Here is a 57671-nt window from a genome sequence, read left to right on the forward strand (position 1 = left end):
CGAGAACGTCACCACGGTCGATCTGGACCCGGAGATCACCGAGACCGCGCGCCGGCACCTCGCCGCGGCGGGCTTCCGGCCGGCCGTCGTCACGGGCGACGGTGCGACCGGCTGCCCCGAGCACGCCCCGTACGACCGGATCATCGCGACCTGCGCACTGCGGGCCGTGCCCAGTGCCTGGCCCGCGCAGTGCCGGCCGGGGGCGCGCATCCTGGCGCCCCTCGCGACCGGTCTGATCCTGCTCACGGTGCGCGAGGCCGGCCACGCCGAGGGCCGCTTCCTGCACACGCCCGCCTACTTCGTGCCCCTGCGCGGCGGGACGCAGGGCGAGGAACCGGTGCAGCACATCGGCGGGCTGCCCCGCAGGGTCATCGCCGACGAGCTGTTCCGGTTCCTGCTCTCGCTGACCGCGGGCCGGCTCGACCCGCACGAGGCCCTCGCCCTGTGGGAGCGGGAGGGACGGCCCGTGCGGGAACGGTTCGGCATCACGGTCAGCGGCGAGCTCGAGTGGGCCTGGCTGGACGACCCCGAAGGGCCGTACGCCTGGTCACTGCGGCCGGACCGGATGTAGCCGCAGAGGGGCTAGCCCCGGTGGATCGTGATCGTCGTCCAGGCGCCCACGTGCACCCGGTCGCCGTCCTGGAGCGGCACGGGGACGAAGGGCTGGATGGGCTCGTCGCCGCCGTTGACCGTGGTGCCGTTCGTCGAGTTCTGGTCGACGACCGCCCATGATCCGTCCGGCTGCTGTACCAGCACCGCGTGCTGATGCGAGACGCCCGGGTCCTCCGGCGGCACCGACAGATCGATGTCGGGGGTGTCGCCCGTGGAGTGGCGGCGACGGCCGATCGTCAGCTGGTTCCCGGTGAGCCGGCGCTGCTGCTCGGGCGAGTACGCCGGCAGGTTCAGGCCCGAGGCCTCGGGCCCGCTGCGGTGCATCATCGCCATGAAGTACTCGCGGTCCGGGCCGATCGTCGCGCTCCAGGAAACCGGCTGCTGCTGGAAACCCTGGGGCGCCTGAGGGGCCTGGGTCTGCTGCGGCGGCGGGAAGCCCTGCGGGCCGCCCGGCGCCTCGGTCGCACCGGGACCCGGACCCTGCTGCGCCGGGGCCGACGGGGGTGAGAGCACCCAGTCGTCACCGCCGCCGAAGGACGGACCCGAGGGACCCGGGGGAGGCGGCGGACCCTGCGGGCGGCCGGTCTCCTGCGGGAACGCGGGCGGGGCGGGCGGACCCGGCTGCTGGAATGCCTGCGGGGCCGCCGGCGTACCTGGCTGCTGGAATGCCTGCGGGGCGCCACCCGTGCGGGGACCCGGCGGGGGCGGCGGGCCCTGCGCCGCGTCGCCGCCGAACGGCGGGATCGGCTCGGCGGGCCGGTTCATCTGCGAGGGCCGCGAGCCCTGGTACTCGAACGAGTCACCGGGACCGGGCGGCTGCTGCTGGAAGCGGAGCGCCGGGTTCGGGCCGACGGGGCCCTGGCCGGGACCTTGACCGGGACCTTGACCGGGGCCGGGCATCGGCGGGTTCGGCGCGGCCGGCGTGTAGGACGTGGCCGTGTTCGTCAGGAAGTTCCACCGGCACTCCTCGCAGAACGGCGCGCCGCCCTCACGGGGCGTGCGGCACTGCGGGCACAGCTCGGGGCCGGCGCCGGGCGGCGGAGCGGACTGCCCCGCGTTCGCCGGCGGCGGGTAGCCGTAGCCGGGAGGCGGGGTCTGGCCACCCTGCGGGTAGCCGTAACCGGCGGCCGCGGGCGGCGGCGGAGGGGGCGGGGGTACGGCACCGGCCATGCGGTGACCGCAGACCTCGCACCAGTCGTCGGAACCCGACTGGTGTCCGTTCGGGCAGGTCGGCATGTCGGCGCTTCCCCCTCCGTTACTTCGCTACGTCATCACTTCTTGACACGGACAGTCTTCGTGGACCGGGTCTCGAGGGTCATTTCGTCAGCCTCGGCGACCTTGGCCTTCAATCGAACAGTACCTTCCGCGGCGTCGACCACGTCCACCACCTTCGAGAGCAGTTTGGCCGTATCCGCGTTCCCGGAGGCCGCGGCGAGCTGCACCGCGCGCCCCAGCTTGGCCGTCGCCCCGTCCGCGTCGCCCGCTTTGCGGGCATCCAGACCCTGCTGGATGACCTGTGCCAGTTCCGCCTGACCCGTGTAGTGCGCGACCTGCGGATTGATCGACGTGGACGCCGTCATGTCGTCCGTCCACACGGCCCGTACGAGTCCCTGCGCCAGGTTCTGCACGCCGCCGTCGGCCCCCGGGACCACCAGCGAGACGCGGCCCGCCAGCATCTCCTGGCCGAGCTCGGCGTTCGGGACCTGTACGCAGACGTGGTAGTCGCGGGACTCGTCGCCCCACGAACCCGTCGGGTAGTCGCCCGCGCGGGGCCCCACCTCGACGCGACGGTCCGTCAACTCCTCGACGGTGGGCGCCACTTGCTTCACGAACTTGATCTCGGCGCCGAGCGGCGTCCACAGCCGCAGCGCGACGTCCGCGACCTCCTTGCCCATCGCCGTCTCCATCATCCGCGTGAAGTCGGCGGCCAGGCCCGCCGGGTCCGCGACGATGTCGGCGCTGCCGAGCATGGCCGAGGCGATCCCCGTGACCTCCTTGACCTCCCAGTCCGTCCCCACGCCGCGCGCGTCGCACGTGAAGCGGCCCGCGCACGCGTCGAGCGCGGCCTTCAGGTCCTCGGGCGACTCGTGCTCGTTGCGCCCGTCGGTCAGCAGGATGCCGTGCCGTATCGACACGTCGGCGGCGGACAGGAGCCGGTCGGCGAGGCGCAGCCAGGTGCCGATCGCGGTGCCGCCGCCCGCGGACAGCTTGCGCAGGGCCTGCTTGGCCTGGTCGCGGGTCTGCGCGTCGGCGACCGCGAGCCGGCCACCTCCAGGGAAGACCTCCTTCGCCACATGCGTCCCGCCGATCACGGCGAAGTGCACACCGTCGCGCAGGGTGTCGATCGCGGCGGCGGTGGCGTCACGGGCGTTGCGCATCTTCGTCGGCGGGTAGTCCATCGAGCCCGAGCAGTCGACCATCAGCGCGACCGCCGTGTCGGCCCCCCGGCCCGCGGCGTAGAACTGCGGAGCGGCCACCGCGCCGCCGCCCGTCGACGTCACGGTCACGATCGCGTTGACCTCGCGGCCGCCCTCCGGCAGGAACTCGTTCTGGTAGACGTCGACCGAGAACTGCGGAGCGTTCGACTTAGAGAACTTGGCCATGGTTGTTGGTCCCCCCCTACACCTTCGTGCACCTACGTGGAACTTCCCCGACGACCCGGCGACTTCCCCGCGCCGCCCGGTCTACGCCGATCCTGCCCCCGCGGGCGGTACGGGGAACGGCAGCACGGCCACTGTTACGTTGTCGTGCCCGCCGCCGTCGAGCGCGTGGCCCACCAGGACCTGGGCGCTGTGCAGCGGACGGTGCGCCGCGTCGGCCGGGATGACCCTGGCCATCTCCTCCGCGGCTTCCGCGTAGTTCCACAGCCCGTCCGTGCACACCACGACCACCCCGGGACGGTCCGGCTTGAACGAGGCCGTGTGCGGCTCCAGTTCGTAGGCGTCCGCGCCGAGCCAGCCCGTGATCGCGTGGGCGCGCTCGTCCGCGTACGCCTCCGCCTCGTTCATCAGGCCTGCCGCGACCATCTGCGCCGCCCACGAGTCGTCCTCGGTGAGGCGGGCCGCGGGGGCCGTGCGGTCGTCGGGCACCCAGTAGGCGCGCGAGTCGCCGACCCAGCCGACGATCAGCAGGTCCTTGGCGACGATCGCGCCGACCAGCGTGCACGCGGGCGCGTTCTGGTGGGGGGCGTGCTCACGGGCCGAACCGGGCTCCTGAGCCAGGGTGTTGACCGCCTCGGCCGCCACGACGATCGCGTCGTGCATGGCCTGCTGCGGATGCGTGCCGCGCGGCAGGGACTCCAGGAGCGCCTCGCTCGCGGCGCGCGACGCGGCGAGGGACGCCTCGTCGGGGCGGGTGGCCGAGGAGACGCCGTCGCAGACGATCGAGACGACGGACGGTGTCCCGTCGGGCAGCGCGGCCGACGCGATCGCGAACGCGTCCTCGTTGCGGTGGTGGCGCAGCCCCCGGTCGCTGACCGCGGCGACCGCGCCCAGCTCCTGCTCCATGTGATCGCGCTCGCGCGGCTGCGCGTGCCCGCAGTTCTCGCAGTAGCCGTCCCGGTCGACCTGCCCGGCGCGGCACGCCACGCAGAGCTTCGTGCCCGCGGGCGGGGTCGCGAGCGACTCGGGCGGCACGGTACGGGGATCGGGGGCGGGCAGCGTGTAGTCGCCGGCGGCGGACTCACCCGCCTGCTCGGGGACCCCGTCGAAGCGCATGGCCGACGGCAGTTCGGAGCCGCCCGAGTCGGTGCCCTGGAGGTCGGTGGGCAGATGCACGGGCGCCGGGGTGTCGGAGCTGTCGAGCTCGGGGGCGGAGGGCCAGTCCACGGCGGGATTCCCCGCCGGCACCGCGCCGTCCGCGGCCGGCGTGAGCGCCGGCAGGTCGTCCGGCGGGGCCGGCACCGCCGACAGGTCGTACCCGCACGCGCCGCAGAAGCGGTCACCCGACTCGAGGGGCTCCTCGCAGCTGGGGCACGTCGACATGGCCGTCGGCCGAGGCATCTGCGACATCAACTCACACCCACGTCCGTGGACGGTAACGGTTCGCCCGCTCCACCAGTTCGATCCTCTCCTCGCCAACCTGAGCGAGCCTGGCCAATGTCCGGTACGAGCGCTCGAGGCCGAGACGCAGCCCCCGCTCGTCCAGATCGTTCCCCAGCACCAGGGTCCTCACGGGTCCCTGGTGTGGAGCGGAACCTTGACTACCGGAGAGTACCCAGTCGAGCGCCGTGCCAAGGACCTCGGTGGACAACCGCTCCCGGCGCACCGCGTCGAGGCCGAACCCGTCCAGCGCCTCGACCTGGCCCGCCGCGGCCGTCAGGTCGTCGAGCAGCGGCCCGTGCGCGGCGGCCGCCTCCGCCATCCGCTGCCGCAGTCTGGCCCGCACCGCGGCGACCCGGGCCGCCGTGTAGTGGATCGACGACTCCGGTACGGACTCCAGGGTGTGCACGGCGCCGTGCCGGTCGCCCGCGGCGAGCTGCACCCGGGCCAGGCCGAACGCGGCGCTCACATAGCTGGGGTCGGTGGCCCAGACGAGGCGGTAGTACTCCGCCGCGTTGTCCAGCTGGCCGAGTACCTCCGCGCACACGCCGAGCGCGAGCTTCGGGGCGGGCTCACCCGGGAACGCGTCGTAGATCGCGTCGAACGACAGGGCCGCGTTCGTGTGGTCGCCGGTCGCGAGCGCCGCGACCCCGCGGTACCAGACGACCCGCCAGTCGTCCGGGTGCTGCGCCTCCAGCTCCGCCAACGCATGGGCGGCGGAGACCAGTTCACCCATTTCGAGGCGGGCCCGCAGCTCACGCAGGCGCAGTTCCAAGGAGGTGGCGGGCGCGGCGCGCAGCGCGGTGATGAGCTCGCCCGGAGCGGACGCCATGAGCCCCGCGAGGAACCCGGCGTTCGGGTCGCCGGGGTCGACCCTCGGCACGGGGAGCGCGAGCGCGGTGGCGGCGGCGTTGAGGGGCTTCACCAACGAGGCGGGGGCGCCGGGCGAGCCAGGGGAGCCGGGAGTGCCCGGGAGCGCGGTGGGCACGCCGGCCGACGGGAGTGCGGGCGCGGCCTGCTGTGCACCCCGTCCCTTCCGTCGCACCGGCTCCGCCCGTACCCCGAACCGCGACACATCGCCCGTCAGCTGCGCGAACAACTCCGTGTCCGTGACCTTGACCTCGGGCCCGAACAGCGTCGAGAGCGCAGGCCGCGGACGGCCCGTCTGGAGGGCCACGACCTCGCGCAGTACGCCGGTGAGCTGCTCCGCCATCTCCTGCGCGGACGCGAACCGGCGGGCGGGGTCGGGGTCGGTGGCGCGTACGAGCAGCCGGTAGAACGACTCGTACGTGCGGAAGACCTCGATGCTGTCGGGGTCGGGCAGGGAGTCCGCGAAGACGTTCGTGTAGCCCTGGAAGTCGAAGGTCAGGACGGCCAGTGTGCGCGCCACCGTGTACAGGTCGGAGGCGACCGAGGGGCCGACGTCCGCGACCTCGGGCGCCTGGTAGCCCACGGTCCCGTAGATCGCCGACTCGTCGTCGTCCATCCTGCGGACCGCGCCCATGTCGATGAGCTTGAGCTGGTCCTCCGTCTGGATCGCGTTGTCGACCTTGAAGTCGCAGTACAGGAGGTTGCGGCTGTGCAGGTGCCCGAGCGCCTCCAGCGCCTCGATCCCGTACGCGCAGGCCTGCTCGACCGGGAGCGGGTCGCGCTTGCCGGTCGGGGTGCGGCGCCCGTTGGCGATCTCCTTGAGGGACTTGCCGCCTACGTACTCCATGACGATGTAGCCGTCCATGGAGCCGGTGCGCTGGTCGAGGTGCTCGACGAAGTTGTAGATGCGGACGATGTTCGCGTGCTCGATCTCGGCGAGGAAGCGCCGCTCCGAGATCGCCGCCGCCATGGCGTCCTGGTCACCCGTGTCGAGGAGGCCCTTGAGGACGACCCAGCGGTCGGAGACCGCGCGGTCCACGGCGAGATAGACCCAGCCGAGCCCGCCGTGCGCGAGGCAGCCCACCACCTCGTACTGGCCGTGCACGATGTCGCCCGTACGCAGCTTCGGCACGAACGAGTACGGGTGGCCGCACTTCGTGCAGAACCCCTCCGTGCGGCCCGGGCGTTCGCCGCGCGCGCGGCCCACCGGCGCCCCGCAGTCCGAGCGCGAGCAGAATCGCTTCCGCTCGGGAACCTCGGGGTTCTCCTGCACCATCGCCCGCGGGTCGGGCCGCGGCACGTCCGGCACCTGGACCAGGCCGACGCCGAGGCGCCCGCGGCCCGACGACGCGGCCGAGGCGCCCGAACTGCGCACCGACACCGACCGCGACGTCGACTGCCCCGACAGGGAGCGCGACAGCCGGCCCGAGACCGACCGGCGCGACTGCGAGGAGCGCGACGAGGAGCGCGAGCTGGCCCGCGACGACCGCGAACTGCTGCGCGCACTCGAGCTGTTGGAACCCCGGCCGCCGCCCGTGATGCCCGTCGGCGACGACCCCACCATGCCCGTCGGCGAGACCACCGGGGCCAGACCGCAGGTGTCGCAGTACAGCTCCCCGCCGCCCACGTCCTCGTACGAACCCACGCACCCGGGACGCTGGCACTGCCGCTGCTCGCTCATGATTCCCCCCTCCGGTCGGCGGGACCGCCCTGTTCGGGCACCCGCGGGACCAATACGTCGGCGGCCGCCCGCTGGTACCGCAGGACCGCGTCCTCGGCCGCGCGCAGATCGCAGGGCGCGCTCCACAGCATCCGCCGGGCCGCGTCGTAACGCTCCACGAGCAGCGGGTCCTCGGCGAACCCGAGCCGCGCCACCTTCGCCTTGTAGGCGTCGAGACGGCCGCGCAGCTCGGCGCGGACCGCCAAAGGCTGTGTGACCTCCGTCAACGACTCGCGCGCCCGCAGGAGTTCGTCCTCGGCCTTGGTCTCCAGGCTCTCCAGAAGCGGTGAGAGCCGGTGCCACTGGGCGGATCTGCGGTACTCGGCCGCCGTCGCCAGCTGCTCCTGGAGCGCCGTCGGCGGGCCGCTGACCGCGGGCACCTCGAACGCGGCGATCTTGGCGAGGACCTCGCCGCGCGCGGACCGCGCCTCGGCGAGCGTGCGGTCGGCGCGCGAGAGGACGTCCCGCAGCCTGCCGAGCCGGACCTCCGCGTCCTGCCGCACGGTCAGCACCGCGTCGATCTCGCGGCGCACCTCCTCCAGCGCCTGCGCCTCACGGTCGTACGCCGTCGTGTCGGGCCGACCGCCGCCGGGCGCCGAACTGCCGGGTGCGGAACGCCAGTACGCCAGCGGATCGGACACGACGTCCTCCCGCAGCCGCGTCAGCGCGTGCGTGATCCGCTCCAGGTCGTCGCCCGAGGGGTGCTCACCCGGCCGTACGCCGACGGAGTGCGCGAGCTGACGCGTGCGGCCCAGCTCGGCGGCGAGGAGGTCTATGCGGGCGGGCAGCGCCGACCAGACGGCGTCGGCGGCGACCACCATGTCGAGCGAGCTCGCGTACAGGTCGTTCATCCGCTCGACCAGGTCGGCGAGCGTGAACCGGTCGCTGAGCCGGGCGGGGCCGGTGAGCGACGCGGGCGTGGAGGGGCCGCTTCCGGCGACGGTCACGCTCTCGCCGCGCAGCAGCTCGGTCAGCTCGACGAGGTCCTCACGGCTCGACCAGCGGCGCCGCGCCCGTATCTCACGGGCGGAGCGCAGGGCGGCCGTGTACGCGTCGAAGTACGTCCACAGCAGGGTGATCGCCTGATCCGCGGCGGCCCAGCGCTCATGGGTGGTGCCGGTCAGCCGCGCGCCTTCGAGGAGTCTGCGGCCCGCGTGGTCCTGGAGGGCGAACAGTGACGTCTCGATCGCCTCGTGCTCCGCGCCGAGCCGAGCCAGCGCACGGTCCACCTCGTCCCGGTCCATCACCGGACCGGGGGGTCCCGTGACGCCCATCGATCACCTCTCCGTTCACATCGCTGCCGCCGGCCGCCGTCGGCCGCCGCTGTGCAGTTGCCGCAAGTAGCGCCCGGCCGGGGCTACTTGTACTTCGGTGCGGGCGGCCCGGAGGCCGCGCCGAGACCGTCCTTGAGCCACGTGTCGTACGAGTCCTGCCAGCCGCCGTCCTTGCGGAAGTCCTCCAGGACCTGGTTGACCCGGCGTACCAGGTCGTCCGTGCCCCGCTTCATCGCCACGCCGTAGAACTCCTTGGTGAACGGCGTGCCCTTCAGCTCGACCGTGGGGTCCTGCGCGGCCTGGCCCGCGGCGAGCGCGCTGTCCGTGACCACGGCGTCCACCTCGCCGAGCTGCAGCCTGACGAGGCAGTCCAGCTGGTTCGGCACCGTCGTGGAGATGTCGGCGCCGGGGGCCAGCGTGCCCGCCTTCCGGTCCGCGTCGAGCCGGTCGAAGGCGGTCGAGCCGGCCGCCGTGCAGATCCGCTTGCCCGCGAGCGACTTGTCGTACCCCGTGATCGAGGAGGTCTTGGGCGCAAGGACCTGCTGCCCGGTCTGGAAGTACGCCGTGGAGAAGGCGACGTCCTTGAGCCGCTCGCAGCTGATCGTCATCGTGCGGACGACCATGTCGACGTTCCCGTGCTGTATCGCCGGGATGCGCTGGTTGGTCGGGATCGCGCGGAACCGGATCAGGTCGCGGTCGCCGAGGATCTTCTGGGCGATCTCGTGCGCCAGGTCGATGTCGAAGCCCTCGAGCTCGCTGGACTTCTTGTTCGGGTCGCGGTAGCCCCAGTGGTAGCTGTTCTGGTCGACGCCGACGATGAGGTAGCCGCGCTTCTTGATGGCCTTGACCGCCGCCCCCGACTCGCTCCCGGACGGCGAGAGGCTGTGCTCCGGTTCGGTGCAGTCGTCGGCTCTGGCCTGCACGCCCGTGGCCAGACCGGGGCCGCCGACGCCCGTGCTGCCGTCGCCGACGGCGCCCCGGGTCAGGGGGAGCAGCAGCGCGAAGACCGCGGTCAGGGCGCAGGCGACCGCCATGGCCGCCACACCGCCCCAGCCGCGCAGGCTGATCCGCGTACGCCGTGCGCTCATCGCTGTCCCGCCCCCTCTCTCACCGGTACTCCGAAAGCCTGCGCCCGATGCCGAGCACGGCGCCCGCCGCGCCGAGGACGGCGAGTACGGCGGCGCCCACCGGGAGCCCCGTCATCGCACCGCGCCCGTCGGTGGCCGCCTGCTTGAACTCCGCCTGCTCGTGCGTCAGGGCGGACTGCAGTTCCTTGTCGACGTTGTCGAAGCACTCGCGGGTCGGCTTGTCCTGCGCCGAGCCGATCACCTTGTCGAGCGCCCCCTGGTAGTTGCCCGCGTCGTCCTGCTCGCGGGCGTCCTTGTGGCGGTCCTGCCACACCCGCATGTTGTCACCCGCGGCCAGGACGGGCCGTTTGCCATTGCTGTCGTCGGCGAGCTTCGTCGCGTCCCCGAGCTTCGTGGCGAGCGTCTTCATCTGGTTCTGGTAGTCCACGTCGAAGGCGTCCTTGGCCACGCCCTTCACCTCGACGGTCTCGGCGCCGCGGCTGACCAGCGTCAGATTCTCGTTGCCCCGCGCCTTGAGGGAGGCGATGCGGGCGTCGTGCAACACGTTCAGCGAGCGGACCCCGTGGTCGTACGACTCGTGGAGACCCGCGCGGGCGACGCTGTGGCCGACGACGAGCCAGAGGAGGACGACCGTGGACGCGGCCGTCGCCGCGACCAGGCCGTGGTTGAGCACGCGGTTCGTCCGGCGGTAGTTGCGCCGCTGGGCCCAGGCGAGCGCGCCGAGCGCGACGACGCCGAGGCCGATCGCGGCCCAGGGGTAGGGCGTGGCGCTGTCGTAGTCCGAGCGGAGCCGCTCGTTCTCCTTCTTGTACAGGTCCTCGGCCGCGGGGAGCATCTGCTCCTGCATCGTCTCGTTCGCGTACCGCAGGTAGGCGCCGCCCAGCGGGAAGCCCTGCCGGTTGTTCGCCCGAGCGCGCTCGATGAGGCCCTTGTACTGCGGCAGCAGCTTGTTCAGCTTCGAAATGGCGGCCGTGGAGGGGGAGTCGGGGTCCGAGTTCGCCGCCGCCGTCACGAGCTTGGCCGCGGCGGTGCTGATGTCCTTCTCGTACCGGTCCCGCGTCTCGGCCGGCTCCTGGCCGCCCGCGAGGAAGCCGCTGGACGCCGCCGTGTTGGCGTCGGCGAGCGAGCGGTAGATGTCCGCCGCGTCGGCGCTCAGGGGCTGGCTGCTGTGCAGGACGTCGTCCGCGGCGGCCGAGCGGTCGGTCATCTGCCAGGCCGTGACCGCGCCGAACGCGACGACGAGCAGCGCGAGCACGGCGCCGATGATGCGCAGGCGCCCCGGCTCCGTCGTCGCCGCGGCGCGCACCCGGTCGACGCCCTCCGCCCACGCGGTGCCGCGCGCGGGCGCGGGCGCGGCGGGCTCCGGGCCCTGCGCGTGCGGCGGCCGCACCTGCGGCGGCACGGACGGCATCGTGGGCGCGCCGACCGTCCCCGGCGGCGCCGCGCTGCCGTTCGGCGGGTTGTTCACTCGACCTCCCCCATGGTCATCCGTCCGTCACTTCCGTCCGGCGTGCGGGGAGCGCGGGCGAAAGTGCACGGCCGCAAGTATTGCCGCAGGGACGGACATTCGCACAGCCATTGACTGGATCTTGTTCGGATCGGCGTGCGAACGCACCGGACCGACCGCCCCCTCGCACGCCGTCGTGCAGCCCCTGCCCTTGAACACGTGAGACGAATCCGATCGGTTCCCTCCCCGCGCGCCGGTCACAGCAGAGCGGTGAGCCGCTCCAGGCTACGGCGGCCCTCACGGCGCACCCCCACCGGGACGAGCGCGGCCCGCCCCGGCACCCGTACCCCGCCGGTGAACGCGACCCGGGTCCCGTCCCCGTCGGGCGCCGCCGCGACGCCCAGCAGCAGGAACCGGCTCTGCAGCCAGCACCAGCCCGGACGGTGCACCCCGCGCAGCCGGGCCCGCATGCCGTACTTACTGATGGCCAGCGCCTCCACACGCTCCCCGTCGCGGCGCAGCACACGCAGCCCCCGCATATCGGGCGTGATGCGCCCGAAATCGCCCTCCAGGTCGCCCAGAAGGGCCCACACCCGCGCGTACGGGGCGTCCACGCGCCCCTCGGTGACATGGGCGCCGCTGATGCCGGACGCGAGCGCGTGCAGTCTGCGTACGGGGTCTAGGTCCGCCCGGGGCCATTGCGCCCGCTGTGGCGGCTGAGGGAGCTGAGTCATGAGGTCCACGCCTTCCGGAAGGTGTCACGGGCCCGGGACAGCCGGGACTTGACGGTGCCCACGCGTACGCCCAGCAGCTCGGCGGCGGCGCGCTCGTCGAGACCCTCCACGTCGCGCAGGACGAGCACGGCGCGGTGCTCGGGGGAGAGCCGATCCAGTACATCCCTTATGTCCGCGGCGAGTTGGAGGTCGCCGCGTGCGGGCAGAGTGCTCAGGTCGGCCGGGACCGCGCGTGCCGAACGCCGCGCCATGCGGACCGCCTCGCGCACGGCGATGGCGCGGACCCAGCCCCGCACGGCCGCCGGGTCCTTGAGGGAGCGCAGTGAGCGGAAAACGGCGACCAGCGCCTCCTGGGCCGCGTCGGCGCCCTGGTCGAGCGCGATCGGTCCGCAGATGCGCCCTACGTAGGGGGCGAGTTCGTCCAGAAGAGTGGCCATGGCGAGGGTGTCGCCGCGCTGGGCGGCCCGCACGAGGCGTACGGTCGCGGCCCTGTCATCGTCATCGGACACGTACGGCATCTTCCCTGTGCGCCACGGGCTCCGGCCGGGCGACCCTGACCGCGGCCGCCGCGAGACCCGCGCAAAGCGGCGTGTACGCGCCCAGGTTGAGCCAGTAGAACGCGGTCTCGGGGTCCTTGGTGAAGAGCCAGTAGACACCCGCGAGGCCCCGCAGCGAGAGGCCGGCGGCGACGGCCCACGTGCCCAGGCGCAGCAGAGCGTGCGGGCGGTTCAGGCGCGCGCGGGCGACGACGACGCCGCTCGCCGTGAACAGGGCGGTGGCGAGCGGCAGCAGGACGGGCGGGGTGAAGGGCACGTCCGCGCCCAGGACGGCGTACGACAGGCTCTTCACGTCGTGCGCCGGCCAGGTCGACCCGGTGGACCAGCAGAGGTGCAGCAGAGCGTCGCAGCTCAGTACGGAGGCAATGAGAGTGGCGGCGCGGCGGGCGGTGCGGTCGGTGGGCATGGGTGCGTCCTCCGGAAGGTGCGATGAGTGACCGACACCCTCCAGAGGACGCGTCCCGCCGAAACGTTCCCGACGACTTCGGTCAGCTTTCGAAATGCGCCCGCACGCGCGCGTGCACGTCCTCGTCCGCCCCCACGGCGTCGAGGCCGAGCAGTGCCGCGCCCAGGACGGGGCGGGCGGTGACGACGCGCGGTACCGCCTTGGGGGCGCGCGCGGTGAGCATCTCCCGTATCCGGTCGTCGAGTTGGGGATGGCGCGCGGCGAGCACCGAGCCGCCCAGGAGCACGGGGGTCTCCTCGTCGAGCAGGCCGAGCCGGTCCAGGGCCACCACGGACATGGCCACGACCTCGTCGCCCATGCGGTCGATCAGGGCGCGGGCCACCGGGTCGCCGTCCGCTGCCGTCGCGAAGAGCACCGGCGTCAGCTCGTGCCGTCGCTGCACCGGGATGCGGCCCAGGTGCAGCGCCTCGATCAGCGCGTACATGGAGGGCAGCCCGAAGTGCGCGGGCAGGGAGTGCATCAGGGCGGTCGCATCGCCGCGGCCGTCCTCTGCGCGGGCCGCGTACCAGAGGGCCTCCTCGGCGAGGCCGCCGCCACCGCCCCAGTCGCCGGAGATCTTGCCGATCGCGGGGAAGCGGGCGGTGCGCCCGTCGGGCAGCATCCCGGCGCAGTTGATGCCGGCGCCGCACACGACGGCGACGCCGCGCGGCTCGGAGTCCTTGAGGAGCCCGGCGCGCAGGACGGCGAAGGTGTCGTTGCGTACGTCGACGGAGGCGGCCCAGCCGCGGGCGCGCAGTTCGGCCGCCAACTCCCGTTCCTCGACCGGGAGGTCGGCGTTGGCGAGACACGCCGAGACGTGTCCCACCGTGGTCGTGCCCGCCTCGGTGAGCGCACGGTCGACGGCCTCGGCGAGCACGTCGACGGCGGCCTCGACGCCCACCTTCGGCGGCTGGAACCCGCCGCCGCGGGCCGCGCCGACGACGGTGCCGTCGGCCGCGACCACCGCGACGTCGGTCTTGCTGTTGCCGGCGTCGATCGCCAGCACCCAGCCGTTCACAGAAGAGCTCAGGCCCACGCGAGGTGCTCCCGGTTGTGGGCGATCAGCTCGTCCGTGAGCTGCTCGGCGTACTCGATCTGGCCCACCAGCGGGTGTGCGAGCAGCGCCTTGAAGACGCGGTCGCGCCCGCCGCGCAGGGCGGCTTCGAGTGCCAGGTCCTCATAGGTGGTGACGTTCGCGATGAGGCCCGCGTACAGCGGGTCGAGCGCCGGCACGGCCAGCGGCGTCGCACCCTTGCCGTCGACCGCCGCCTGCACCTCGATCACGGCGTCGTCGGGCAGGAACGGCAGCGTGCCGTTGTTGTACGTGTTGACGACCTGGTACGGGGAGCCCCCGCCGCCGAGGAGCGAGGCCGCCAGGTCCACGGCCGCCTCGCTGTAGAAGGCGCCGCCCCGCTTGGCGAGCAGCTCCGGCTTCTCGTCGAGCGCCGGGTCGCCGTACATCTCCAGCAACTCCCGCTCCATCGCGGCCACCTGGGAGGCGCGCGACGGCTTCGTGCGCATCTCCCGCACGACCGCGTCGTGCTGGTAGTAGTAGCGCAGGTAGTAGGAGGGCACGACCCCGAGACGGTCCACGATCGCGCGCGGCATGTGCAGGTCCTCGGCGATGGCGTCGCCGTGCTCGCCGATCAGGCGCGGCAGCACGTTCTCGCCGTCCGGTCCGCCGAGGCGGACACCCAGCTCCCAGGTGAGGTGGTTGAGGCCGACGTGGTCGAGGTGGACCTGCGACGGCGTCACGTCGAGCAGCCGCGCGAACTTCCGCTGGAAGCCGATCGCGACGTTGCACAGACCGACGGCCTTGTGCCCGGCCTGGAGCAGCGCGCGGGTCACGATGCCGACCGGGTTGGTGAAGTCGATGATCCAGGCGTTCGGGTTCGCGCGGCGCACCCGCTCGGCGATGTCGAGGACCACCGGCACGGTGCGGAGCGCCTTCGCGAGGCCGCCCGCGCCGGTCGTCTCCTGTCCGACGCAGCCGCAGTCCAGCGGCCAGGTCTCGTCCTGGTTGCGGGCGGCCTGGCCGCCGACGCGCAGCTGGAGCAGGACCGCGTCGGCGTCGGCGACACCGGCGTCCACATCGCTCGTCGTACGGATGACGCCGGGGTGGCCCTGCTTGGCGAAGATGCGCCGCGCGAGGCCGCCGACCAGTTCCAGACGGTCGGCCGCCGGGTCGACGAGCACGAGCTCCTCGATCGGCAGGGTGTCCCTCAGTCGCGCGAATCCGTCGATGAGTTCGGGTGTGTAGGTCGAGCCTCCGCCGACCACAGCGAGCTTCATATCGGTTCTCAGCCCTTTACTCCGGTGAGGGTGACGCCTTCGACGAAGGCCTTCTGTGCGAAGAAGAAGACGATGCAGACCGGCGCCATCACGAGGAGTGTCGCGGCCATCGTCAGGTTCCAGTTGACGCTGTGTGCGGACTTGAAGGACTCGAGGCCGTACGACAGCGTCCACGACGCCGGGTTCTGGGCCGCGTAGATCTGCGGCCCGAAGTAGTCGTTCCAGCAGTAGAAGAACTGGAACAGCGCGATCGCGGCGATGCCCGGCTTGGCCATCGGCACGATGATCTTCAGCAGGGTCCGCAGCTCACCGCAGCCGTCGACCTTCGCCGACTCGATGTACTCCTTCGGGATCGTCAGGAGGAACTGACGGAGCAGGAAGATCGAGTACGCGTCGCCGAACGCCATCGGGATGATCAGCGGCCACAGGGTGCCCGACAGATGGAACTGCTGGGCCCACACCAGATACATCGGGATCACGATGACCTGCGGCGGCAGCATCATCGTCGAGATGACGAGGATCATCGCCGTCCGGCGGCCGCGGAAGCGGAACTTGGCGAGCGCGTACGCGACGGGGATCGCCGAGCACACGGTGAACAGCGTCCCGAGGCCCGCGTAGAGCAGGGAGTTCTTCCACCAGTCGAGGAAGCCGTCGGTCTCGACGACGGCCTTGTAGTTGTCCCAGTGCCAGGAGTCCGGCCACAGGTCGCCGCTCATCGCCTGGCTGTCGCTCATCACGGACGTCAGGAAGACGAACACGAACGGCAGGATGAACAGCAGCGCGACGGCGATCGCGACGCTGTGCACGGCGATCCAGTGCAGGACGCGCTTGCGGCGGGCGCGCGCGGCGGCGGGGCCGCGCTGACGTGAGGCGCCGGCGGGAGCGGCGGTCGGGGTGGGGGTGGGGGTGGGGCTGAGTGTCGTAGACGTCATCTTGATCAGTCCTCCGCCGCGAGCAGGCCCGAGCGCTTGCGCATGAGCAGCATGGTCACGGCCATGGCGATGGCGAAGAGCACGAGCGAGAGGACGCACGCCGCGCCGGTGTTGAAGTTCTGGAAGCCCATCGAGTAGACGAGCTGCGGGACGGTGAGCGTCGAGTGGTCCGGGTAGCCGGGCTGGATGACGCTGCCGGGGCCGATGGAGACGCCGGAGGCGATCTTTCCGGCGACCAGGGCCTGCGTGTAGTACTGCATGGTCTGTACGACGCCGGTGACGACCGCGAACATGACGATCGGTGTGATCGACGGCCAGGTCACGTACCGGAACTTCGACCAGGCGCCCGCGCCGTCCAGTTCCGCGGCCTCGTACTGCTCCCTGGGTACGTCGAGCAGCGCGGCCATGAAGATCACCATCAGGTCGCCGATGCCCCACAGCGAGAGCATCACCAGGGACGGCTTGGCCCAGGCGGCGTCGTTGAACCAGTTCGGTCCGGTGATTCCGAGGTGCGCGAGGACCTCGTTGACCGGTCCCGTCGACGGGTTGAGCAGGAAGACGAAAGCGACGGTCGCGGCCACCGGCGGGGCCAGGTAGGGCAGGTAGAAGGCCGTACGGAAGAAGCCGGCGCCGGTCTTGATCTTCGTGATGAGCAGTCCGAGGGAGAGCCCGAAGACCACCCGCAGGGCCACCATCACGACGACCAGCCACAGCGTGTTCCACAGGGCGGGACCGAACAGCGGCATCTGCTCGAAGACGTACTTCCAGTTCCGCAGCCCCACGAAGTCGGGCTTCTGGATCTGGTTGTAGTGCATGAACGAGAAGTAGACGGTGGCGATCAGCGGGTACGCGAAGAAGACGCTGAAGCCGATCAGCCAGGGGGAGAGGAAGCCGAGCGTACGCAGTCTGCGCCGCGCGGGATTGGACAGTGTCAAGGCCATGATGGGACTCCCGCTCCTCAGCTCTTCGACTGAAGGGTGTCGGCGTCGATCTGCCGGTCGAGCTCGCGCAGACCCTTCTTGAGGTCGTGGACCTTGCCCGCCTCGACCGAGTACGAGAAGTCCTGCAGCGAGGTGACGTACATGCCGCCGTTGGTGGAGGGCGGCATGACCTGGCTGTACTTGTTCTGCGCGATGTCCAGGAAGGTACGGAACGTCGGATCGGCGTCCAGCTTCGGCGACTTGAGGGCGGCGAACGTGGACGGCACGTTGTGGATCGCGTTGGCGAAGCTGACGACCTGATCGGTGTCGGCGGTCAGGAACTTCACCAGCTCCCAGGCCGCGTTCTGGTGTTTGCTGCTGTGCGCGATGCCCGCGACGGTGCCGGTGAGATAGCCGCGCCCGTACGTCTCGGCCTGGTCGTCGGGGACCGGCAGCGGTGCCACGCCCCAGTCGAAGCCGACCTTGGCCTCGTTCATCATCAGGCCGCGCCACTCACCGTCGAGGTGCATCGCCAGCTTGCCGCTCATGAACGCGTTCTGCGTGGACATCTCGTCACCGAAGGACGTGCGGAAGCGCTCCAGGGCGTTGTAGCCGCCCTGCGCCTCGACGAGCTTGTGGGCGGTGTCGAAGAACTTGTACGTCGCCGGGTCCTTCGCGAGCCGCGAGTCGCCCTTGGCGTCGAAGTAGGTGGGGCCCCACTGGGCGAAGAGCCGGTCGGGGCTGTTCTGGTACAGACGGAAGTTCGGCATGAAGCCGACGCGCTTGTATGAGCTGCCGGCGCGCTTCGTGAGCTTCTTCGCGTCGGCCTCGAACTCGGACATGGTCCGCGGCGGCCGGCTGATGCCCGCCTCCTTGAACGCGTCCTTGTTGTAGTACATCCCGTACGCGTCGGCGAGCAGCGGCAGGGCGCACTGGTTGCCGTCATAACTCGTGTAGTCCAGGAGGGTCTTGGGGAAGACCTTCGCCTTGTCGAGGCCGCTCTTGCGCATGAACGGGTCGAGGTCCGCCCACATGCCGGAGTCGCAGTACTGGCCCACGTTGTTGGTGGTGAACGAGGTCACCACGTCGGGTGCCTTGTCGCCGCCGGCCCGCAGCGCCTGGTTGATGGTGGCGTCCGTGACGTTCTCGGTGGACTCGACCCTGATGTTCGGGTGGAGCTTCTCGAAGCGGGCGATCGAGTCGTTGATCGCCTTCACCTCGCCGGGGGCCGACCAGCCGTGCCAGAACTTCAGTGTCACGGGCTTCGCCGGGTCGTCGTCGGCGCTGCCGACACTCGGGTTGGCGCAGCCGGACAGCAGCAGTCCGGCCGCGGCGAGCGCTACGGGCGCGCGCAGGGGTATACGCCATCGCGGCATGGCGAACGTCCTTTACCTGTACGGGAGTTGGAGGAAGTGGCGAAAGGTGGAGGAGGGGGAGGGGATGGAGCGGGGTCAGACGTTGCTGGTGTCGAAGACGATGTCGCGGGCCTGGGTCAGCGCCGAGCGCAGGGCGCCGGTGAGGATCGGGTCGTCGTCGAGATCGCTGATACGCAGCTGGGGCCGCGGCAGGGCGAGCCCGGTGAGTTCGTCCTCGACGCGGACGCGCAGCGCCTCGCCGCCGGCCTGGGCGACCTGTCCCGAAAGGACGACGAGCTCGGGGTCGACGACGGCGACGACGGCGGCGAGCCCGGTGGCCAGGCGGCGGGCCACCTCGTCGAGCACGGCGGGGTCGGCGAGGGCCTCGACGAGGTCCTTGGCGCCCCCGGCGAGCAGCCGCACGGCGGGTGCGGCGACCAGACTCTGGAAGCCGCCCCCCGCGTCCTCGCCGGCGATCTCCTCGTCGCCGCCGCGTGCCAGCGGGGCGCCGGGCAGCGGCATGTAGCCGATCTCGCCCGCGCCGCCGGTCGCGCCCCGCAGGAGCACGCCGCCGAGCACGATCGCCGCGCCGACACCCTCGTCGACATAGGCCAGCACGAAGTCGTCGTGGTCCTGCGCCGCGCCCTCGTACTGCTCGGCGATGGCGGCGAGATTGACGTCGTTCTCGATGGAGACCGGGGTGCCGAGGACCTCGGCGAGCTCGGCGAGCAGGGTGCGCGAGTGCCAGCCCGGCAGGTGCGGGGCGTACCGGAGCTGGCCGGTGTGCGGGTCGATGGCGCCGGGAGTGCCGATCACGGTGGCCGTGATGTCGCCGTGGCCGAGCCCGGCCAGCCGCAGGGCGCCGTCGAAGGCCTCGGCGACGAGCTGGGCGGTGCGGTTGCGCACGTCGTCGGCGACGGCGACGGCCTCGATGCGGCAGCGGCCGCGCTCGGCGCCGGCGATGTCGGCGACCACGGCGGTGATCCCGGTGGGGTCCGCGGAGACGGCCACGATGTGGGCGGCGCCGGGGTGGATCTCGTACAGCACGGCGTTCGGACCGGGCCGGCCGGTCTGGCTGCCCGTGGTGCGCACCAGGCCCACCGCTTCCAGTCGGCTGAGCAGCTGGGAGGTGGTGGGCTTGGACAGGCCGGTCAGCTCTCCGATCCGGGTGCGGGTCAGTGGGCCGTGCGCGACGAGGAGGTCGAGGGCCGCGCGGTCGTTCATGGCGCGCAGGACGCTCGGGGTGCCGGGGGTTCCCGGGGCCGTACCGGCCATGACCTGTCTCCTCGCAGCACTGTTAGGAAGGTTTCCTATTGGGTGCGAGGAACGTAAGCCGTGGGTGAAGGCGGCGTCAATAGGGTGCGGGCGGGCGGTGGCCAAGTCGTTGTCCCGGTCGGGCCCGCCCCGTGAACCGAAGCGGCGCGCGCCGTCGATAGAGGGGTTGTGAGACTGTTCCGCCCCATGGGGGGCCAGGGAGACGACGACTCGGACGCGGCGTTGCTGCGCGCCGTCGCCGGCGGGGACTCCGCCGCGATGGCCGCGCTCTACGACCGGCACGCCGGATGGCTGCATGCGCGGCTCAGCCGGCGGTGCGCGGATCCCGAAGTCGTCCGCGAAGTACTGCAGGACACCTTCGTCACCGTGTGGCGCTCCGCCGCCTCGCACCGGGGCGCGGAGGCCGGCGGCTGGCTCTGGGTGATCGCCGCACGAAGGCTCGTCGACGCCCGACGGGTTCAGGAGCGCACCGAGCAGATCGCGCACGCACCCACGGCCGACGTCCCTTCCGTCGAGGAGCACGTGCTCGACGGGCTTGAGTACGGCGATGTGGGCACCGCGCTCGGCCGCATCTCACCCGAGTTGCGTGAAGTGCTGCGCGCCACGGTCATCGACGGTCTGACCACCCGCGAGGCCGCCCGCCTGCTCGGCATACCGGAAGGCACCGTGAAGACCCGGGCGATGCGGGCACGGCGTGAACTGCGCACCGCGCTCGGCCAGTTGACGCCGATGGGAGGCACCGCATGAGCGGCGAACGGCACGGATCGGCTTGGCACGTCGGCGAGGAACTCGCCGCGCGCTACGCGGACGGGCTCCTGACCGAGACGGGCGACTGGTCCGTGGAGAAGCATCTGGAGAGCTGCGGGGCCTGCGCCACGCGGGTGTCCCGGGCGGTACGGGCCGGGACCGCCGGGGCCGAACTGGCGCAGATCCGCGCGGCCGTACTCGCCGATATCCAGGCGGAGTTGCCGGCCGCCGTCGAGGGGGCCGCGTCACCGCAGGGCCACTCGCTGCCGGCGGGGCCGCACCGCCCACGGCGCGGGCGGCTCCTGTGGGCTGCCGGACCCGCGCTGCGCGGGCCCTGGGCCCTGGCCCTGCTCCTCGTCGCCGCGGGGGCCGTCGGGCTGGGGAAGGCCGGAGGGTACGAGGGCGCCCGGCCCCTGCTGCTCGCCCTGGCCCCCGTGCTGCCGGTCGCCGGGATCGCCCTGTCCTACGGGCGGCACGCGGACCCGGCGTACGAGCTCGCCGCCACCTCGCCGTCGGGCGGGCTGCGGCTGCTCCTGACGCGCGCGGCCGCCGTCCTCGCCGTCTGCGTCCCGCTGCTCACCGTGGCGGGGCTGCTGCTGCCGGGCACGATGAGCGCGGGCCACGGCGGGCCCGTCCCGTACGAGATGCAGGTGCCCGGCGCCGCCGCCTGGCTGCTGCCGGGACTCGCCCTGACGCTCGCGTCGCTGGCGCTCACCGCGTTCCTCGGCTGCCGCACCGCGACCCTCCTCGTCGGCGGCGGCTGGCTGCTCGCACTCGCGGTGCCCACGGCCGCGCGCGGCGACAGCCCCGGCCGCCTCACGGAACGGCTCACCGAACAGATCTCCCTCTATTTCGACGGAGCGGCGGCACAAGCAGGCTGGGCGGCCGCGATAGCGCTGTCCGGCGCTGTCCTCGCCGTCTGCCGCTCCGCATACGACCACCTGGAGAAGGCGTGAGCACGATTCGAGTGACCGGACTGACCGTCCGGCACCGCAAGACCCCCGCCCCCGCGCTCGACGGCGTCGACCTCGGCTTCGGCCCCGGTGTCCACGGCCTCCTCGGCCCGAACGGCGCCGGCAAGACCTCCCTCATCCGGGTGCTCGCCACCGTCGCCGAACCCACCGGCGGCCGGGTGGAGATGCTCGGCGGCGACCTGCGCAAGCCGCGCGAGCGCAGCACGGCCCGGCGCAAACTCGGCTATCTGCCGCAGCACTTCGGCTACTACCCCGGCTTCACCGTGCGCGAGTTCGTCGCGTACGTCGCCTGGCTGAAGGAGATGCCCGCCGCGCTCACGCCCGACGCGGTCGAGCGGGCCGTCGAGCGCGTCGGCCTGACGGACCGTATCGACGCGAAGATCAAGAACCTGTCGGGCGGCATGGTGCGCCGTGTCGGGATCGCGCAGGCCATCGTGAACGACCCGTTGGTGCTCCTCCTCGACGAGCCGACCGCCGGCCTCGACCCCGAGCAGCGGGTCGAATTCCGCTCACTGCTCCGTGAGTTGGGGCTGGGAGCCACCGTCATCGTGTCCACCCATCTCGTGGAGGACGTCGCGGCGGCCTGCACCCAGGTGACGCTGATCGAGACCGGCCGGATCGCCTACCGCGGCACCCCCGCGTCCCTCGCCGCCCTCGGCACGGACGGCGACGAAGCCGACGGCAACGCCACCGAACGCGGCTACACGGCCGCCCTCCGAGGCCATCGCGCGGCCACGGCCGGAGCGGGCCGATGACCACAGACGTCCAGGCACCCGCCACCGCCCCACCGGCGCCGAAAGCGCCCGGCCGCCCCCACCACCCCCTGCGCGCCGAGCTGCTCCGCGGCTTCGCCCCCTGGTCCGGACTCGCCGCACTGCTCAGCGTGGGCGGCCTCATGGCGGCCAAAGCAGCCCAGTGGCAGGGCAGCTGGCCCGAGACCATGAGCAACCTGCATCTCACGGCCGCCGCCCTGGCCGTCCCCCTCGCCCTCGCGGCGGGCGCCTGGCAGGGCGGACGGGAGCGCCGGACGCGGATGGGTGAGCTGAGGGCGTCGATGCCCCGGGGCCCGCTGGCACAGTTCCTGGTCTGCGCGCTGCCCGTCGCGCTGTGGGTGATGGGCGGATACGCCCTCGCGGCCGTCGGCTCGCTGCTGGCCAGCCTGCCCTACACCTCCGCCGGACACCCCCTGCCGCTCGTGTTCCTCGGCGACGCACTGACGGTCGGCGCGTGCGCACTGCTCGGGCATGTGGCGGGCCGGACGGTGCCGTGGCGGCTCGCGGCCCCGGTCCTCGCCCTGGGCGGCTACGTCCTCTTCGGCCTCGCCTCCACTGCCGACTCCGCCGTGCGCTTCGTCGGGCCCGCCGGAGGGTTTCCGCTCGGCAGCACCACGGTGCCCGTGTGGTGGCAGCCCCTCGTCTTCGCCCTGTGGGGGAGCGCACTCGCCCTGACGGTCGTCCTCGCGCACGCGGCGCGCCGTCGCGCCACCGCCCTCGTCCCCCTGGTGGCCGCACTCGCCGCGGCCACCGTCCTCGTACAGACGGGGGAATCCATGTGGCAGCGCAACCCCCTCACCCAGCGCCAGGTGTGCGACGACTCCGCTCCGCGCGTCTGCGTCAGCGCCGCCTACCCGGGGATGCTGCCCAAGGTGTCGGACGCCCTTTCGGGGCTCATGGGCCGCCTGGACGGCGTACAGAACCTGCCGGTCCGCTTCGAGGACCTGCCGCGCCGTCCGCACGAGGACGAGGCCGAGCTGCCGGACCTCACGCCGATCGGCTGGGGTGTGGTGCGCGGCGAGCTGACCGACCCGCAGCAGTACGCGTGGGAGGCCGCCCACAAGCTCGTCCGCGAGGACTGCCCCACGCTGAAGGCGCAGGACGCACGGATCGCCCGGACCGACCAGGCTGTCACGCGCTGGCTGGCGCCCAGCCGCCTCCAGGAGCAGATACGCGACCAGAACCTCGTCGTGCACCGGGGCGACAAGAAGAGACTCGCCGAGGACCGCGCCGACGAGGCGGCCCTGGACCACCTCAAGGCGATGTCCCCCGAGACGCGCCGCGCCTGGCTGAGCCGCTATTTCGCGACCGCCCGCGACTGCGCCCCCGACCCGAAGGAGGTCCCGTCACTGTGAGTACACCCCTGGCTCTCTACGCCCGCTCGCGGGGCCTGCCCCTCACGCTCCTCATGTTCCTGTGCGCGGCGCTCTTCACCCTGTGGGCCGGGACCCAGCAGGACGCGTTCCTCGACCCGTACCGCCGCGTCCCCCTCCTCACCCTGGCCCCGCTGCTCACCTCCGCCGCGATCGGCACCAGCCTCCATCAGCACGCGGAAGAACTGGACCGCACGGCGGTACGCCCGTGGTGGCGACGGCGGCTTGCCCATCTGCTGGCCCTCACCGGCCTCGCGGCGGCCGTCCTCGCCCTCGCGGTGCCGGGCGACACACAGGTCTACGGCGCACCGGCGATGATCCGCAACGTCCTCGGCGCCACCGGCATCACGGCCCTCGCGGCAGTGGTCATCGGAGCGCGGCTCAGCTGGCTGCCCGCGATGCTGTACTTCTCGACCGTCTATCTGTCGTTCTCGTCACCCCGTATGCGGGAGGCGACGGTCCTGTCCTGGCCCATGCAGACGGGGCTGCAGCGCGGCGCCTGGGCCGCGGCGCTCATGCTCTTCGCGCTCGGCGGCGCGCTCTACGCCCGGCGCGGCGCACGGGCCGGGCACTGAGGCGGGCAACAGCCCGGCCGGTACGTCCTGCGGGGCCCGCAGGACGTACCGGTGAAAACAAAGACCCGGATCGATGGTCAGGCGGAAATGCCTTCGATCCGGGCCAGTGCCTCGTCCGCGCCGAACGGCTGCAAGTACGGCAGCCAGCGCGGATCCCTATGCCCGGTCCCGATGATGCGCCAGGCGAGCCCGGTCGGAGGGGCCGGCTTGTGCCGCAGGCGCCAGCCGATCTCGACCAGGTGACGGTCGGCCTTGACGTGGTTGCAGCGGCGGCAGGACGCGACCACGTTCTCCCACGCGTGCTGGCCGCCGCGGCTCTTGGGAATGACGTGGTCGACGCTGGTTGCGACGCCACCGCAGTACATGCACCGCCCGCCGTCCCTGGCGAACAGCGCCCGCCGGGTCAGAGGAACGGGCCCCCTGTAAGGGACCCGGACGAACCGCTTGAGGCGGACGACGCTGGGTGCAGGGACAGTACAGGTTGCGCTGTGCATATAGGCGCCGGACTCCTCGAGGCACATGGCCTTGTTCTCGAGGACCAGAACGAGCGCGCGGCGGAGCGGTACGACGCCGAGTGGCTCGTACGACGCGTTGAGGACCAGGACATGCGGCACGGATGCCTCCTTGTACGCCGGCGGCGCGTGGCTCGCGCCGGGACGATCTGTAGTCAGTTTCCCCTCATGGCCTGCACAAGCGCCACCATGTCCCGGTAACGGGCTGGGAGTGTTTTCGACCACATCCCCTACATCCCCAGGTGAGGACGGCCTCTCCCTCGAACAAGACAACGATCCACACACAATGCCCCGTTAGTGTGGTGAGTCTGCCCGTACCTCCGCCTTTCGCGGGCGGCCGCTATGCCTGGAGGTTTCTGCCGTGATCTTGTCCGTCCTGTCGGCGTCCGACCCGTCCTCGGACCCGACCACATTCAAGGACGCCCAGGAGCAGGCCACGAACGCCGCCAGCTGGGTCGAGCAGAACTGGTCCACCTGGCTGGGTATAGGCCTGCGCATCCTGCTCATCGTCGTCGTCGCCGCGGTCCTCAGAGTGGCCATCCGGCGCGCCATCACCAAGCTCATCGAGCGCATGAACCGCACGGCGCAGGCCGTCGACGGCACGGCGCTCGGGGGCCTGCTGGTCAATGTGGAGCGCCGCCGGCAGCGCTCGCACGCCATCGGCAGCGTGCTGCGCTCGGTCGCCTCCTTCGTGATTCTCGGCACGGCCGCCCTGATGATCCTGGGCACGTTCCAGATCAATCTGGCCCCGCTGCTCGCCTCGGCGGGCGTCGCGGGTGTGGCGATCGGCTTCGGCGCCCGCAACCTCGTCACGGACTTCCTGTCCGGCGTCTTCATGATCCTCGAGGACCAGTACGGCGTCGGGGACAGCATCGACGCGGGCGTCGCCTCGGGCGAGGTGGTCGAGGTCGGCCTGCGCGTCACCAAGCTGCGGGGCGCCGACGGCGAGATCTGGTACGTCCGCAACGGCGAGGTCAAGCGCATCGGCAACCTGTCGCAGGGCTGGGCCACCGCGAGTGTCGACGTCACCGTCCGCTCGGACGAGGACCTGGTCAAGGTCAAGGAGACCCTGACCGAGGTCGGCGTCGCCATGAGCAAGGACGAGCCCTGGAACGAGATGCTGTGGGGCCCGGTCGAGGTCCTCGGCCTCGACAGCGTGCTCCTCGACTCCATGGTCGTGGGCGTCTCGGCGAAGACCATGCCCGGCAAGTCCCTCACCGTGCAGCGCGAGCTGCGCTGGCGCATCAAGCTGGCCTTCGACGAGGCCGGGATCCGCATCGTGGGCCGCCTCCCCCTGCAGGCCGCCGACGAGGCCACCGCCGACCCGACGGCCGGCGTCTCGGCCCCGTCCGCCTACGCGTCGAGCACGTCCCCGCAGTCCCTGGCGGCCTCCCCGATCACGCCGCCGAACATGTCGAAGTAACGGCGGGAGGCGTACGCCGGCCCGCTCGCGTCACTCCGCGACCGCGTACGCCTCCACCGACCACAGCGAATAGCCGTACCGCGTGGCCCGCTCGTCGCCCTGGATCCGGACGAAGCGGGTGTCGCGGGCGTCCATGCGGACCGACTCGCGGCCCCCGTGTCCGTCCTTCACGGTCGCGGCCGTGCGCCACGACTTCCCGTCGGCGGACGTCTGGACGCGGTAGCCCTTCGCGTACGCGTCCTGCCAGTGCAGCACCACCTGGCCGAGGCGCACCGGCTTCGCCAGTTCGGCCTGCCACCAGGCGCCGTCCTCGGCGGGGGACGACCAGCGGGTCTCCGGGTCGCCGTCGCTCGCGGCGGACGCCGGGAAGTCCGTGGTCTCGTCGGCCGAGGACGAGGGCCTGCCCTCGCGGGCCAGGTCCGGTCCGGCCGTACGGGGATACGCCCGCACCGACACCGTGCGCGTCGTGCCGGCGAAGCTGACCGGCACGTCGTACGTGCCCGCCGGAGTGCCCTCCGGGACCGTGATGTCGACCGGTGCGCTCACCTGCGTGCCGCGCGGGAGCGAGGCCTGCGCGGGCAGCGTCACCTTGATGCCGTGCGGGCCCTCCGCGCTGAGGCGCCCCTCCACGGAGCCGGGCCGCTGCGGTGTCAGGCGTGCCGTGACCCGCCGCGCGCCGCCGCCGATCTCCGCGTCCAGCTCCGTGCGGGCCAGCTCGAACGAGGCGTCGGGGGAGTCCGCGTACCAGGGGACGACATGGCGCACGGCGCCCTTCGAGGCGCCGGACACCCGGATCGCGTCCGCCCTCACGTCCTTCGGCCTGCGTTCGGTGAACCCGCTGTCGGTGAGCGTGCCGACGGACTTCCAGCCCTCGCCCGGCACATGGACCTGCACGGTGCCGTGGGTGCCGGGGTCGGCCAGGACCGTCACCGCCGTGAGCCGCCGCGCCCGCGGCAGCTTCGCCTCCCCGTCGCGCGTCGCGTCCGCGCGACCGGTCCCCGCCCACGCCGCGTACGCCTTCTGCGCCCGGTCGAGGAACGGGTCCAGCACGCCCTTGCCGACGGTGACCTGGCGGGATTCCAGACCGGCGCGCCGGCGCTCCAGGAGCCGCGCCGCCCGCCACGCCGCCGCCCCGTCACCGCTGGCCTGCGCGTCCAGCATGTCGACGGCCGTCTCCCCGGCCTCCCCGTACCGTGCCAACTGGTCGCTCCAGGGCCGCACTTCGGCGTCCAAGGCCGTCGACTTGAGCTGCTCCGGAGCCCGCCGCATCACGGTGAACGCGTCCCGCAGCTCCTTCGCCGCCGCTTCGTACCGCGCGCGGTCGGTGAGCACCTTCGTACGGGAGTCCCAGAAGCCGGAGAGCACCGGCTTCAGATACGCGGACTCGTCCTCGCCGAGCACGGACGACGCGTCGTTGCCCGCCAGCGCGGCGAGTGCCTCACGGGTGGGCGCGTCACCGCCCGCCAGGTCGTCGAGCGCGGCCTTCCAGGACTCCTGCGGGCGGTAGTCGCGCGGGTTCCACGCGTAGTCCGCCGTCGTGAACAGCGGGATGCGGGAGGCCGCGGGCTGTTCCATCGCGTTGGCGAGCAGCGCCGCCGAACCCATCGCCACCGCGGGCTCGCGGCCCGTGTACGGACCGAGGAAGATGCGGTCCTGCGCGTAGTCGTTGACCGGGTAGTTGTCCATCGTGACGAGGCTGTGCCCGGAGCCGAACGCGGCCCGCGCGCCCGCCAGTTCGCGCCCGGTGATCGTGCGCGGGACCACGCCGATGCCCGTCCACGCCACCTCGACGGAGTCGTCGAGCCCGCCCGCGAGCGCCCCGCGGTACTCCGTCGACCCGTCCTGGTAGAACTCCGTCGGCATCAGCGACAGCGGCCCCGCGCCCGGGTGCCGCGCGGCGAGGTGCCGCGCCACCGCGTTCGCCACGCGCGCCTGCGCCCGCGCCGCCGCCTTCGGCCCCGAGCCGAACGTCCTGGCGTCCGCCTCGCAGTGCCACTCGCTGTACGACACGTCCTGGAACTGGAGCTGGAACGCCCGCACACCGAGCGCCCACATGGCGTCGAGCTTGCGGTTCAGGGCCCTGACGTCGTCGTCCGACGACATACACATCGCCTGCCCGGGCGCCACGGCCCAGCTCAGCGTCACGTGGTTGGCGCGCGCCCGCTCGGCAAGGGCCCGGAAGTCCGCGCGCTGGTCGGCCGGATACGTCTCGCGCCACCGCGCCTGCCGGTACAGGTCGTCGCCCGGCGCGTACAGATAGCGGTTCTGCTTGGTGCGTCCCATGAAGTCCAGCTGGTCGAGCCGCTGTTCACGGGTCCACGGGGTTCCGTAGAAGCCCTCCGTCATGCCGCGCACGGCCGTCCCCGGCCAGTCGCGCACGACGACCCCGGCGACCTTCCGTCCACTCACCAGCTGCCGGAACGTCTGCACCGCGTGGAACAGGCCGTCGTCACCGACGCCTTCCATGGCGACGGTGTCCCGGCCGTCCGTCCGCCCAGCGGCCAGCCGGTACCCGCCGGACGGCAGGTCCTTGCGGGCCGACGCGCCGAGAGCGCCGAGCGCCGTCTCGAGGCCCTGTCCGCGGCCGGGGCGGGCATCCGCCGCTCCCCAGCCGTCACCGGACGCGGTCCCGGCGGCCACGGAGCCGATCCGCACCACGAGCGCGGGACCGTCGGGCACGGCCTTCTCGTCGTCGACCTCGGTGATGTGCCGGGCGCCTGCCCCGCGCAGCACGGTGCGCAGCGCGTCCACCGCGTACCGGTCGGCGCCGCGGCCGGTGACGAGGACGACCTCGTCGGTCACGGTCACGGCCTCCGCGCCGGAGGCGGTACGCAGCGACTGCGGCCGGGGCCACACCGCGGGCGTTCCCGTGTCGCTGTCCCGGTCACCCGTGGAGAGCGTGGGCCCGGGCGGGGCCGCCACCGCTCCGGAGGCTCCCCCGAGCGCACTGGCGATGACGGCGACAGCGATGGCCGCCGCCCCCTTCCTGTGGCGCCGGAGCTGCACGGCTCACTCCTCGTTGGTCTCGGCTCGGTGGTGGGACCGGTCACGGGTGTCCCAGGGTGGCAACCGAGCCCACCATTTGCCGGGTCGGAGTGTCAACGGGAGTGGCCGTTGTGCCGCAATTGCCCGGCCGGGAGTGGCGGGAGGGGGTGATTCGCGCCGCTCACCGGCCGAGTCCCACCCATGGAACAGAATGTGACCAGTAACACGTTGTCGGGCCGTTCATGTCTGCCGCCGCGTTCGCTGGGTAGAGCTGCCGAGACCGTCGCCCACGAAAAGATCGACGACAAGACCCGCGAAGAACCGCGAAAAGGAGGCCATCATGGCCGCATCAGCGCACCTTCTGCTCTCGGCCCTGTCCAAACAGGCGGACGTGATCCTGCCCGCCCCCGCCCTGCCGCTGCCGGACGAGTTCGCGTTCGGCGCCGAACTGCCCCTCACCAGCGAGCCGCCCCTCGCCGACACGGAGCCGCTGACCAGCGAGCCCGCCCTCATCGACGTAGCGCCCCTCACGAGCGAGCCGACCCCCTCGGGTCCGGTCGCGGGCCTGGACGCCTCGGGGGTCTAGGTGACGCTGGCCCGGCTCGCCGCGCTGCACGGGATCGCCCCGTCCTACTCGCCGTCGCCCGGCCGCACGGTCGAGGCCCCGGACGCCGCGCTCGTCGCCGTCCTCGCCGCCCTCGGTGTCGACGCGCGCACCCCGGAGTCCGTACGGGACGCGCTGGTCGCGCGCGAGGCGGAGACCGCGGCGTGGCTGCTGCCGCCGACGGTCGTGCTGTGGGCCGATGAGCCCGCCCCGGCCTGGGCGCGGGAATTACCCGAAGGCGTGACGCTCGAGCTGGCCACCGAGCAGGGTGAACGCGTCGACGACTGGCGGCCACCCGGACCGGTATCCCTCGGCGTCCACCGGCTGCGGGCCACCGCCCCCGACGGGGCAACGGCCGACGCCCACCTGATCGTCGCCCCGCCGCGCGTGCGCACCCCGGGTGAACGCACGTACGGGCTGCTCGTGCAGCTCTACTCCCTCCTGTCGGCGAAATCCTGGGGCATGGGCGACCTCGGTGACCTGGCCGACCTCGCGTCCTGGGCGGGCCGCACCGCCGGCGCCGGGTTCGTGCAGGTCAACCCGCTGCACGCGGCGGTACCCCGCGGAGAAGGACCCACCGACCCCTCCCCGTACCGCCCGTCGTCCCGCCGCTTCCCCGACCCGGTACACCTGCGCGTCGAGGACATCCCCGAGTACGCCTATCTGCCCGACGCCGACCGCGACCGCGTGCGCGAGCTGCTCGCCGAGGCCGCCCGGCTGCGCGACGGCGTCCTGCACAAGGGCGCCCTGATCGACCGCGACGCCGTGTGGGACCTCAAGCGCCGCGCCCTCGACCTCGTCGTGCGCGTCCCGCTCAGCCCCGGCCGCCGCGCCGCCTACTGGGACTTCCTCGCCGAGCAGGGCGCGGACCTGGACCACCACGCCACCTGGTGCGCGCTCGCCGAGCGGCACGGCCCCGACTGGCACACCTGGCCCGAGCCCCTGCGCGACCCCGGATCCGGCGAAACGGCCGACGCCCGCACCGAGTTGATGGACCGCGTCGACTTCCACAGCCACCTCGCCTGGCTCACTGACACCCAACTCGCCACCGCCCAGCGCTCCGCGCGCGACGCGGGCATGCCCGTCGGGCTCGTCCACGACCTGGCCGTGGGCGTGCACCCGGAGGGCGCCGATGCCTGGGCCCAGCAGCACATCTTCGCCGCGGGCATGTCCATCGGCGCACCCCCGGACGCCTTCAACTCCCGCGGCCAGGACTGGGGTCTGCCGCCCTGGCGTCCCGACCGGCTCGCCGCCGCCGGCTACGCCCCCTACCGCGCGCTCCTGCGCGGCCTGTTCGCTCATGCGGGCGCGGTCCGCATCGACCACGTCATGGGCCTGTTCCGGCTGTGGTGGGTGCCGGCCGGACAGCCGCCGACCGAGGGGGCGTACGTCCGTTACGACGCGGAGGCGATGCTCGCCGTACTCGCCCTGGAGGCCGGCCGCGCCGACGCCCTGGTGATCGGCGAGGACCTCGGCACGGTCGAGCCCGGCGTCCGCGAGGCCCTGCACGCGCGCGGCGTGCTCGGTACGTCCGTGCTGTGGTTCGAGCGCGACTGGGACGGCACGGGCCGCCCGGTGCCGCCGGAGCGCTGGCGTACGGACTGCGTGGCCACCGCCACCACCCACGACCTGCCGTCCACCGCGGCCCGGCTGACCGGCGACCATGTGCGGCTGCGCGACAGCCTCGGCCTCCTCGGGCGGCCGCTCGCGCGGGAACAGGCCGAGGCCACGGCGGAAGTCGCCGAGTGGACCGCCCTGTTCGCGCGCCTCGGCCTGCTGCCCGGCGGCGGAGGACAGGGCCTGTCCGAGGAGGAGGAGATCCGCGCCGTCCACCGCTTCCTGCTGCTCACCCCGGCCCGCATGGTCGGCGTCTGGCTGCCCGACGCGGTCGGCGACCGGCGCCCGCAGAACCTGCCGGGGACCTCGGACGAGTACCCGAACTGGCGGCTCCCGGTCGCCGACGCCACCGGCCGTCCGGTCACCTTCGAGGAGCTCACGGCCTCGCCGAGGGCGCACGCGCTGATCGAGGTCCTGCGGTCCGGACTGCCCCGTACGGCACCCCCGGGCGCGCGGCCCGTTTAGGTGTTCGCTACGTTTGCACCGTGGACAAGAAGAACGCTCTGCGCGCCGGCGCCCTGGCTGCCGGTACGACGCTGATGATGCTGCTCATGACGTCCCCCGCGCTCGCGCTGGCGCGCGACGACGGCGACGACCCCGGTAAGGGCCTCTCCGTCATCGAGACCCTTGGCCTCTATGTCGTGGCGCCGATCGTGCTGTTCCTGGTGATCGCCGGCCTCGTGATCGTCGGTGACAAGTCCCGCAAGCCGCAGAAGCAGGGCTGACCACCGCACCTCTCACTCACGTCTTTGCCGAGGGCGTCCTCGTGTGCACCGCGCACCGAGGGCGCCCTCGGTGCGTTCCCGCCCCGTTCCGCGGTCGCTCGGCCGGGGAGTCCGGCCGGGGCGTCCTACGGCCGCTCGGCCGTCAGATAGCGCTGGAGCGTCGGCGCCAGCCACTCCACCATCTCGTCGCGGCTGAGCCCGACGGCGGGGCCGAAGCGCAGCACGTAGCGGGTGAGCGCGAGACCGAGGACCTGTGACGCGCAGAGCGCGGCCCGCACCGGGGCCTCGGCGGGATCGGCGCAGACGCGCAGGGCGAGCGGCAGCGTCTGCTTCCTGAAGATGTCCTGCATGCGCTCGGCGCCTGCGGTGTTGGTGACGCCCACGCGCAGCAGCGCGGTGAGCACCTCGTTCTCCTCCCACAGGTCGAGGAAGTGCCGTACGAGGGTGCGGCCTATGTCCTCGACCGCGATCTCCTCGGGGTCCGGAAGCCGCAGGTCGAGGTCGATGGCCGCGGCGAAGAGACCCTCCTTGTTGCCGTAGTAGCGCATCACCATCGACGGGTCGATCGCCGCGTCCTTGGCGATGGCGCGGATCGTGGCCCGCTCGTACCCGTCGGCGGCGAAGCGCTCGCGGGCCGCCGCGAGGATCGCGGTGCGGGTGGCGTCCGAGCGGCGTGCCTGCTGGGTGGTTCCTGTCATGCCAACAAACGTAGGCCAACACCTGTTGACAGTCCAGAGCGGGGCGCCTAGGTTTGCCAACAGATGTAGACCAACGCTCGTTGGCCAACAAGTGTTGGCGATGAGCTGCCGGACCCGACCGGACCGAGCTCGCAGGCACCAGGAGGCCACCATGAACGGCACCACTCCTCGCACCGTGATCGTCGTCGGCTCCGGCCCCACCGGCCTGCTCCTGGCCGGGGACCTCGCCGCCGCGGGCGTCCCCGTCACCGTCGTCGAGAAGCGTCCCCACAAGATCAGCAACCTCTCCCGGGCCTTCGTCCTGCACGCCCGCACCCTGGAGCAGCTCGACGCCCGCGGCCTCGCCGACGGCATCGAGGCCAAGGGCCAGGCCCTCGACAGGCTCCAGCTCTTCGGCCGCCTCGCCGTCGACCTGACCGTCCTCCCGTCGCGCTTCCGCCACCTCCTGGTCCTGCCGCAGTACGAGGTCGAGGCCGCGCTCCAGCGGCGCGCCACCGACGCGGGCGTGAAGTTCGCGTACGAGACGGAGGTCACCGGCCTCGCCCAGGACACGGACGGGGTGACGCTCCAGGTCCGCACGGCCGACGGCGAGTCGACGGCGCTGCGGGCCGCGTACGTCGTCGGCGCCGACGGCATGCGCAGCGCCGTACGCGAGAGCGTCGGGCTCCCCTTCCCCGGCAAGTCCGTCATCCGCTCCGTCGTCCTCGCCGACGTGAAGCTCGCCGAGGAGCCCGAGAACGTCCTCACGGCCAACGCGGTCGGTGACGCCTTCGCCTTCATCGCCCCCTTCGGCGACGGCTATTACCGCATCATCGGCTGGAACCGCGCGCGCAACGTCCCCGAGTCCGCGCCCCTCGACCTCGACGAGATCAAGGAGGTCACCCGCCTCGCCCTCGGCCGCGACTACGGGATGCACGAGGCCCGCTGGATGTCCCGCTTCCACAGCGACGAGCGTCAGGCGCCCGCGTACCGCGTCGGCCGCGTCCTGCTCGCCGGGGACGCCGCGCACGTCCACACGCCGGCCGGCGGCCAGGGCATGAACACCGGCCTCCAGGACGCCGCCAACCTCGGCTGGAAGCTCGCCGCCGTCGTCAACGGGCGTGCGGGAGACGCCCTGTTGGACACCTACGAGGCCGAGCGCCACCCTGTCGGGAAGGCCGTCCTGCGCAGCAGCGGCGGCATCATCAGGCTCGCGATGGCCAACCGCCCCTGGACGCTTGCGGCCCGCGCCGCCCTCACCACGTTCCTCGGCCGCGTCCGCCCCGCCCGCACCCGCTTGCTCGGCCAGCTCACCGGCATCGGCGTCGCCTACCCGGCCCCGCGCGGCGCCCACCGCCTCGTCGGCACCCGCGTCCCCGATGTCGCGCTCACGGAGGGCCGCCTCTACGAGGTCCTGCGTCAGGGCATGTTCGTCCTGATCGTCCCCGAGGGCGCCCGCGACAAGGGCGACGACCGCTACACCGTCACCCACTGGGCGAGCGACCGCCGCACGGCGCTCCTCGTGCGCCCCGACGGATACGTGGCCTGGGCATCGGACGGCGAGCCGGCGGATGGCGGCGCCATCTCCGCCAGCATGCCGGACAGTATCGACTCGTACTCGTTCCGGGCGTAGGCGGCCGGCCGGCGCCGGGACATCGGGGGCGGTCCGGCTTCAGGAGGGCTGTGTGCCCGCCAACAACTGACGCAGCAGGTCGGCGAGTTGGCCGGCCTGCTCCTTGTCGAGTGAGGCGAGCGCCTCGGTCTGCACGGCGAGCCCGGCGCCGACCGCCTCGTCGACCAGCGCCCTGCCCTCGTCGGTGAGGGTCACCTGGAGGCCGCGGCGGTCGTGCGGGTCGGGCGAGCGGCGCAGCAACCCGCGCCGCTCCAGCTTGTCGAGCCGCCCGGTCATGCCGCCGGTCGTCAGCATCAGCGTCGCCGAGAGTTGACGCGGCGAGAGCGTGAACGGGTCGCCGGAGCGGCGCAGCGTGGCGAGGACGTCGAACTCGCCCCGCGCGATGCCGAAGCGGGCGTACGTCTTGTCGATGCGGTCGCCCATCGCGCGCGAGATCCGGTAGACCCGGCCGAAGACCTCCATCGCCGTGGTGTCGAGGTCGGGCCTGGCCTCGGCCCACTGGTCGATGATCGCGTCGACGGCGTCCTTGACGTCCTTGCTGCTGCTCATGGGGCGAGTATGCGACCCGGGTCGGTCGGTCGCAAGAAAGTAGCTCGACAGAAAGTAACTTTGAAGAAAGTGACTTGACGGCAAGTAGCTTACGGCTAAGCTACTTTCCACGAAGCTACTTCTCTCCAACCCATTTCACCGCGGGGGGCGCCCGATGAAGACGAACAAGCACAGCGTCGAGAAGGCGAACAAGCGCAACGGCGCCGTGATCGCACTGACCGCGCTGGCCCCGATCTCCTGGGGCTCGACCTACGCGGTGACCACGGAGTTCCTGCCACCCGACCGCCCGCTGTTCACCGGGCTGATGCGGGCGCTGCCGGCGGGCCTCCTCCTGCTGGCGCTGGCGCGCACGCTGCCGCGCGGCGCCTGGTGGTGGAAGTCCCTGGTCCTCGGTGCGCTGAACATCGGCGCGTTCTTCCCTCTCCTCTTCCTCTCCGCGTACCGCCTCCCCGGCGGCATGGCGGCGGTGGTCGGCTCGATCGGCCCCCTCTTCGTCGCGGGCCTCGCGACGCTCCTGCTCGGTGAACGCCCCACGCGCCGCACGCTGTTGACCGGCATCGCGGCCGCGCTCGGCGTCAGCCTCGTCGTCCTCAAGGCGGCGGGCGCGCTCGACCCGGTCGGCGCGCTGGCGGCGCTCGCGTCCACGGCGTCGATGTCGACGGGAACGGTCCTCACCAAGCGGTGGGGCCGCCCGGAAGGGGTGGGCCCCCTGGCGCTCACCGGCTGGCAGCTCACGGCCGGCGGTCTTCTCATCGCCCCGCTCGCCTTCCTCGTCGAGGGCGCGCCCCCGGCGCTGGACGGCCGGGCCGTCGCGGGTTACGCGTACCTGGCGCTCGCCAACACGGCGGTCGCGTACTGGCTGTGGTTCCGCGGCATCGGCCGCCTGACCGCGACGCAGGTCACGTTCCTCGGCCCGCTCTCGCCGCTGACGGCGGCGGTCATCGGCTGGGCGGCGCTCGGGCAGGCGCTGACGCCGGTGCAGCTGGTGGGCATGGCGCTGGCGTTCGGCGCGACGCTGCTGGGCCAGCGCCTGCCCCGGGCCGCCGCTTCACCCGCTTCACAGCCCCAACCTTTCAGTTCTGCTGAAGAGACGGAGCGGAAAGTTTCGATGGACCTGACGGGTGGAGAGCTGCGACGGTAGTCGGGTCGTAGCCAGATCACAGCTCAGGAGGGGATACGGGATGGCGGTCCTGGACCGGACAACCACCAGCGCCGAGAAGGCCGCATCGGGAGGTGGAGGAGCAGGAGGGCGCCGCGCCGGCAACGGGCTCGGCGCCGGCCTCGCGCTCGCGCTGCTCGCCACGGTGGTCTGGTCGGGCAGCTTCGTCACCTCCCGCGCGCTGCACGACAGCGTGCCCCCGATCCAGCACGCGTTCTGGCGCTGGATCATCGCGATCGCCGCGGTGGCGCCGTTCGCGGCGCGCTCCGCCTGGCGGCAGCGGGCACTGCTCCGCGCCCACCTGCGCTTCCTGCTGCTCGCCGCACTGCTCGGCGTGACCGTCTACAACACGCTCGTCAACCAGGCGGCGATGACGACGTCCGCCGGGAACATGGGCATGATCATGGCCGCGTCGCCCGTCCTGATGGCGGCGTACGAACGCCTCGGCGGGGTGCGGCTCGGGGCCCGCCGGGTGACCGGCACGGTCGTGGCGTGCGTGGGTGTTCTGCTTCTGGTCAGCAAGGGCTCCCTGGCGCCGGACTTCACGGCGGGCGACCTGTGGGTGGTCGCGGCGGCGGTCTGCTTCGGCTCGTACAGCGCGCTGCTGCGGCGCCGGCCGGCGGAGATCGGCGGGCCCGCGTTCCTCTTCGCGACGTTCGTACTCGGCGCGCTGATGCTGCTGCCGGTGTTCCTCGTCAGCCTCGCCGTCCAGGGCGGCTTCGAGCCGACGGCGGCGACGGTCTCGCCCCTCCTGTACGTGGGTGTGGTCTCGTCCGCCGTCGCGTTCTTCGCGTGGAACAAGGCGATCGCCCAGATCGGCGCGGCCCGCGCCGGCGTCATCTACTACCTCCAGCCGGTGTGCGTGGCCCTGCTCTCGTACGCGGTCCTCGGCGAGGCCATGGGCGTGCTGCAGATCGCGTGCATGGCGCTGATCCTGGCGGGGGTGGCCCTCGGCTCCGCGACCCGGGGCGAGACCCGGATACGTTGACCCCATGCGCGCCACCGACTGGGACATCAAGAAGCTCGCGATCCTGCGGGCCCTGCGGGACCGGGGGACCGTCACGGCCACCGCACAGGCGCTGCTCATGACCCCGTCGGCCGTGTCGCAGCAGCTGACCAACCTGGCGAAACAGCTCGGCGTGCCGCTCCTGGAGGCGCACGGGCGGCGCGTACGCCTCACCGACGCCGCCCACCTCGTCCTGCGGCACGCCGAAGCCGTGTTCGCCCAACTGGAACGCGCCGACGCGGAGTTGGACGCGTATCTGCAGGGCGAGTCGGGGGAGGTGCGGGTCGCCGCCTTCTCCACCGCCGTGCCCGCCCTGGTGGTGCCCGCCGTACGCGCCCTGCGCACCGCCCACCCCGGGATCGCGGTCCGCGTGCGCGAGGCCGAGGCCGCGGAGGCGTACGAGCTGCTCTCGGCCGGTGACGTGGACCTGGCCCTGTCGCTCGCCGCGCACGCGCCCACCGCGCGGGACCCCAAGTTCACGCGGGTGCCGCTGCTCGCCGACCCGCTCGACGTGGCCCTGCCCACCGGGCATCCGCTGGCGGGAGCGGCGGGCCCGCGCCTGGCCGAGCTGGCCGGCGAGCACTGGATCTTCGGCGGTTCCGGACCCTGGTCGGAGATCACGCGGGCCGCGTGCGAGGCCGCCGGGTTCGTGCCCGAGCAGGCGCACAGCGCGGCCGGCTGGACGGCGATCCTGGCGATGGTCGAGGCGGGGATGGGCATCGCCCTGGTCCCGCGCATGGCGGCGGCGGGCCGAGAGGGCGTCGTGATGTGCGCGCTGGGCGAGGACCGGCCGGTCAGGCACGTGGTGGCGGCGGTGCGCAGCGGGTCGGAGGAGGCGCCGGCGGTGTCGAGGGTGCTGGAAGCCCTGAGGGAAGCCGCGGCGGAACGCTGATGTCAGGACCCGACCATTCAGCTCACCTGAACGTACTTGTCGAAAAGTTTCGATGGACCTAAGTGCTCGGTGGGTCCGACAGTGGACGTATGACGACATCCGACGCAGCGCCGCTCGAAGCCCACGAGGACCCGCACGCCAACGACGCCGCCCCCTACTCCGGCGGCGACCCGTACGCCGACTACCGCCACTTCGGCGACACCGAGAGCTACGCGGAGCTGGTGGACCTCGCCGACCGGCGCCTGGGCGCGGGAGTCATCGCCGCGAACGACGAGTTCTTCGCCCAGCGCGAGAACCTCCTCGTCCGCGAGCCCGCGGTGTTCGACCCCGAGCACTTCGGGCACAAGGGCAAGATCATGGACGGCTGGGAGACCCGCCGCCGCCGCGGCACCGCCGAGTCCCCCTTCCCCGCGCCCGAGGACCACGACTGGGCGATCGTCCGGCTCGGCGCACCCGGCGTGATCCGCGGCATCGTCGTGGACACCGCGCACTTCCGAGGCAACTACCCGCAGCGCATCAGCGTCCAGGCGGCGTGCGTGGAAGGCTCCCCGAGCCCCGAGGACGTCACCGCGGCCGACGTGAAGTGGGAGGAGCTGATCGCCCCGACGCCGGTGCGCGGCCACGCGGCCAACGGCTTCACGATCACGTCGGAACGCCGCTACACGCACCTCCGCCTCTGCCAGCACCCCGACGGCGGTGTGGCCCGCCTGCGCGTGCACGGCGAGGTGGTCCCGGACCCCGAGTGGCTCGACCTGCTCGGCACGTTCGACCTGCTCTCGGTCCTCAACGGCGGTACGTACGAGGACGCGTCCGACAAGTTCTACTCCTCGCCGACGCAGATCATCCTGCCCGGCACGTCCCGCAAGATGGACGACGGCTGGGAGAACCGCAGGCGCCGGGTGCACGGCACGAACGACTGGGTCCGCTTCCGCCTCGCCGCGCAGGGCGCGATCCGCGCGGTGGAGATCGACACGGCGTACCTGAAGGGGAACTCGGCCGGCTGGATCGCCCTGAGCGGCCGCAACGGCGACACGGGCGAGTGGTTCGAAATCATCCCCCGCACCCGCCTCCAGCCCGACACCCTCCACCGCTTCAAACTCGCCGCCCGGGCCGTAGCCACCCACGTACGCCTGGACGCCTTCCCGGACGGCGGCGTGGCCCGGATGCGCCTGCACGGCTCCCTGACGGAAACGGGCCGCGACGCCCTGCGGGACCGCTACGGCCGCACCGAGGCCTGACCGACGAAGCGCGGCGGGGCATCCACTCAGCCTGCGCCGTCGTCGAGACGCCCTACTGGGCCGTGCCCGCGGTGAGTGACGCGCGCCCCACCGCCGGCACCCGCGAGCGTGAACTCGCCCGGCTCGGCGAGCTGTTGCTGAGCCGGGCCAAACGGCTCGAAGCGGTACTCGGGGAGTGGACGTCCCGGGTGCCCGAAGAGCGGCTGCCCTTCCTCGCCGCCGCCCAGGAACTCATCGAGGTCGCCCCGGGCATCGTCGACACCTGGACGTCGTACGACGCGCGTGAACTCGGCGCCGCCGAACTCGCCGCCACCGTCGGCAACTCCGTCTCCCTCGGCATCTCCGCCCGCCGTGCCCCGCTGCGCGCCGCGGCCATGCTGCGGGGCGCCCTGGGCGAGCGGCCGACCCCCGCGGACGCGGCCGTCGCGGACCGGCTCGACGGCCTGGTCGGAGAGTGGTGCGAGGACATGGAGCGCCAGTACGAGCCCCGCGGGGTGTCGCTGACGGCGCAGACGAACCTGCACACGCAGACCATGCTCGCGATCGCCCGCGAACTGGCCTGAGGACGCGTCAAAGGGGGAGGGGCGCCCCGCACGTGGCGGGGCGCCCCTCGTGGACCAGGCGGTGACGGACTACGCGTCAGCCTCCTGCGCCCGCAGCGCACGCTCCACGCCCGCCCGCGATTCCGACACCAGGCGGCGCAGGGCCGCGTTCGGGTCGGCCGTGGTGAGCCAGGACTCCGTTGCGTCCAGGGTGGGCTGGGAGATCTGGATCGCCGGGTACAGGCCGATCGCCACCTGCTGGGCCATCTCGTGGGAGCGGGACTCCCAGACGTCCTTCACCGCGGCGAAGTACTTCTCCGTGTACGGGGCGAGAAGGTCGCGCTGGTCGGTCTGGACGAAGCCGGCGATGACCGCTTCCTGGACCGCGTTCGGGAGCTTGTCGGACTCGACGACCGACGCCCAGGCCTCCGCCTTCGCCTCGGCGGTGGGGCGCGCCGCGCGGGCCGTCGCCGCGTGGCGCTCGCCCGCCGCGGTCCGGTCCCGCTCGTACTCCGCCGCGATCTCCGGCTCGTCGTAGCGGCCGACCGCAGCGAGCCGCTCCACGAACGCCCACCGCAGCTCCGTGTCGACGGCGAGGCCCTCGATGGTCTGCGTGCCTTCGAGGAGCGCCTCGAGCAGGTCGAGCTGCTCCGGCGTGCGGGCCGTCGCCGCGAACGCGCGGGCCCACGCCAGCTGGTGGTCGCTGCCCGCCTCCGCCGCCCGCAGGTGCGCCAGCGTCGCCTCGGTCCAGCTCGCCAGCGCCCCGTCGCGTCCCACGGGGGCCGCGTACAGGTCGATGGCCAGCTTCACCTGACGGTGCAGGGACTGCACGACGCCGATGTCGGACTCCTTGCCGATGCCCGAGAGGACCAGCTCCAGGTAGGCGCTGGTGGGCAGTTCGGCGTCGCGCGTCATGTCCCAGGCGGAGGCCCAGCACAGGGCGCGCGGCAGGGACGACTCGAAGTCGCCGAGGTGCTCGGTGACGAACGCGAGCGACTCCTCGTCCAGGCGGACCTTCGCGTACGACAGGTCGTCGTCGTTGAGGAGGATCACGTCCGGGCGGCGCTTGCCGGCCAGCTGCGGGACCTGGGTCAGCTCGGTGGCCGTGACGTCCAGCTCGACGCGCTCCACGCGCACCAGCTTGCCGCTGTCGTCGTCGAGGTCGTAGAGGCCGATCGCGATGCGGTGCGGGCGCAGCGTCGGCTCGCCCTTGGCGCCGGCGGGGAGCGCGGGCGCCTCCTGCTGGATGGCGAAGGACGTGATGACGCCGTTCGCGTCCGTCTCGATCTGCGGGCGCAGGATGTTGATGCCGGCCGTCTGGAGCCAGGCCTTCGCCCACGCGGTCAGGTCGCGCCCGCTGGTCTCCTCCAGCGCGCCGAGCAGGTCGGACAGGCGCGTGTTCCCGTACGCGTGGCGCTTGAAGTACGCCTGCACGCCCTGGAAGAACTCGTCCATGCCGACGTACGCGACGAGCTGCTTGAGGACGCTGGCGCCCTTGGCGTACGTGATGCCGTCGAAGTTGACGAGGACGTCGTCGAGGTCGCGGATCTCGGCCATGATCGGGTGCGTGGAGGGCAGCTGGTCCTGCCGGTACGCCCATGTCTTCATGGAGTTGGCGAACGTCGTCCACGAGTGCGGCCAGCGGCTGTCCGGCGAGTACGCCTGGCAGGCGATCGACGTGTACGTGGCGAACGACTCGTTCAGCCAGAGGTCGTTCCACCACTCCATCGTCACGAGGTCGCCGAACCACATGTGGGCCAGCTCGTGCAGGATCGTCTCCGCACGCACCTCGTACGCCGCGTCCGTCACCTTCGAACGGAACACGTACTGGTCGCGGATGGTGACCGCGCCCGCGTTCTCCATCGCGCCCGCGTTGAACTCCGGCACGAAGAGCTGGTCGTACTTGGCGAAGGGGTACGCGTAGTCGAACTTCTCCTGGAACCAGTCGAAGCCCTGCCGCGTGACCTCGAAGATCGCGTCCGAGTCGAGGAACTCGGCGAGCGAGGGCCGGCAGTAGATGCCGAGCGGCACGGACTGCCCGCCCGGGCCCTCGTACGAGGAGTGCACCGAGTGGTACGGGCCGACGATCAGAGCCGTGATGTACGTGGAGATGCGCGGCGTCGGCTCGAAGTGCCAGACGTCGTCCTTCGGCTCCGGAGACGGGGAGTTGGAGATGACCGTCCAGCCCGTCGGCGCCTTCACGGTGAACTGGAAGGTGGCCTTGAGGTCCGGCTGCTCGAAGGAGGCGAAGACGCGGCGCGCGTCCGGGACCTCGAACTGCGTGTACAGATAGGCCTGCTGGTCGACCGGGTCGACGAAGCGGTGCAGACCCTCACCCGTGTTGGTGTACGCGCAGTCGGCGACGACCCGCAGCTCGTTCGGCCCCGCCTCCAGGTGCTTGAGCTCGATCCGCGAGTCGCGGAACACGGCGGCGACGTCCAGCGAATGCCCGTTCAGGACGACCTCGTGGACCGCCGGGGCGACCAGGTCGATGAACGTGTGGGCGCCCGCTTCGGCGCTCTCGAACCGCACGCTGGTCACGGACCGGTAGGTGCCGCCCTCCTGCGCTCCCGAGAGGTCAAGATCGATCTCGTACGACTCGACATCGAGCAGTTTCGCCCGCTGCTGCGCCTCTTCACGGGTCAGATTGGTGCCAGGCACGCGGTCATCTCCTAGATCCGGTCTACGTTTGTGACGTTCCGGTCATCCTTCCACGAGGGAAGCGGAGAGCGCGATGTCCGTTTTCCGCCGGTGAACCCGCGCGCGCGGGACGAGCCTTGCGTACATGACCACGTACACGGCACAGCCCATCGCACCGGCCACCCTCAAGGAACTGCGGGACACCGACGACGCGGGCCGCCCCTGCGTCGCGTTCACCGCCACCGACGACGCGGCCGTCGGGTCCCCGCTGCGCTGCTGTCTGCGCTCCGTCGAGCCCGGCGAGCGGATCGCGCTCGTCTCGTACGCCCCGCTGCGGCGCTGGAGCGAGGCCACGGGCGCGCACCCGGGCGCGTACGACGAGCAGGGACCGGTCTTCATCCACGCCGACGACTGCGAAGGGCCGGCGCCGGACGCCGGCGGCTACCCCTTCGACCGGCCCGGCGCCCTGCGCACCGTGCGCCGCTACAACGCCGAGGGGCACATCGTCGGCGGGCGCCTCCTGGAGATCCCGCAGGATGCGACCGCCGGGTTCGACGCGGCGTTCGTCGAGGCGTTCGGCGACCCGCACGTGGCGCTCGTCCACGTGCGGGCCCTGGAGTACGGCTGCTTCCAGTTCGAGGTGCGCAGGCCGCAGTCGTAGAACGGCCGCGGGTCCGGAAGGGGCGGGCGTCCGGAAGGGGGCGGCCGTCAGCCCTTGAGCTCGGCCGCCACCAGCTCCGCGATCTGCACCGCGTTCAGTGCGGCGCCCTTGCGGAGGTTGTCGTTCGAGACGAACAGCGACAGACCGTTCTCCACGGTCTCGTCACCGCGGATGCGGCCCACGTACGAGGCGTCCTGGCCCGCGGCCTGGAGCGGCGTCGGGATGTCGGAGAGCTCGACGCCGGGGGCGCCGGACAAGAGCTCCGTGGCGCGCTCGACGGACAGGGGACGGGCGAAGCGGGCGTTGATCTGCAGCGAGTGCCCGGAGAAGACCGGCACGCGCACGCAGGTGCCGGAGACCTTGAGGCCCGGGATCTCGAGGATCTTGCGGGACTCGTTGCGGAGCTTCTGCTCCTCGTCCGTCTCGTTCAGACCGTCGTCGACGATGGCGCCGGCCAGCGGCAGCACGTTGAACGCGATGGGGCGCTTGTAGACCTGGGGCTCGGGGAACTCGACGGCGGAGCCGTCGTGCGTGAGCTTGTCCGCCTCGGCGACGACCTTCTGCGCCTGGCCGTGCAGCTCGGCGACGCCCGCGAGACCGGAGCCGGAGACCGCCTGGTAGGTGGCGACGACCAGCGCTTCGAGGCCGGCCTCCTCGTGCAGCGGACGCAGGACCGGCATCGCGGCCATCGTCGTGCAGTTCGGGTTGGCGATGATGCCCTTGGGGCGGTTCGCGATCGCGTGCGGGTTGACCTCGGAGACGACCAGGGGGACCTCGGGGTCCTTGCGCCAGGCCGACGAGTTGTCGATCACGACCGCGCCCTGGGCCGCGACCTTCTCGGCGAGCGCCTTGGAGGTGCTGCCGCCCGCGGAGAAGATGACGATGTCGAGGTCCGTGTAGTCGGCCGTCGAGGCGTCCTCCACCGTCACACCGTCGATGACCGTCCCGGCCGAGCGGGCCGAGGCGAACAGGCGCAGCTTGTCGACCGGGAAGTCCCGCTCGACGAGGATCTTGCGCACGACCGTGCCGACCTGACCGGTGGCTCCGACGATTCCGACCTTCACAGGGTTTTCCTCCGTATGTACACGAACAGAACAGCGGGGGTGCCGTTCCATGATGCGTCTGTCCCCGGCCGCCTTGTCCAATCCATTGTGCGAGGTGCGGGACGCCACATTCATCCCTGTCTCACGGTGCGAACGTTTCCGGCTGCCCCGGCGTCCTAGGGGAAACGCGGGAGAGCCAGGGGGAGGGGAGGGGCATTGCTGCGCAGTAGAACGCGCCGCGCGGAGGCGGCCGATCCGCTGGATGCCGCGCAGGAGGACCGGGTGCGGGCCGTCCTGTCGCTGGGCGGGGTACCGCACGGCGACCTTCAGGACGGCGTGCAGCAGGTGCGCCTGCGGCTGCTGGAACGGGCCGCGCGGGGTGACGAGGCGCCGCGCGACGTGTCGGCGTGGGCCGCCGTCGTCGCCTCGAACCTCGCGATGGACTGGCACCGGGCCCGCCGCCGCCAGGAACGGCTCGGCGAGCGCCTCGCCTCCCTGCGCCAGGAGCAGCGCGCGGAGGACGGCGCCGAGTCGCGGGTCCTCTCGCTGGCCGTGGCGCAGGGACTGGACGAGCTGCCGGACACCCAGCGCCAGGTCGTCGTCCTGCGGTTCTACGCGGATCTCCCGGTGCGGGCGATAGCCGAGGAGCTGGGCATCCCGGAGGGCACGGTCAAGAGCAGGCTGCACACGGCGGTACGGATGCTGCGGGCGCGGCTGCGCGAAGGGGAGGTGGTGTGACATGGAGCACGAGGACCGCGCGCTGATGCTGGCGCTCACGGGGGAGCCGCTGCCCCAGGAGGACGCGGCCGACCCCGAGGTGGTGGCCGCGCACGCGGCGGCGGAGGCCGATGTCGCGCTGCTCGCGGAGCAGGTGCGGGGGATCGGGGACGCGCTCGCCGCGCGGGGGACTCCGGCGCCCGCGAAGCCGTCGGCGTCCGTGGCCCATGTGCGGCCCCGCAGGCGTCTGCGCCTGGCCCTGGGCTCTCTCGCCGCCGCGGGGGCGCTCGGGGTCGCAGGCGTCATGATGTGGCTCGTCGCACAGCCCGGGGACCACGCGGCCTCCGGAGCCTCCGACAAGTCCGCGAGCGACAGCAAGGGCGGCAACAGGAGCGGCATCGAGGACGCGGATCTCACCCCGGAGGGCTTTGTGGCGTGCTCCCGGCTCATGGTGGAGGGCACGGTCGACCGCGTCATGCCCGAGCCCGGCGGGAAGGGAGACCGCATCACGCTGACCGTGACCCGTTACTACAAACCGGCCTCCGGATCCGGGAAGGTCATCTTCCGGATGGATCGCGATGTCGACCCCCGCCTGAAGCGGGGCGACCACACGCTGATCACGGTCCCCAAGCGCGGAAACGAGCCGGACAACTGGGCCACGGGCAAGGAGATCAAGCCCTTGCGCGACATGATCGTGAACGCGCTCCCCGGCTCCCGTGGCCTGAAGTGCGGCCAGGGCGGCGGCCCCGGAGTGTGAGCCCGGGCCGACGGCAAGGGGCGGGCGCCCGTACGGACGCCCGCCCCTCCTGTCACCCGGTCACCGTTACGGCGTGACCTTCTCGATCTTCACGCTGCCGAGCCCGGCGACCGTGCCGCGCCCGTTCAGGAGCTGCACCTCGCCGAAGAACTCGCGGCCCTCCGGCGCGGCCGCCGCGGCGACGACCTCGGCGGTGACCTGCGTCGCGTCACCGTTGCCGAGCTTCACGGACTTCGCCTCGTCGACCTTGACCTGGCCGAGCGTCGGGGAGAAGAACACGTCGCGGTAGTCGTAGTCCGTCGAACCGGACGGGACCGAGTAGCCCACGACCTCGACGGTGTACGTGCCGGCGGCCGGCTTGCTGATGCTGACGGCCTCCTCGGAGTCGCCGTCGGCGGACTGCCCGACCTGGTTGCCGTCCTGGTCGTAGACCGTCAGGTCCAGGTCGGCGGCGTTGTCGGAGACGCCGCCGATGGCGACGTCCAGACGCTCGGCGCCCGCGGGGACGACGACCGTGGAGGTCTGCGTCTCACCCTCCTTGAGGGACGGACGCGCCGTCTTCGACGAGCCGAGCGAACCGCCCTTGAGCTTGCCGTCGATGGCGGCGAAGTTGTTCGTCACCTTCCAGGAGACGGCGGCCGGGGTGCCGACCTTGGCCTCGGGCACGGTCTGCACAGCCGGGTCGAAGGCCGCGCCGAGCACGGCGACGCCCAGCTTGTACGGGTTGTCGAGCTGCGGCGACGTACGGCGCGCCTCGACCTCGATCTCCCAGACGCCGGCCTGCGGGTCCGCGTACGAACGCAGGTCGGGGCGGCAGACGTTGTCCGGGTTGTAGTTCGGGTAGCAGCTCGGGGTCGACGTGTCGTCGACCGGGACGCCGTACGGGTGGATCGAGATGAAGCGGGTCTGGCTCTTGTCCTTCAGGCCGCCCATCGCGACCTCGAGGGACTTCGCGCCCTCGGGGACCGTCAGGAAGTACGACTTCGTGCTGTTGCGCTGCACGGAGCCGGAGTCCGAGAACGTGTACGACGGCTTCGCGAGCGGCGTCGCGACGACGACGGTCGCCATGACCTGCTGGTCGACGCCCTCGGTGCGCGGGTCGTCCACCTCGAGGATGGCGCTGCGCAGACCGGCGCTCTTCGGCGCGGCCTGCACCTTGACGGTGACCGGCTTGTTCAGCGGCAGAGAGACGGTGTCGTCGCCGAGGATGCGGAACGTGGAGCCCGAGTTGTTCTTGAGGGACAGCTCGTGGCGGACCGCGCGGTCAGAGCCCGACGTGCGCGTGACGGTGACGTCGTAGGTCTTCTTCTGGCCGGCCTTGAGGCCGCCCTCGCGGTCGTAGATGCCGGTGCCGAAGCCCGGGTCCAGGAGCGCGTAGTCGATCGCGGTGTCGACCGGGGCCTTCACCGTGTAGGTGTGGGCGCCCGCGCCGCGCTTGATGGACTTCCACGCGTCGACGATGTCGATGAGGCCGGAGCCCTCGGCGTACGCCTGCTCGCCGCTGATGTGCTTCGCGGTCGAGGTGAGCGCCGTGCGCAGCTTCGCCGGGGTGAGCGCGATGTGCTTCTGCTTGGCGGCGGAGAGCAGCAGGGCCGAGGCGCCCGCGGCCTGCGGGGAGGCCATCGAGGTGCCCTGGAGCATCGAGTAGCCGGCCGGCAGGCTGTAGCCCGCCTCGGCGACCGGGGAGCCCGGCAGCCAGGTCTGCGTCGTGTTGATCGCGGCGCCGGGCGCGGTGATGGTCGGCGTGAAGCCGCCGTCCTCACGCGGGCCGCGCGACGAGAACGGCATCATGGCGTAGGACTTCGTCACGCCCGAGCCGTAGTTGGACGCCCAGGTCTCCTTGGAGATGGACGCGCCGACGGAGATGACCTTGTCGGCGAGGCCGGGGTCGCCGATGGTGTTCGCGCCGGGGCCGGAGTTGCCCGCCGAGATCACGAGCTGGACGCCGTAGTCGTCGATGAGGCGCTTGTAGAGCAAGGAGCGCGCGTTGTTGCCGTCGTTGAGGGCGGGCAGGCCGCCGATCGACATGTTGACGATGTCGACGCCGCGCTTGGTGACGAGGTCGACCATGCCCTCGGTGAGCGCGACGTTGGTGCAGCCGCCGGACCAGGTGCAGGCGCGCGAGGAGACGATCTTCGCGCCGGGCGCGGCACCGCTCATCTTCCCGCCGAACAGGCCGTTGGCGGAGGTGATGCCCGCGACGTGCGTGCCGTGCTCGGACTCGATGACGCCGATGTTGACGAAGTCGGCCTTCTTGCCGGTCCAGTCGCCGCCCAGCGGGTCCATCGGGACGTCCTTGCGGATCTCCACGACGAACGGGATCCGCTCGACGACGTCGGTCGCCGGGTTGTCCTTGCCGAAGTACCCGATCTGGTAGCCGTCCTTGTACGGCTTCATCGGGGTGTCGTCGGTGAAGTCGGCGTTGTCGTTCAGGTCGACGGTGACCGTGCCGGCCTTGGCGTCGTAGAGGACGGCCCAGGAGTCGGTGGTGTCGCCGTCGCGGTTCAGGTCGCCCTTGGCGTCGCCGCCGGTGGTGGCGGACTCCTTGAACGTCGAGACCTGGTACGAGCCGGCCGCGGCCTTGAAGGTCCGGCCGCCGAACGTGAACGTCGGCCCGGACACGTTCGTGACCATCGCGCGCCAGGTGGCGTCGCCGTCGACGAGCGGGTCGGTCGAGGTGACCCAGTCGACGATCTTGCGCTCGCCGGTGGTGGTCTTCTGGAGCGCCGGGTGGCCGAGGTCCACACCGGAGTCGAGGATGCCGATCGTGACGCCGCGGCCGTCGGCCTTCGGGTTGTCCTTCACGAAGTCGACGGCGCCCGTCTCGAAGGACGGGTTGTACGGGTTCTTCGACGGGGTGTTCTTGCCGGGCGCGGCGTAGGAGCCTTCGGCGCCCTTCGAGCCCTTGGCGGTGTCGCCGGCCGGGGTCGGGTCGTCGAGCTCGATCTCGTGGCGCAGGTCGATGCCCTGCACGGAGGAGAGCTTCTCGGCCGCCTTGATCGCGGCGTCCGCCTTGGCGGTCGGCACGGTGGCACGGACGTAGCCGAGCTTGTCGTAGGTCCGGCCGACCGAGCCGCCCTTGACGGCGTCGAGCTGGTGCGCGACCTGCTCGGTCGCGCCGGGCGCGGTCGCGACCATCATGGTCACGTTCTTGTCGCCGGCCGCCTCGGCCTGGTCGAGGAGCTGTGCGTCGGACGAACCGAGCTTGTCACCGGCCGACTTGACGGGTGCGTCGGTCGACGGAGTGGTGTCCGCGTCCGCGGAGTAGGCCAGGGGTATCGGCCCGGCGGCGGTGAGCGCTGCGACGAGGCCGGCGGCGGCCGCGAGCCGGGCCACCCGTCTCGCTCCGGATATCGGTGCGCGCTGGGGATCGAGGGTCATCAGCATCCCTGTACGTAAAGGTCGGAAAGGGTCCGGAATTCGGTGCCGGATGACCGGTCAGCTTTACGTAAGTGGCGCCTGTTTGGGGAGAGTTGCCCGTGACGTGATCAGGTCATGGCGTACTTCCGCCATACGTCATCGCGGACAAAGCGGGGCGTTCGGGGAATCGCGCACAGCAGGGTGCGGCACACGCGCCCCGCGAGGAGAGCCGCCCGCCCCGCCATCGACCCGCACGTTCACCACCCCGACCCGCCGTGGACCGCATAACGTCACCGTGTGCACAGGGAACTGAGGGTCGCGGCCTACGCAGTCTGCGTACGGGACGAGCAGGTGCTGCTCGCCCGCTGGGTGGCCGGCGACGGCACCAGACGCTGGACGCTGCCCGGAGGGGGCATGGACCACGGCGAGGACCCGTACGACACCGTGATCCGCGAACTCGACGAGGAGACCGGCTACGCGGTCGAACCCGGCACCCTCCTCGGCGTCCACTCCGTCCTGCGCCGCTACCCGCGCAAGCTCGGCGCCGTCGCCGACTTCCACGGCCTGCGCCTCGTCTACGAGGGCCGGATCACCGGCGGCGAACTGCGCCACGAGGTGAACGGCTCCACCGACATGGCCGCCTGGCACGCCCTCGACGACGTGCCCCGTCTCGCCCGCGTCGAACTCGTCGACGTGGGTCTCGAACTGTGGCGCGAGCGGCCCGCCGCGGGCCACGTCTTCCCCGGAAAGTGAACATGGAGTGACCGGCTCCCCTCCGGCACAAGAGGCGTTCATGACCGCGCAGGGTGGTCGGTGATCCACGTGGCGTGATCGGCGTTGCCCGTTGCCGCCGCGTTAACGCGCAGGTCATCCCCGATGTCAACGATCCAGTACGAGCGGGTAGTTCTGCCACGGCGAGCGCCCCGCGACCACTGCCGACGCGTTAGCACTCGGGGAGACCGCGCCATGCCGCGCATACGCTCTGTCGCCGACACCGCTGCATCAGCCACCGCCGCCAAGGCCGCCTCCATCGCCTCGGCACTCGACCGCCGCACCTTCCTCGCCGCGTCCGGAGTCGTCTCCCTGACGGCCGGCATCGGCTACGCGCTCGGCCCCGGCTCGGGCAGCGCGGCCGCGGGCCCCGCGTCCTCGGGGCCGGTCCCGGCCGCCGTCTCCCGCCGGGCACCCGCCGCCCCGCTCGCGCCCTACACGCGTGGCACCACTCTCGGATCCGTCGCCGCAGCCCCGGCCGGCGCGGGCTACCGGCGCCTCGGTGACGGCCCCGCCTGGCAGCGCGTCGTCCGCGGCGACCTCGCGTCCGCCAAGTCCGGACGTGAGGGCCGCCGCACCGCGCTCGCCGCGTTCGTCCAGTTCACCGACCTGCACATGGTCGACGTACAGCACCCCCTGCGCTACGAGTACCTGCGCTCGCAGACCGCAAGCGCCTGGCGCCCCCAGGAGTCCCTGTCCGTCGCCGGGGCGGTCTCCCTCGTGGAGCGGGTCAACGCGCTGCGCGGGGCGCCCGTCACCGCGTCGCCCCTGCACTTCGTCATGACGACCGGCGACAACACGGACAACAACGCCAAGTCGGAGCTGGACTGGTTCCTGAAGGCGATGAGCGGCGGGCGCATCACCCCGAACACCGGCGACCCGCGCCGCTACGAAGGCGTGCAGGACACCGGCCTCAAGCTGTACTGGCACCCGGACGCCGCCCTGCGCGACGCCGACAAGCAGCTCGGCTTCCCCCGCATCCACGGCTTCCTGGACGCCGCGATCGGTGAGCTGCGCAGCCCGGGCCTCAACCTGCCCTGGTACTCGACCGTCGGCAACCACGACGCGCTGCCCGGGGGCTGCTACGCGCCCGGCGACTCCTTCTTCGCCGAATTCGCGGTGGGCGGGCGCAAGCTCATGGAGCTGCCGGACTCCGCAGGCAAGGCGATCTGGGACAACGTGAAGAACGGCGGCGACCCCAAGGGTCACGGCTTCAGGGAACTCCTCAAGTCCCAGGCCCGCCACATGCGTTCGGTCACCCCGGACGAGTCCCGCGCCCCCTTCACCCCGGCCGAGTACCTCAAGGCCCACCTCGACCCGGCGCACCTGGGCCCGGGCCCGCACGGCCACGGCTACACGCAGGCCAACGTCGACGCGGGCACCCAGTACTACGCCTTCCGCGTCTCGGACGACATCCTCGGCATCAGCCTCGACACGACGGACCCCGGCGGCCACTACGAGGGCTCCATCGGCACGGCCCAGCTCGACTGGCTGGAGCGCACGCTCAAGGACAACGAGAAGAACGGGGACTCCCACGTCCTCGTCTTCAGCCACCACACCAGCAAGACCATGCGCAACCTCCGCCAGGACCCGCACCACCCCGGCGAGGCCCGGCACGGCGGCGACGAGCTCCTCGCGCTCCTCGGCCGCCACCGGAGCGTCCTGGCCTGGGTCAACGGCCACAGCCACAAGAACGCCATCACTCCGCACGCGGGCCCCGAAGGCCGCTCCTTCTGGGAGATCTCGACCGCGTCCCACGTCGACTTCCCGCAGCTGGCCCGCATCATCGAGATCACCGACAACCACGACGGCACGGTCTCCCTGTTCACCACGCTCATCGAGTCCGCGGCCCCGCACCGCACCGACTTCACCGACCTCAGCCAGACCGGCCTCGCGGCCCTCTACCGCGAACTCTCCTTCAACGCCCCCGGATCCCGCGCCACCCTCTCCGGCACCCCCGGCGACCGCAACACGGAACTCGTCCTGCGCAAGGCCTGAGACGCGGGGTTGAGGCGCAAGGCCTGAGAACGGCCTGATCTCGCTCAACCCGATCATGGTCCTCAACCCCTGCCCGTGACACCCGAGTCCCCCAGGTCGACCGCAGCGCACACAGCTGCAGAACATCGGCGAAGGAGACACGGGATGTCAGTGCGTACCGGCCTGGTGGGTGTGGCCGTAGTGGTGTCGGTGACGGCGGGGGCGCTCGCGACCCCCGCTCTCGCCGATGCGCCGGCCAAGGACGGACACGGGGCGACGCAGCAGGCCATGGACGCCGCCGTCGCGGCGGGCGTGCCCGGGGTGACGGGGCAGGCGACGGACAAGTACGGGACCTGGAAGGGCACTTCGGGCCTCGGTGACCTGCGGACGGACACCCCGCGCGGCGACCGGGACCGCTATCGCGTCGGCAGCATCACCAAGACGTTCGTCGCGACGGTCCTCCTCCAGCTGGAGGCCGAGGGCAGGCTGAGCCTGGACGACACCGTCGACCGGTGGCTGCCCGGCGTCGTCACCGGCCACGGCCACGACGGCAGGAAGATCACCGTCCGCCAGCTGCTCAACCACACAAGCGGGATCTACAACGTCACGGAGGACAAGGGCTTTCAGCAGACCGTCTTCTCCCGCGACGGCTTCCTGAAGCACCGCTACGACACCTGGTCACCCGGCCGGCTCGTGCGGGTCGCCATGGCCCACAAGCCCGACTTCGCGCCCGGCACGTCCTGGAACTACTCCAACACCAACTACGTGCTGGCCGGCATGGTCGTGAAGGAGGTCACCGGCCACTCCTACGCGGACGAGATCCGCCACCGCGTCATCGAGCCCCTCCACCTGCGCGCCACCAGCCTGCCCGGCACCACCGTCACCGTGCCGCGCCCGGCGAGCCGCGCCTACTCCAAGTTCCCCGACGACCCGGACAAGAAGACGTACGACGTCACGGAGCTCAACCCGACCCTCGCCTCGTCGGCCGGCGAGATGATCTCCGACTCGGCGGACCTGAACCGCTTCTACTCGGCGCTCCTCGGCGGCCGGCTGCTGCCCGCCGCGCAGCTCGCCGAGATGAAGGAGACGGTCCCCGTGCCCACGGGGGAGGGCGAGCCCGAGGTCGGCTACGGTCTCGCCCTCATGCGGCAGAAGCTGAGCTGCGGCAAGGAGATCTGGGGCCACAGCGGCGGCATCCACGGCTCCAGCTCGGATGCCGTGACCACACGCGACGGCCGCCACACCCTCGCGTTCAACTTCAACGGCGACTGGACGGGCGACAGCCAGGCCGTCATCGAGGCGGAGTTCTGTCCCAAGTAGCCGACCTGGCCGTCTGGTTGAGGGGCCGTGGCCCGGCGGGGTTCAGTGCGGCAGCACCATCACATACGCCGCCGGTTCCCGGTCCGCGGACGCCATCAGCGCGGTCCGTACGACCGTCGCCTGCTGTTCGAGTGACTCGCGCAGCTTGCGCGGCGTGATGTGGACGACGGTGATCCCGAGGCGCTCCAGGTGCTCGCGCTTGCGGGCGTACTCGGACCACTCCAGGCCGTCGCTCTCCTCCTGGAGATCCGGGCGCAGCTCGTGCCGGGGCGCGTTGGGGCCTCCCCTGCTCGAGCGAAGCCGAGAGCTTGGGGAAGTGTCCAGCTCCACGGCGACGGCCTGGTCGGGCCAGTACGCGTCGACGCCGCCGAGGTGCGGCCCGCCGGGCAGGCGCAGGTCCACGTTCCACAGCGGGTCGGGCAGGCCGTACTCGCGCACCATCTCGTACATGCGGTCCTCGGCGATGGCGCGCCCCTCGGCGAGCAGCGAGTCCACGGCGTCGATGACGTGCGGGCGGGTGAGGAGCCTGGCCTGGTTCAACTCCCGTACCACGACGGCGGGTTCGCAGTGCCCGTCGCGGACGGCCTCGGTGAGCAGGCGCCGCACCGCCCCCGCATCGTCGAGCTGGGCAACGGCGTCCGCGAGGGCGCGCGGCACGGGCGCCACCGGCACCCCCGAGATCCGCTGTGGCGTCGGCATCCCGTGACTGCGAACGAGGCGCGCGAAGCCGGTCGAGCGCAGCCGCCGGGTGCGGGGCACCATGACGTCGATCCGGTCGAGGGAGAGCAGCGGGGGAACGGAGACGAAGCGGTGCAGGGCCAGTGCGGCAAGACCCGTGACCATCGCGTTTGTGTACGGGGCCTGGGGTGCGGCCTGCGGGGGGTGCGGCTCGCCGGGGGTGGTCTGCGTGGGCACGGCGACAGCGGTACGGGTCTGGGGGCGGCCCGCGTACAGGAGGACCGCGTGCAGCCGCTCGTCGGGGGTGGGCTGGCCGGGGTGGAGCAGATACACGCCGGGCAGGAGCTGCTGCCAGGGGCCGCCCGGCCGGCACTGCTCGTTCAGGGCCGCCGAGTTGACCCCGTGCGCCTTGAGCTGGGCGGCGCTCAGCACGCGCTGCCGGCCGTCGTCGAGGTGCTGGAGGGGGTGGGGGGACAGCGGGGTGTTGTGGTTCATGACCCGGCCATTCCCGGCGCCGCCCGGGCTCCTAACCCCTGTTACACGCCCGTCGACAAAAAGGGACAAGCCTGCCCTAAAGTACGGGCGTTCGACTGCCGAGAAGGGCAGGTTGGGCGACGGGTTACGGCCGGGAGTTTCCGTGTTCGGTAACTCCCGGCCGTAGCAAGCCTGTTGTTCCCTCCGGGGCTACATCCCGGCCGTCGCGTCGCACGCCTGTGCGCGCAGGGCGCGGGCCAGGTCGTCGCGGGCCTCGAGGACGAGACGGCGCAGCGCGGGCGCCGCGTCCTCGTGCGCCGCCAGCCACGCGTCGGTCGCGTCGAGCGTGCCCGGGGAGTCCTGGAGCGAGGGGAAGAGGCCCTTCACCACGTCCATGCCGATCTGGATGGACCGCTCCTGCCACACGCGCTCGATCGCCGCGAAGTACCGCTCCGCGTACGGCGCGGTCAGCTCGCGCTGCGCCGGCTGCTGGAAGCCCGCGATCGTCGCCTCGACCAGCGCGTTCGACAGCGCGTCCGACTCGACGACCTGTGCCCAGGCCTGCGCCTTCACCGCCGCGGACGGGCGCGCCGCGAGGCAGCGCACCTGGTGCCGCTTGCCGGAGGCGGTGTCGTCGCGCGCCAGCTCCGCGTCGATCACCGACTCGTCGGCCTCGCCCGTGGAGGCGAGCGCATTCACGAACGACCAGCGCAGCTCCTGGTCGACATCGAGCCCGTCGATCTTCGCGGTGCCTTCGAGCAGGCCGCGCAGCAACTGGAGATCGGCCTCGGCGGAGGCGACCGAGGCGAAGAACCGCGCCCACGTCAGCTGGTTCTGGCTGGCCGGCTCGGCGAACCGCAGCTCCCGCAGGGCGCCCTCGGCGAGCTGCCGGCTGCCCTCGGCGCGCCACTCGGGCGCCGCGTAGTGCGTGACCGCCGAGTTCGCCCAGGTGTGCAGCATCTGGAGGACGCCGATGTCGCTCTCGCGCCCGGCGAACCGCAGCACGAGGCCGATGAAGTCACGCGCGGGCATGAGCCCGTCCCGCGTCAGGCTCCACAGCGCCGACCAGCACAGGGCGCGCGCGAGGGGGTCGGTGATGTCACCGAGGTGCTCGCGCAGGGTGGCCAGCGAGTTCTCGTCGAAGCGGATCTTGCAGTAAGTGAGGTCGTCGTCGTTGACCAGGACCAGCTCGGGCGCCTCGGCGCCGGCCAGCTCGTCCAGCACGGTCCGCGGCCCGTCCACATCGACCTCGGCACGCGCGTACCGCACGAGCGCCCCGCTCGCACCGTCACGGTGGTAGAGGCCCACGGCGACGCGGTGCGGCCGCAGCGTGGGGTGCGACTCGGCGGCCTCCTGGATCACGGCCAGCTCGGTGATCCGGCCCTCGGCGCTCAACGTGACCTGCGGGGTGAGGGAGTTGACGCCCGCCGTCTGCAGCCACGCCCGCGACCACGTGGCCATGTCGCGCCCGCTGGTCTCCTCCAGGACGGACAGCAGATCGCCGAGCTGCGTGTTCCCGTACGCGTTCCGCTTGAAGTAGCGCCGCGCGCCTTCGAGGAACGCCTCGCGCCCCACGTAGGCGACGAGCTGCTTCAGGACGCTCGCGCCCTTCGCGTACGTGATCCCGTCGAAGTTGAGCTTGGCGTCCTCCAGGTCGCGGATGTCGGCCGTGACCGGGTGTGTGGAGGGCAGCTGGTCGGCGCGGTACGCCCACGCCTTGCGGTTGTTGGCGAAGGTGATCCAGCCGTTGGCGAAGCGCGTCGCCTCGACCATCGAGAACGTCCCCATGAAGTCCGCGAAGGACTCCTTGAGCCACAGGTCGTCCCACCACTGCATCGTGACGAGGTCGCCGAACCACATGTGCGCCATCTCGTGCAGGATGACGTTCGCGCGCCGCTCGTACGACGCCTGCGTCACCTTGCCGCGGAAGATGAACTCCTCGCGGAACGTGACACAGCCCGGGTTCTCCATCGCGCCGAGGTTGTACTCCGGCACGAACGCCTGGTCGTACTTCCCGAAGGGGTACGGGTAGTCGAAGTGGTCGTGGAAGAAGTCGAGCCCCTGCTTCGTCACCAGGAACACGTCGTCCGCGTCGAAGTGCTTCGCGAGCCCCTTGCGGCACATCGCGCCGAGCGGGATCTCCAGCTTCGTACCGTCCTCGAAGACGCGCTCGTAGGAGTCCGTCACGTAGTGGTACGGGCCCGCGACGATCGCGGTGATGTACGTCGAGATCGGCTTCGTCTCGGCGAACTTCCAGACGCCATCGGCGAGTTCACCGACTCCGTTCGACCAGACCGTCCAGCCCTCGGGCGCCTGCACGCTGAAGCGGTAGGGCGCCTTGAGGTCGGGCTGCTCGAAGTTGGCGTAGACGCGCCGCGAGTCGGCGGGCTCGTACTGCGTGTAGAGGTAGACCTCGCCGTCCTCGGGGTCGACGAAGCGGTGCATGCCCTCGCCGGTGCGGCTGTAGGCGCACTGGGCGTCGACCACCAGCTCGTTCTCGGCGGCCAGGCCGTCGAGCGCGATCCGCGTCCCGTCGAAGACGGCCGCCGTGTCGAGGTCCTCGCCGTTCAGCGTCACCGCGTTCACGGACGGCGCGATCAGGTCCACGAAGGTCGCGGCGCCGGGCTCGGTGGCCCGGAACCGGATCGTCGTCACCGAGCGGAACGTCCGGGGACCCTCGCCCTCGGTCTCGCCGATCGCGGACCGCAGATCGAGCTGGACCTCGTACCCGTCGACGGACAGCAGGCCCGCCCGCTCGCGGGCCTCGTCGCGGGAAAGATTCTCTCCGGGCACGGGCGGCACTCCCTTGTGACTCGACTGGCTGCACTTGTGGTGCGAACAGGACCGATCCTGCCATGTGCCCCTGACGGCTGACAGCCGGGAATGGGACGCCGGCGCGGGGCGTTGGCGAGGAGAGTCAACGCCACGGAAACATGAGGAGAACCATGTCCGAGAAGACCCCCGTCGACTTCTGGTTCGACCCCCTGTGCCCCTGGGCCTGGATGACCTCACGGTGGGTCCTCGAAGTGGAGAAGGTCCGCGACATAAAGGTCAGGTGGCACCTGATGAGCCTCGCCGTCCTGAACGAGGACAAGCTCGACGACCTGCCCGACGACTACCGCGAGCTCCTTGAGACTAAGGCCTGGGGCCCGGTCCGCGTCGTCATCGCCGCGCAGGAGGAGCACGGCGCGGAGGTCCTCGGCGACCTCTACACCGCGCTCGGCACGCGCATCCACAACGGCGGCGAGGGCCCCACGAAGGAGGCCGTCGCCGCAGCCCTGGAGGAGGTCGGCCTGCCCGCCTCCCTCCTCGACCACTGGGACGGCACGAAGTACGAGCCCGAGCTGCGCGCCTCCCACAAGGAGGGCATCGACAAGGTCGGCCAGGACGTCGGCACGCCCGTCATCGCCGTACCCGGCGCGGACGGCGAGCAGATCGCGTTCTTCGGCCCGGTCGTCACCCCGGCCCCCAAGGGCGAGGAGGCCGCGAGGCTCTGGGACGGCACGCTCCTGGTCGCCTCGGTCCCCGGCTTCTACGAGATCAAGCGCACGCGGACGCAGGGGCCGGTCTTCGACTGAGGTTCAGCCGAGGTCCGTGGGCACTTCCACGGGCGTCCGGAACCGGCGTTCCTGGCGATCCGTGCGGAGCTTGCGGCAGTCGCCCTTGGTGCACATGAAGTAGTTCTCGACGTATTGCTCGCCGATCCGC

The 57671-nt window shown here is 72.0% G+C and carries 49 protein-coding genes (2 of these 49 running past the window's edge); 23 read left to right on the forward strand and 26 right to left on the reverse strand.

Going from position 1 to position 57671, the window contains the following annotated elements:
- Positions 1-571: the 3' portion of a methyltransferase domain-containing protein gene (locus OG574_RS29735; protein WP_326775710.1), read on the forward strand. It extends 416 nt beyond the left edge of the window; only the last 571 of its 987 coding nucleotides appear in the window; the start codon falls outside the window, past its left edge; the stop codon is at positions 569-571.
- A gap of 11 nt (positions 572-582) precedes the next feature.
- On the opposite strand, the gene OG574_RS29740 is transcribed toward OG574_RS29735, so the two are convergent.
- From OG574_RS29740 to OG574_RS29815, 16 genes are all read right to left on the reverse strand, one after another.
- The gene (locus OG574_RS29740) at positions 583-1848 is read right to left on the reverse strand and encodes an FHA domain-containing protein (protein WP_326775711.1); all 1266 of its coding nucleotides are present in this window, start codon (positions 1846-1848) and stop codon (positions 583-585) included.
- A 35-nt stretch (positions 1849-1883) separates the two neighbouring features.
- Positions 1884-3215, reverse strand: coding sequence for a vWA domain-containing protein (locus tag OG574_RS29745; protein WP_326775712.1), 1332 nt, complete (start codon positions 3213-3215; stop codon positions 1884-1886).
- Positions 3216-3296: 81 nt separating this feature from the next.
- A complete protein-coding gene (locus tag OG574_RS29750; protein ID WP_326775713.1) occupies positions 3297-4622 on the reverse strand; it encodes a PP2C family serine/threonine-protein phosphatase in 1326 nt (441 codons plus the stop codon).
- Between the two features lie 4 nt (positions 4623-4626).
- Positions 4627-7203, reverse strand: coding sequence for a serine/threonine-protein kinase (locus tag OG574_RS29755; protein WP_326775714.1), 2577 nt, complete (start codon positions 7201-7203; stop codon positions 4627-4629).
- Positions 7200-8516, reverse strand: a complete 1317-nt coding sequence (locus OG574_RS29760) for a hypothetical protein (RefSeq protein ID WP_100594154.1) — start codon at positions 8514-8516, stop codon at positions 7200-7202. Before OG574_RS29760 ends, OG574_RS29755 begins: the two co-directional genes overlap by 4 nt.
- A gap of 83 nt (positions 8517-8599) precedes the next feature.
- Entirely contained in the window at positions 8600-9604 is a 1005-nt protein-coding gene (locus OG574_RS29765) for a glutamate ABC transporter substrate-binding protein (protein WP_326775715.1), read from the reverse strand.
- Positions 9605-9623: 19 nt separating this feature from the next.
- Complete coding sequence (locus OG574_RS29770; RefSeq protein WP_326778673.1) at positions 9624-11015, reverse strand: hypothetical protein; 1392 nt, start codon at positions 11013-11015, stop codon at positions 9624-9626.
- Positions 11016-11308: 293 nt separating this feature from the next.
- The gene (locus tag OG574_RS29775) at positions 11309-11785 is read right to left on the reverse strand and encodes a hypothetical protein (RefSeq protein ID WP_326775716.1); all 477 of its coding nucleotides are present in this window, start codon (positions 11783-11785) and stop codon (positions 11309-11311) included.
- Complete coding sequence (locus tag OG574_RS29780) at positions 11782-12294, reverse strand: RNA polymerase sigma factor (RefSeq protein ID WP_326775717.1); 513 nt, start codon at positions 12292-12294, stop codon at positions 11782-11784. The genes OG574_RS29775 and OG574_RS29780 overlap by 4 nt, the downstream gene beginning before the upstream one ends.
- Positions 12284-12748 (reverse strand): DUF3995 domain-containing protein, encoded by a 465-nt coding sequence (locus OG574_RS29785; protein ID WP_326775718.1) that lies wholly within the window; start codon positions 12746-12748, stop codon positions 12284-12286. Before OG574_RS29785 ends, OG574_RS29780 begins: the two co-directional genes overlap by 11 nt.
- Before the next feature lie 82 nt (positions 12749-12830).
- Positions 12831-13823 carry an N-acetylglucosamine kinase gene (locus OG574_RS29790; protein ID WP_326775719.1) on the reverse strand — a complete coding sequence of 331 codons (993 nt, stop codon included), beginning with the start codon at positions 13821-13823 and terminating at the stop codon, positions 12831-12833.
- The gene (locus tag OG574_RS29795; protein WP_326775720.1) at positions 13814-15079 is read right to left on the reverse strand and encodes a 6-phospho-beta-glucosidase; all 1266 of its coding nucleotides are present in this window, start codon (positions 15077-15079) and stop codon (positions 13814-13816) included. The genes OG574_RS29790 and OG574_RS29795 overlap by 10 nt, the downstream gene beginning before the upstream one ends.
- An 8-nt stretch (positions 15080-15087) precedes the next feature.
- Positions 15088-16011, reverse strand: a complete 924-nt coding sequence (locus OG574_RS29800) for a carbohydrate ABC transporter permease (protein ID WP_326775721.1) — start codon at positions 16009-16011, stop codon at positions 15088-15090.
- A 5-nt stretch (positions 16012-16016) separates the two neighbouring features.
- Positions 16017-16952, reverse strand: coding sequence for a carbohydrate ABC transporter permease (locus tag OG574_RS29805; RefSeq protein ID WP_100594160.1), 936 nt, complete (start codon positions 16950-16952; stop codon positions 16017-16019).
- 17 nt (positions 16953-16969) lie between these two features.
- Positions 16970-18307 (reverse strand): ABC transporter substrate-binding protein, encoded by a 1338-nt coding sequence (locus OG574_RS29810; RefSeq protein ID WP_326775722.1) that lies wholly within the window; start codon positions 18305-18307, stop codon positions 16970-16972.
- A gap of 75 nt (positions 18308-18382) precedes the next feature.
- On the reverse strand, positions 18383-19561 hold the full coding sequence (locus tag OG574_RS29815) for an ROK family transcriptional regulator (protein ID WP_326775723.1): 1179 nt from the start codon (positions 19559-19561) through the stop codon (positions 18383-18385).
- A gap of 186 nt (positions 19562-19747) precedes the next feature.
- On the opposite strand from OG574_RS29815, the gene OG574_RS29820 reads away from it, so the two are divergent.
- From OG574_RS29820 to OG574_RS29840, 5 genes are read left to right on the forward strand one after another with little or no spacing between them, the layout of a single operon-like run.
- Positions 19748-20308, forward strand: coding sequence for an RNA polymerase sigma factor (locus OG574_RS29820; protein ID WP_326775724.1), 561 nt, complete (start codon positions 19748-19750; stop codon positions 20306-20308).
- Positions 20305-21264: a zf-HC2 domain-containing protein gene (locus OG574_RS29825; RefSeq protein WP_326775725.1), complete on the forward strand. Its 960-nt coding sequence runs from the start codon at positions 20305-20307 to the stop codon at positions 21262-21264. Before OG574_RS29820 ends, OG574_RS29825 begins: the two co-directional genes overlap by 4 nt.
- A complete protein-coding gene (locus tag OG574_RS29830; RefSeq protein WP_326775726.1) occupies positions 21261-22037 on the forward strand; it encodes an ABC transporter ATP-binding protein in 777 nt (258 codons plus the stop codon). The genes OG574_RS29825 and OG574_RS29830 overlap by 4 nt, the downstream gene beginning before the upstream one ends.
- On the forward strand, positions 22034-23410 hold the full coding sequence (locus OG574_RS29835) for a hypothetical protein (RefSeq protein WP_326775727.1): 1377 nt from the start codon (positions 22034-22036) through the stop codon (positions 23408-23410). The genes OG574_RS29830 and OG574_RS29835 overlap by 4 nt, the downstream gene beginning before the upstream one ends.
- Positions 23407-24003: a hypothetical protein gene (locus OG574_RS29840; RefSeq protein WP_326775728.1), complete on the forward strand. Its 597-nt coding sequence runs from the start codon at positions 23407-23409 to the stop codon at positions 24001-24003. Before OG574_RS29835 ends, OG574_RS29840 begins: the two co-directional genes overlap by 4 nt.
- Before the next feature lie 77 nt (positions 24004-24080).
- Here the strand turns inward: OG574_RS29840 and OG574_RS29845 are convergent, their stop codons facing one another.
- The gene (locus OG574_RS29845) at positions 24081-24617 is read right to left on the reverse strand and encodes an HNH endonuclease (protein WP_100594167.1); all 537 of its coding nucleotides are present in this window, start codon (positions 24615-24617) and stop codon (positions 24081-24083) included.
- A gap of 259 nt (positions 24618-24876) precedes the next feature.
- Here OG574_RS29845 and OG574_RS29850 point away from each other — a divergent pair, with 259 nt between their 5' ends.
- Positions 24877-25938: a mechanosensitive ion channel family protein gene (locus OG574_RS29850; RefSeq protein WP_326775729.1), complete on the forward strand. Its 1062-nt coding sequence runs from the start codon at positions 24877-24879 to the stop codon at positions 25936-25938.
- 30 nt (positions 25939-25968) lie between these two features.
- Here OG574_RS29850 and OG574_RS29855 read toward each other — a convergent pair whose 3' ends face one another.
- Positions 25969-28944, reverse strand: coding sequence for a beta-N-acetylglucosaminidase domain-containing protein (locus OG574_RS29855; protein WP_326775730.1), 2976 nt, complete (start codon positions 28942-28944; stop codon positions 25969-25971).
- A gap of 319 nt (positions 28945-29263) precedes the next feature.
- On the opposite strand from OG574_RS29855, the gene OG574_RS29860 reads away from it, so the two are divergent.
- Genes OG574_RS29860 through OG574_RS29870 form a run of 3 tightly spaced genes read left to right on the forward strand, consistent with a single transcriptional unit; the run spans position 29264 to position 31869 of the window.
- A complete protein-coding gene (locus tag OG574_RS29860) occupies positions 29264-29509 on the forward strand; it encodes a hypothetical protein (RefSeq protein WP_100594170.1) in 246 nt (81 codons plus the stop codon).
- Positions 29510-31609, forward strand: a complete 2100-nt coding sequence (gene malQ, locus OG574_RS29865) for a 4-alpha-glucanotransferase (RefSeq protein ID WP_326775731.1) — start codon at positions 29510-29512, stop codon at positions 31607-31609.
- 20 nt (positions 31610-31629) lie between these two features.
- Complete coding sequence (locus tag OG574_RS29870) at positions 31630-31869, forward strand: hypothetical protein (RefSeq protein WP_100594172.1); 240 nt, start codon at positions 31630-31632, stop codon at positions 31867-31869.
- A 125-nt stretch (positions 31870-31994) separates the two neighbouring features.
- Here the strand turns inward: OG574_RS29870 and OG574_RS29875 are convergent, their stop codons facing one another.
- Positions 31995-32567, reverse strand: a complete 573-nt coding sequence (locus OG574_RS29875) for a TetR/AcrR family transcriptional regulator (protein WP_326775732.1) — start codon at positions 32565-32567, stop codon at positions 31995-31997.
- Between the two features lie 151 nt (positions 32568-32718).
- Here OG574_RS29875 and OG574_RS29880 point away from each other — a divergent pair, with 151 nt between their 5' ends.
- Positions 32719-34179 (forward strand): FAD-dependent monooxygenase, encoded by a 1461-nt coding sequence (locus OG574_RS29880; RefSeq protein WP_326775733.1) that lies wholly within the window; start codon positions 32719-32721, stop codon positions 34177-34179.
- Positions 34180-34218: 39 nt separating this feature from the next.
- On the opposite strand, the gene OG574_RS29885 is transcribed toward OG574_RS29880, so the two are convergent.
- On the reverse strand, positions 34219-34728 hold the full coding sequence (locus OG574_RS29885; RefSeq protein ID WP_326775734.1) for a MarR family winged helix-turn-helix transcriptional regulator: 510 nt from the start codon (positions 34726-34728) through the stop codon (positions 34219-34221).
- Between the two features lie 154 nt (positions 34729-34882).
- Here OG574_RS29885 and OG574_RS29890 point away from each other — a divergent pair, with 154 nt between their 5' ends.
- The 5 genes from OG574_RS29890 to OG574_RS29910 all read left to right on the forward strand — a co-directional run bounded on the left by OG574_RS29890 (position 34883) and on the right by OG574_RS29910 (position 39586).
- Positions 34883-35869: an EamA family transporter gene (locus OG574_RS29890; protein WP_326775735.1), complete on the forward strand. Its 987-nt coding sequence runs from the start codon at positions 34883-34885 to the stop codon at positions 35867-35869.
- Positions 35870-35909: 40 nt separating this feature from the next.
- A complete protein-coding gene (locus OG574_RS29895; protein WP_326775736.1) occupies positions 35910-36875 on the forward strand; it encodes a DMT family transporter in 966 nt (321 codons plus the stop codon).
- Between the two features lie 4 nt (positions 36876-36879).
- On the forward strand, positions 36880-37785 hold the full coding sequence (locus OG574_RS29900) for a LysR family transcriptional regulator (protein WP_326775737.1): 906 nt from the start codon (positions 36880-36882) through the stop codon (positions 37783-37785).
- 89 nt (positions 37786-37874) lie between these two features.
- Positions 37875-39023 carry an allantoicase gene (gene alc, locus OG574_RS29905; RefSeq protein ID WP_326775738.1) on the forward strand — a complete coding sequence of 383 codons (1149 nt, stop codon included), beginning with the start codon at positions 37875-37877 and terminating at the stop codon, positions 39021-39023.
- 71 nt (positions 39024-39094) lie between these two features.
- Complete coding sequence (locus tag OG574_RS29910; protein ID WP_326775739.1) at positions 39095-39586, forward strand: hypothetical protein; 492 nt, start codon at positions 39095-39097, stop codon at positions 39584-39586.
- Between the two features lie 69 nt (positions 39587-39655).
- Here the strand turns inward: OG574_RS29910 and pepN (OG574_RS29915) are convergent, their stop codons facing one another.
- Positions 39656-42226 carry an aminopeptidase N gene (gene pepN / locus OG574_RS29915; protein ID WP_326775740.1) on the reverse strand — a complete coding sequence of 857 codons (2571 nt, stop codon included), beginning with the start codon at positions 42224-42226 and terminating at the stop codon, positions 39656-39658.
- Between the two features lie 124 nt (positions 42227-42350).
- On the opposite strand from pepN (OG574_RS29915), the gene OG574_RS29920 reads away from it, so the two are divergent.
- Complete coding sequence (locus OG574_RS29920) at positions 42351-42866, forward strand: DUF1203 domain-containing protein (RefSeq protein ID WP_326775741.1); 516 nt, start codon at positions 42351-42353, stop codon at positions 42864-42866.
- Positions 42867-42913: 47 nt separating this feature from the next.
- On the opposite strand, the gene OG574_RS29925 is transcribed toward OG574_RS29920, so the two are convergent.
- A complete protein-coding gene (locus OG574_RS29925) occupies positions 42914-43930 on the reverse strand; it encodes an aspartate-semialdehyde dehydrogenase (RefSeq protein ID WP_326775742.1) in 1017 nt (338 codons plus the stop codon).
- Positions 43931-44125: 195 nt separating this feature from the next.
- Here OG574_RS29925 and OG574_RS29930 point away from each other — a divergent pair, with 195 nt between their 5' ends.
- Both OG574_RS29930 and OG574_RS29935 read left to right on the forward strand, forming a co-directional pair.
- On the forward strand, positions 44126-44647 hold the full coding sequence (locus tag OG574_RS29930) for a sigma-70 family RNA polymerase sigma factor (RefSeq protein ID WP_326775743.1): 522 nt from the start codon (positions 44126-44128) through the stop codon (positions 44645-44647).
- A 1-nt stretch (position 44648) separates the two neighbouring features.
- Positions 44649-45383: a hypothetical protein gene (locus OG574_RS29935; protein WP_326775744.1), complete on the forward strand. Its 735-nt coding sequence runs from the start codon at positions 44649-44651 to the stop codon at positions 45381-45383.
- A gap of 66 nt (positions 45384-45449) precedes the next feature.
- Here the strand turns inward: OG574_RS29935 and OG574_RS29940 are convergent, their stop codons facing one another.
- Positions 45450-48764 carry a S8 family serine peptidase gene (locus tag OG574_RS29940; protein ID WP_326775745.1) on the reverse strand — a complete coding sequence of 1105 codons (3315 nt, stop codon included), beginning with the start codon at positions 48762-48764 and terminating at the stop codon, positions 45450-45452.
- A gap of 276 nt (positions 48765-49040) precedes the next feature.
- On the opposite strand from OG574_RS29940, the gene OG574_RS29945 reads away from it, so the two are divergent.
- The 3 genes from OG574_RS29945 (at position 49041) to OG574_RS29955 (ending at position 52811) form a co-directional block, all read left to right on the forward strand.
- Positions 49041-49496 (forward strand): NUDIX hydrolase, encoded by a 456-nt coding sequence (locus OG574_RS29945; RefSeq protein ID WP_326775746.1) that lies wholly within the window; start codon positions 49041-49043, stop codon positions 49494-49496.
- Between the two features lie 213 nt (positions 49497-49709).
- On the forward strand, positions 49710-51512 hold the full coding sequence (locus OG574_RS29950) for a TIGR03767 family metallophosphoesterase (protein WP_326775747.1): 1803 nt from the start codon (positions 49710-49712) through the stop codon (positions 51510-51512).
- Between the two features lie 144 nt (positions 51513-51656).
- On the forward strand, positions 51657-52811 hold the full coding sequence (locus tag OG574_RS29955) for a serine hydrolase domain-containing protein (protein ID WP_326775748.1): 1155 nt from the start codon (positions 51657-51659) through the stop codon (positions 52809-52811).
- Positions 52812-52853: 42 nt separating this feature from the next.
- On the opposite strand, the gene OG574_RS29960 is transcribed toward OG574_RS29955, so the two are convergent.
- On the reverse strand, positions 52854-53984 hold the full coding sequence (locus OG574_RS29960) for a hypothetical protein (RefSeq protein WP_326775749.1): 1131 nt from the start codon (positions 53982-53984) through the stop codon (positions 52854-52856).
- 189 nt (positions 53985-54173) lie between these two features.
- Entirely contained in the window at positions 54174-56756 is a 2583-nt protein-coding gene (pepN, locus tag OG574_RS29965) for an aminopeptidase N (protein ID WP_326775750.1), read from the reverse strand.
- Between the two features lie 152 nt (positions 56757-56908).
- Here pepN (OG574_RS29965) and OG574_RS29970 point away from each other — a divergent pair, with 152 nt between their 5' ends.
- On the forward strand, positions 56909-57541 hold the full coding sequence (locus tag OG574_RS29970; protein ID WP_199841790.1) for a mycothiol-dependent nitroreductase Rv2466c family protein: 633 nt from the start codon (positions 56909-56911) through the stop codon (positions 57539-57541).
- 3 nt (positions 57542-57544) lie between these two features.
- Here the strand turns inward: OG574_RS29970 and OG574_RS29975 are convergent, their stop codons facing one another.
- Positions 57545-57671, reverse strand: the 3' portion of a protein-coding gene (locus OG574_RS29975; RefSeq protein WP_326775751.1) for a hypothetical protein. Its footprint extends 92 nt past the window's final position; only the last 127 of its 219 coding nucleotides appear in the window; the start codon falls outside the window, past its right edge; its stop codon occupies positions 57545-57547.

Source organism: Streptomyces sp. NBC_01445, from assembly GCF_035918235.1.
Classification (GTDB): Bacteria; Actinomycetota; Actinomycetes; order Streptomycetales; family Streptomycetaceae; genus Streptomyces.

Coding starts and splice junctions, on each gene's coding strand:
- OG574_RS29740 (WP_326775711.1), bottom strand. CDS start 1,848: ATGCCGACCTGCCCGAACGGACACCAGTCGGGTTCCGACGACTGGTGC.
- OG574_RS29745 (WP_326775712.1), bottom strand. CDS start 3,215: ATGGCCAAGTTCTCTAAGTCGAACGCTCCGCAGTTCTCGGTCGACGTC.
- OG574_RS29750 (WP_326775713.1), bottom strand. CDS start 4,622: ATGTCGCAGATGCCTCGGCCGACGGCCATGTCGACGTGCCCCAGCTGC.
- OG574_RS29755 (WP_326775714.1), bottom strand. CDS start 7,203: ATGAGCGAGCAGCGGCAGTGCCAGCGTCCCGGGTGCGTGGGTTCGTAC.
- OG574_RS29760 (WP_100594154.1), bottom strand. CDS start 8,516: ATGGGCGTCACGGGACCCCCCGGTCCGGTGATGGACCGGGACGAGGTG.
- OG574_RS29765 (WP_326775715.1), bottom strand. CDS start 9,604: ATGAGCGCACGGCGTACGCGGATCAGCCTGCGCGGCTGGGGCGGTGTG.
- OG574_RS29770 (WP_326778673.1), bottom strand. CDS start 11,015: ATGCCGTCCGTGCCGCCGCAGGTGCGGCCGCCGCACGCGCAGGGCCCG.
- OG574_RS29775 (WP_326775716.1), bottom strand. CDS start 11,785: ATGACTCAGCTCCCTCAGCCGCCACAGCGGGCGCAATGGCCCCGGGCG.
- OG574_RS29785 (WP_326775718.1), bottom strand. CDS start 12,748: ATGCCCACCGACCGCACCGCCCGCCGCGCCGCCACTCTCATTGCCTCC.
- OG574_RS29795 (WP_326775720.1), bottom strand. CDS start 15,079: ATGAAGCTCGCTGTGGTCGGCGGAGGCTCGACCTACACACCCGAACTC.
- OG574_RS29800 (WP_326775721.1), bottom strand. CDS start 16,011: ATGACGTCTACGACACTCAGCCCCACCCCCACCCCCACCCCGACCGCC.
- OG574_RS29805 (WP_100594160.1), bottom strand. CDS start 16,952: ATGGCCTTGACACTGTCCAATCCCGCGCGGCGCAGACTGCGTACGCTC.
- OG574_RS29810 (WP_326775722.1), bottom strand. CDS start 18,307: ATGCCGCGATGGCGTATACCCCTGCGCGCGCCCGTAGCGCTCGCCGCG.
- OG574_RS29815 (WP_326775723.1), bottom strand. CDS start 19,561: ATGGCCGGTACGGCCCCGGGAACCCCCGGCACCCCGAGCGTCCTGCGC.
- OG574_RS29820 (WP_326775724.1), top strand. CDS start 19,748: ATGGGGGGCCAGGGAGACGACGACTCGGACGCGGCGTTGCTGCGCGCC.
- OG574_RS29825 (WP_326775725.1), top strand. CDS start 20,305: ATGAGCGGCGAACGGCACGGATCGGCTTGGCACGTCGGCGAGGAACTC.
- OG574_RS29835 (WP_326775727.1), top strand. CDS start 22,034: ATGACCACAGACGTCCAGGCACCCGCCACCGCCCCACCGGCGCCGAAA.
- OG574_RS29860 (WP_100594170.1), top strand. CDS start 29,264: ATGGCCGCATCAGCGCACCTTCTGCTCTCGGCCCTGTCCAAACAGGCG.
- OG574_RS29875 (WP_326775732.1), bottom strand. CDS start 32,567: ATGACAGGAACCACCCAGCAGGCACGCCGCTCGGACGCCACCCGCACC.
- OG574_RS29880 (WP_326775733.1), top strand. CDS start 32,719: ATGAACGGCACCACTCCTCGCACCGTGATCGTCGTCGGCTCCGGCCCC.
- OG574_RS29885 (WP_326775734.1), bottom strand. CDS start 34,728: ATGAGCAGCAGCAAGGACGTCAAGGACGCCGTCGACGCGATCATCGAC.
- OG574_RS29890 (WP_326775735.1), top strand. CDS start 34,883: ATGAAGACGAACAAGCACAGCGTCGAGAAGGCGAACAAGCGCAACGGC.
- OG574_RS29895 (WP_326775736.1), top strand. CDS start 35,910: ATGGCGGTCCTGGACCGGACAACCACCAGCGCCGAGAAGGCCGCATCG.
- OG574_RS29900 (WP_326775737.1), top strand. CDS start 36,880: ATGCGCGCCACCGACTGGGACATCAAGAAGCTCGCGATCCTGCGGGCC.
- alc (WP_326775738.1), top strand. CDS start 37,875: ATGACGACATCCGACGCAGCGCCGCTCGAAGCCCACGAGGACCCGCAC.
- OG574_RS29920 (WP_326775741.1), top strand. CDS start 42,351: ATGACCACGTACACGGCACAGCCCATCGCACCGGCCACCCTCAAGGAA.
- OG574_RS29935 (WP_326775744.1), top strand. CDS start 44,649: ATGGAGCACGAGGACCGCGCGCTGATGCTGGCGCTCACGGGGGAGCCG.
- OG574_RS29940 (WP_326775745.1), bottom strand. CDS start 48,764: ATGACCCTCGATCCCCAGCGCGCACCGATATCCGGAGCGAGACGGGTG.
- OG574_RS29950 (WP_326775747.1), top strand. CDS start 49,710: ATGCCGCGCATACGCTCTGTCGCCGACACCGCTGCATCAGCCACCGCC.
- OG574_RS29955 (WP_326775748.1), top strand. CDS start 51,657: ATGTCAGTGCGTACCGGCCTGGTGGGTGTGGCCGTAGTGGTGTCGGTG.
- OG574_RS29960 (WP_326775749.1), bottom strand. CDS start 53,984: ATGAACCACAACACCCCGCTGTCCCCCCACCCCCTCCAGCACCTCGAC.
- OG574_RS29970 (WP_199841790.1), top strand. CDS start 56,909: ATGTCCGAGAAGACCCCCGTCGACTTCTGGTTCGACCCCCTGTGCCCC.